Origin of the sequence: Paraburkholderia caffeinitolerans (assembly GCF_902859945.1) — a bacterium.
Classification (GTDB): domain Bacteria; phylum Pseudomonadota; class Gammaproteobacteria; order Burkholderiales; family Burkholderiaceae; genus Paraburkholderia; species Paraburkholderia caffeinitolerans.
Genome location: NZ_CADIKL010000012.1, coordinates 1 through 57,671, shown reverse-complemented (window position 1 = coordinate 57,671; position 57,671 = coordinate 1). Strand labels below are relative to the sequence as shown.

Below are 57,671 nucleotides of genomic sequence, written 5' to 3'. Positions count from 1 at the left end.
GAGCGCGCCCACGGCGAGCCAGCGCTCGTCCTGCGTGCGGTACAAGTTGTAGCAGGGCACGCCGCCATTGAGCAGGCCGCCGCCGGGTTGGAGCGCCGCCGCGTCGTCGTTGGCGAGGGCGACGTGAGCCATCACGTTGTGCGCATGCGCCTGGTGCGCCATGGAAACATCGACGAAGCGGCCTTGACCACCACGCGCGACGTGCCAGAGCGCGGCGAGGATCTGCGTGAGCGCGGCCTGCGCGCCGCCGAGCAGGTCGGCGATCTGGAAGTTCGGCAGGGCGGGCTCGCCTTCGCGCGTGGCGATCTGGTCGAGCACGCCCGCGTACGCGATGTAGTTCAGATCGTGGCCCGCCCGGTCGGAGAACGGCCCCTTCGCGCCATAGCCCGTGATCGCGCAGTAGACGAGCTTGGGATTATTCGCACGCAAGGTTTCGTAGCCGAGGCCGAGCCGCTCCATTACGCCGGGGCGGAAGCTCTCGACGAGCACATCGGCGTCGCGCGCGAGCGCGAGCAGCACAGCGCGGCCGCCTTCAGATTTGAGGTCGAGCCGCGTCTCGCGCTTGCCCTGGTTGACGAGCCGGTAGAACGCGCCAGGGCGGCCCGCAACCTCGTCTTCGGCGCTTTGCATCATGTTGCGTGCTGCGTCGCCGGCGCCGGGCGGTTCGATCTTCAGCACGTCGGCGCCCATTTCCGCGAGGCGCAGCGTGGCTACGGGGCCTGGCAGGAGGCGGGTCAGATCGAGAACGCGCAGGCCCTGCAATGCGGGGGGGATCGACACTCTCTTCGACACTCGTTTGGCTCCAGATTAGCGCCTGACCGTTGTGAAAACCGCAGTGATAAATGCGGTGCTGACCGTGGCGCCGGTTGTGTCAGCCGATCTGCTCAAGTTCCTCGTGCGCGCCGAGCCAGTCGGCTTCGAGCGTTTCGAGGCGCGCCTGGACTTCGGCTTGACGGCGGATGGCTTCGGTCAGCCGTGTCTTTTGCGCCGGCTCGTAGCTGGCGGGGTCGGCGACGAACGCGTCCAGCGTGCCTTTCTCCGCGTTGAGCGCGTCCATCTCCTTTTCTATCTTGCCGATTTTCGCCTGCAACGGCTTTTTCAGGTGCGAAAGCCGCTGGCGCGTCTCCGCTTCCTGGCGGCGCTGCTCCTTGCGGTTCACGCCGGCGTCGCCCGCTTCGCCATCCAGCGCATTTGCCGTGCCGAGCGCCGCGCTCTTGATAGCCGCGCGCTGTTCGGCGGCGTGCTGGAGCAGCCAGTCGCGGTAATCGTCGAGATCGCCGTCGAACGGTTGCAGGCGGTGTTTCGCGACCAGCATGAACTGGTCGGTGGTGGCGCGCAGCAGATGCCGGTCGTGCGACACGAGGATCAGCGTGCCTTCGAACTGCGCGAGCGCCATGGTGAGCGCGTGGCGCGTTTCGAGGTCGAGGTGGTTGGTCGGCTCGTCGAGCAGCAGCAGGTTCGGCTTCTGCCAGATGATGAGGGCGAGCGCAAGACGCGCTTTCTCGCCGCCAGAGAACGGGGCAATCGGCGCCGTGGCCATCTCGCCCGGAAAGTTGAAGCCGCCCAGAAAGTCGCGCAGTTCCTGCTCGCGCGTATCGGGCGCGAGGCGCGCGAGATGCTGCAGCGGCGTGTCGTCGGGGCGCAGCGTTTCTAGCTGATGCTGCGCGAAATAGCCGATCTGCAGACCCTTGCCGGTACGCAACTCGCCCGAGAGCGGCGCGAGCGTGGCGGCGAGCGTCTTGATGAGCGTGGACTTGCCTTGCCCGTTCGCGCCGAGCAGGCCGATGCGCTGGCCGTTCTGGATCGACAGCGCGACGCCCTCGACGATGGGCGTTTCGCTGCCGTCGTCGGCACGATAGCCGCAGCGCACGGTGTCCATCACGAGCATGGGATTGGGCGCGGAGTCGGGCGTGCGGAATTCGAACGTGAACGGCGAACTCGCGTGCGCGGGCGCGATCAGCTCCATCTTCTCCAGCGCCTTGACGCGGCTTTGCGCCTGGCGCGCCTTGGTGGCCTTGGCCTTGAAGCGGTCGATGAAGCTTTGCAGATGCGCGACGGTCTTCTGCTGCTTTTCGTAGGCGCTTTGCTGGAGCGCCATTTGCTGTGCGCGCAGGATCTCGAACTGGGAGTAGTTGCCGCCGTAGCGTTTGACTTGCTGGTTCTCCAGATGCAGCGTGACGTTGCAGACCGAATCGAGAAACTCGCGGTCGTGCGAGATCACGACGAGCGTGCCGGGATAGCGGTGGAGCCAGTCTTCGAGCCAGACGATCGCGTCGAGGTCGAGGTGGTTCGTGGGTTCGTCGAGTAGTAGCAGGTCTGAACGGCACATCAGCGCCTGGGCGAGGTTCAGGCGCATGCGCCAGCCGCCCGAGAAGCTCGCCACGGGCTGCTGCGTTTGCTCCATGGTGAAGCCGAGGCCGAGCAGCAGCGCCTCGGCGCGCGCGGGCGCGGTGTAGCCGTCGGCGTCTGCGAAGGCGGCGTGCGCTTCGGCCTCGGCCGCGCCGTCGTGGACCGCGGAGGCCGAGGCGATGCGCGCCTCGATGTCGCGCAGCGCGGCGTCGCCGTCGAGTGCGTATTCCAGCGCGTTTTTCTCGACGGCCGGCGTTTCCTGGGCGACGTGGGCGATCTGCCACGACGGCGGCATCGAAAAGTCGCCTGCATCCGCGTGCAGCTCGCCGCGCAGCACGGCGAAGAGCGTGGACTTGCCCGCGCCATTGGCGCCGACTAGGCCGACCTTTTCACCCGGATTCAGGGTGAACGAGGTCTGGTCGAAAAGCGGCTTGGTGCCGCGAGCAAGGCTGAATTGGTTGAAGCGGATCACGAGAGCGCCAGCACTGACAATACGGAAAGCGCTATTTTAGACTGCGTCGCAGCTGTGCCGGCATCGGCCGGACGGCTAACGCCGGTCTCGGGCCGATTCTCCGCTCCATTCAGCCATTCGGCCAGTCTGTGGCGGACAGGTTTTCTCACGTAGACTGGCGCTTTCGTTGGGAGAGCCAGATGTCGACGGTTTATTCGTTTTCGGCCGCGCCGCTCGGTGGCGGCGCGCCCGTGAGCCTCGAGCAGTACGCGGGCAAGATCATGCTGGTCGTCAATACGGCGAGCGAATGCGGATTCACGCCGCAGTATCAGGGCTTGCAGAAGCTCCACGAGCGGTACGCCGCGCGCGGCCTCGCGGTGCTCGGTTTTCCGTGCAACCAGTTCGGCAAGCAGGAGCCGGGCGACGCCGCGCAAATCGGCGCCTTCTGCGAGAAGAACTTCGGCGTCACGTTTCCGATGTTCGAGAAGATCGAGGTGAATGGGGCCAACGCGCACCCGCTGTACCAGTGGCTCAAGGGCGAGGCGCCGGGCGTGCTCGGCATCGGGCGCATCAAGTGGAACTTCACGAAGTTTCTTGTGGGCCGCGACGGCAAGGTCGTCAAGCGCTATGCGCCCGCCACGAAACCCGACGCCATTGCGGCGGACATCGAGCAACTGCTGTAAGGGCGCACGGGCTGGCCCGCGGGCTAGCTACAGAATGGGTGCGAACAGGCGGGCAACATGCATCGAGATCTTGCGCCACGCGTGGGCGTCGCGGTATTCGCCGCGGTCGATCTCGAAGGCCTGCTCGAAGTCGTGCTGCAGCATCGCTTCCACTTCGGCGGCAAAGCCGCGATGCACGGTCAGCACCATGATTTCGAAATTCAGGCGGAACGAGCGGTTGTCCAGGTTCGCGCTGCCGATGGCGGCGGCTGTGTCGTCGATCAGCACGACCTTCTGGTGCAGGAAGCCGGGTTTGTAGCGGAAGATGCGAATGCCCGCACGCACCGCGTCATAGGCGTAGAGCGTGGACGCCTCGAACACCACGAAGTGATCGCGCCGGCTCGGGATCATGATGCGCACATCCACTCCGCGCAGCGCCGCGAGACGCAGCGCCGAGAACACCGCTTCGTCGGGCACGAGGTAAGGCGTGGTGATCCAGACGCGCTTTTTTGCGGCGTTGATGGCCTCGACGAAAAAGAGCGAGCAGGTCTCCTGACGATCGGCGGGGCCGGTGGGCATCACGAGGCAGTGCATGTCGTTGCTGTCCCGTGATTCGACCCGCGGCTCGACTCGCTGCGTCACGGCGGGCGGTTCGCAGCCGGGCAGTTCCTGGGTGACCCAGTACCAGTCTTCGGTGAAGGCGAACTGGATGTTGGCCACCACGGGTCCGCGCACCTCGATATGGGTGTCGCGCCACGGCGAGAGCGGCGGCTTCGCACCCAGGTATTCGACGCCTACGTTATGGCCGCCCACGAACGCGCGCTCGCCGTCCACCACCACGATCTTGCGGTGGTTGCGGAAGTTGAGCTGGAAGCGGTTGACGAAGCGGCGCTTCGCCGAGAACGGATGCACTTCGATGCCGCCCGCGCGAAGGTCATGCACGTAGCGCGCCGGCAGGTCGAAGCTGCCGATGCTGTCGTAGAGGAACAGCACGCGCACGCCACGCGCGGCGCAGGCGAGCAGCGTGTCCTTGAGCATGTCGCCGAGCGCGTCGGCGCGCACGATGAAGAATTGCACGATCACGTAACGGCGCGCCTGTTCGATCGCGTCGAAGATCGCGGAGAACGTGACTTCCCCGTTGACGAGCGTGCGCACCGTGTTGCCCGCCACGAGCGGCATGCCGGCCAGTTGCGAGAACGAGCGGATCACCCGCGTGCTCAGTTCGTCGACTGGCCAGTCGCCCGTATTGGCCAGTTCGTCATCGGGGCCGCCGGGCGGGTGCCAGGTGGGCATGTGCGCGCGCGTGCGCAAGGTTTCGTTGCGTAGCCGCCGCGCGTCCGCGTAGCCCTCGAACTTGCTGCGGCCGAGGAACAGATAGGGGACTAGCGTGAAGTAGGGCATCGTCGCGAGCGAGACGGCCCAGGCGATCGCGCCTTGCGAGGTGCGCGTATTGAGGATGGCGTGGCATGCGGCGATCAGGCCGAGCAGATGTGTGATCGCGAGCAGAATGCCCAGGGTTGACCAGTCGAATCGCATAAAGGCGCGGGACGCTCCTGAAGCCGTGCGGTGCAGCCGTGAGTGCTGGCTGTGCGAACCGCGTGAGCCGGGAAACATTCATCTTACCGAACCCTGTCGCGTAGCGGCGATTCGGCTTGCACGCCGGCTTTGCGCCAGTCGGGAGCGCGTGATTGTGTTGCGATTGTGCGCCGCTGCCCGGCAGCGCTCTCGAGTATCTTCGAGTGCCGCCGGGCCGTTATTTCCCCATGCTCAGACCGGCAGGTCAGCAGCCTGGATCAGGAACACCTGGTCGTCGCCCGCGCTCGTCGAGAGCCAGACGAGTTCGAGGCCGCCGAACGCGGCTTCCACGTTCGCGCGTTCGTTGCCGATTTCGACCACGAGCACGCCTTCGTCGGTGAGCCACTTGCGGGCTTCGCCGATGATGCCGCGCACGATGTCCATGCCGTCCACGCCGCCCGCGAGCGCCATCTCCGGCTCGTGGCGGTATTCGGGCGGCAGCGCCTGCATCGATTCGGCGTTCACGTACGGCGGATTCGTAATGATCACGTCGTAGCGGCGCTCGGGCAACGGCGCGTACAGGTCGCCTTCGAAGAGCGCGATGCGCTCGTCGAGACCGTGCTCGTGCACGTTTCGCGCCGCGACTTCGAGCGCGGGCGCCGAGAGGTCGACGGCGTCGATGTCGGCGTTCGGGAACGCGTGCGCCGCGAGGATCGCGAGGCTCGCGGAGCCCGTGCACAGTTCGAGCACGGCGGTGACCTGCTCGGGGTCTTCCACGTAGGGCTGCAAACCGTCTTCGAGCAGTTCGCCGATGAACGAGCGCGGCACGATCACGCGCTCGTCCACGTAAAAGCGCAGGCCGTGCATCCACGCTTCCTGCGTGATGTAGGCGGCGGGCACGCGCTCGTTCGCGCGGCGCTCGATCACGGCGAGCACCTTGTCGATTTCCTCGGGCGCGAGGCGCGCGTCGAGAAACGGATCGAGCAGGTCGAGCGGCAGATGCAGCGTATGCAGGATCAGATACGCGGCCTCGTCGTAGGCATTGGTCGAGCCGTGGCCGAACGCGAGATGCGCGGCCGAAAAGCGTGAGACGCCGTAGCGCAGCAGGTCGCGCACGGTGGAAAAGGTCGTGGCTAGCGAATGGGGCATGTCTTTGACTCCAGCAGTAGGCCGTCAGGCGATCAGTTGTTCCAGCACGCGACGGTACACGTTCTTGAGCGGGTCGATGAATTTTACTTCGATATGCTCATCGATCTTGTGGATGCTGCCATTAGGCGGTCCGAACTCCACGACTTGCTCGCACATGCGCGCGATGAAGCGGCCATCGGACGTGCCGCCCGTGGTCGACAGCTCCGTGGTCACGCCGGTCTCGTCGAGGATCGCCTGTTCGAGCGCGTTCGAAAGCGCGCCGCGTGGGGTGAGGAAGGGCAGGCCGCTCACGCTCCAGTGCAGGTCATACTCGAGGCCGTGCTTGTCGAGAATCGCGTGAACGCGCTTTTGCAGGCCTTCGACCGTGCTCGCGGTCGAAAAACGGAAGTTGAACATCACGTCGGCGTGGCCAGGAATCACGTTGGAGGCGCCGGTGCCGCTATGGATGTTGGAAACCTGCCACGTGGTGGGCGGGAAGTATTCGTTGCCGTCGTCCCATTTTTCGGCGACGAGATCGGCCAGCGCCGGCGCGAGCAGATGCACCGGATTCTTCGCGAGGTGCGGATAGGCAATGTGGCCCTGCACGCCCTTCACGACAAGCTTGCCCGACATCGAGCCGCGCCGGCCGTTCTTTACGCAGTCGCCGAGCGTGTGCGTGGAAGTGGGCTCGCCCACGATGCAGTAGTCCATCTTTTCGCCGCGCGCCTGCAGCGCTTCGACCACCTTGATGGTGCCGTCGGTGGCAGGACCTTCCTCGTCGCTCGTGATGAGAAAGGCAATCGCGCCGCGATGCTGCGGGTGCGCGGCCACGAACTCCTCGCTCGCCACCACGAAGGCCGCGAGCGAGGTCTTCATGTCGGCGGCGCCGCGGCCGTAGAGCACGCCGTCGCGGTGCGAGGGCTGGAATGGCGGCGAACTCCATTGTTCGATCGGGCCGGTGGGCACGACGTCGGTGTGGCCCGCGAACGCGAGCAGCGGGCCTGCGGCGCCGGCCGTGCCGCGCTTGACGGCCCACAGGTTGGTCACGCCGTTGGATTCGATCGTTTCGCACGCGAAGCCGAGCGCGCCGAGGCGTTCGGTCATGATGCGCTGGCAGTGCTGGTCGTCGGGCGTCACGGACGCGCGGGCGATCAGGGCTTCGGTAAGGGCGAGGGTGGCGGACATGAATGAACCACTTTCAATAAAAATGCCGGCGCCGCTGATCGAACAGGGGCCGGCAACAGCAAGGGAAAACAGTTTCAGGCGAACAGCGCCGCGCTCAAGCGAACAGCGCCTCATACTGTTCGGCGGAAAAACCCAGCGTCTTCACACGGCCATTCACGGCCACGACCGGCCGCTTGATGATCGACGGCTTGTGGATCATCAGCGCGATCGCGCCGGCGGTCGTGTCGGCTTCGGCCTTGTGCACGTCGGACAGGCCGCGCCAGGTCGTGCCGCGCTTGTTGATGAGCAGATCCAGCGACACGTCCTTGAGCCAGTCCTGGACCAGCGCATTCGACACGCCGGCCTTCTTGAAGTCGTGGAATTCGAACTCGACGCCGTGCTCTTCGAGCCACACGCGGGCCTTCTTCACGGTGTCGCAGTTCGGAATGCCGTAGACGACGACGGTTTTTGCGGCCTTCGCCATTAGTCGCCTCGCAGCAGCTCGTTCAGGCCGACCTTGGCGCGCGTCTTCGCGTCGACCTTCTTGACGATCACGGCGCAGTAGAGGCTGTGCGAACCGTCCTTCGAGGGCAGGTTGCCGGCCACCACGACCGAGCCGGCCGGAATGCGGCCGTACGTGACTTCGCCGGTTTCGCGGTCGTAGATCTTGGTCGACTGGCCGAGGTACACGCCCATCGAGATGACCGAGTTTTCCTCGACGATCACGCCTTCCACGACTTCCGAGCGCGCGCCGATGAAGCAGTTGTCTTCGATGATGACCGGGTTGGCCTGCAGCGGCTCCAGCACGCCGCCGATGCCCACGCCGCCCGAGAGGTGCACGTTCTTGCCGATCTGCGCGCACGAGCCGACGGTGGCCCACGTGTCGACCATCGTGCCTTCGTCGACATAAGCGCCGATGTTGGTGTACGACGGCATCAGCACGACGTTCTTCGCGATGAACGAGCCGCGGCGCGCGATGGCCGGCGGCACGACGCGGAAACCGCCCGCTGCGAAGTCTTCGGCCGTGTAGTTGGCGAACTTCGAGGGCACCTTGTCGTAGAACTGGCTGTAGCCGCCGGCGGGCATCGGCGCGTTGTCTTCCAGGCGGAACGACAGCAGCACGGCCTTCTTAACCCACTGATTGACGACCCAGTCGCCGTCCTTCTTTTCGGCGCAGCGCAGTGCGCCCTTGTCCAGTTCTGCGATCACGTGGGCGACGGCTTCGCGCACGTCGTTCGGCGCGGACTTGGGCGAGAAGTCGGCGCGGTTTTCCCAGGCGGTGTCGATGATCTGCTGAAGTTGTTGCGACATGATGGTGGTTTCGTGTGAGTTCAAATGCGTGACTCGCGCACCCGGTGGCGGGCGCGCGTACGGAAGATGGCTTTACTGTTACTGCTTGAGCGAGCGGCAGAAGTCGACGATGCGCTGCGCGCCCTCGATGCACTCCTCGACGTCGGCGACGAGCGCCATGCGGACGAAGTCTTTGCCGGGATTCGCGCCATGCGCTTCGCGCGCGAGATACGAGCCCGGCAGAACCGTCACATTATAGTCGGCGTAGAGGCGCTGGGCGAACGCGGTATCCGAGAGGCCAGTGCGCGCGACGTTGGCCCACAGATAGAACGCGGCGTCGGGCAGCTTTACGTCGAGCACGTCGGCGAGCATCGGCGTAATCGTCGAAAACTTCTGCACGTACTTCGCGCGATTCTCGCGCACGTGCGCCTCGTCGCCCCAAGCCGCGATGCTGGCGGACTGCCAGACCGGCGACAGCGCCGAGCCGTGGTACGTCCGGTAAAGCAGAAACTGCTTGAGCAGTGCCGCGTCGCCCGAGACGAAGCCCGAGCGCATGCCGGGCGCGTTCGAGCGCTTCGAGAGGCTCGAGAGCATGATCAGGCGCTCGAAACCGCAGCCGAGCCGGTGCGCGGCTTCGAGGCCGCCGAGCGGCGGATGCGCTTCGTCGAAGTAGATTTCCGAGTAGCACTCGTCGGAGGCGATCACGAAGCCGTAGCGATCGGAGAGCGCGAACAGTTCGCGCCAGTCGTCGAGCGTGAGCACGGCGCCCGTCGGGTTACCCGGCGAGCAGACATAGAGCAACTGTGTGCGCGCCCAGACCTCTACGGGAACCTGAGAATAATCGCAGGCGAAGTTGCGGCTGGGATCGCTGTTCACGAAGTATGGCTCGGCGCCCGCAAGCAGCGCGGCGCCTTCGTAGATCTGGTAGAACGGATTCGGACAGAGTACGATCGGCCGCTTTGCCGGATCCCTCGCGCCAGCCGTGGGATTCACGACTGCCTGGGCGAGCGCGAAAAGCGCTTCGCGCGAGCCGCACACGGGCAGCACTTGCGTGTTCGCGTCGATGGCGGGCAGGCTATAGCGCTCGGTCACCCATTTCGCGATCGCCTCGCGCAGCGCGGGGCTGCCGGCCGTGGCCGGGTAGGCCGACAGGCCGTCGAGCGAAGCGACGATGGCATCGCGGATAAGCGCGGGCGTCGGGTGTTTCGGCTCGCCGATCCCGAAGCTGATGTGGCGCAGGCCGGCATTCGGCGCGACGTCCTTGAAGAGCGCACGCAGCTTTTCGAAGGGATAGGGCTGGAGAGAGTCGAGTAGCGGATTCACGGGCTTGGCGGGTGAAATGCGAAAGACGGTTGGACAGCGCGCGGCGCAATGGCCGGCATCGGCGGCCTGGTTCCGGCGACGATGTGACCCGATGCAACCCGGCGCGACGATGTCGTGGCCATGATAAGGCCGGTTGCTGCGGTGTCTGGCGGCGCGATCCGGCATGGGTGGCGTGGATCGCGGCGGCATGGAGCTTGTCGCGCGTCGGGGGTGGCTGCTGCGGCTGGAAAAGCGTGAATTATAACTTGGCGATGCACGGCCTGCGGGCGCACCGGTGTGTGCGCAGGCGAGCCATGTAGTCGGGAATGTGGGCCCGGGAGGCCCAATGGGCGGGCTTCGGCGGTGCAGGTCGCCTGCGCATGGCACAGCGCGCATACCGCACATATGGCGACAAGCAGGGCAAACAGGCAGGACAGTCAGCAACAAACGAGAAACAGCAAAGGAAACAAGGGAGGAGTATGCAGTCCGAAAAGCAGCCGATACGCGCTGCCGCCATGGGGATGCGGTACGGGAGGGCCGGGCAATGAACGCGAGCCTGAAGTCCGGCTGGCCGACGCTTGCCATCATGATCGGCGCCTCGGTGTGGGGCGTGATCTGGTATCCGCTGCGCACGCTCGCGAGCCTCGGCCTGACCGGCACGGCCGCTGGAGCCGCGACTAGCGCGGCGGGGTGCCTCTTTGTGCTGTTGCTGCGCCACCGCTCGATCGCCACGGTGCGCTGGCACTGGGTGCTGCCGATGCTCGGGCTGGCCGCGGGCGTGGCCAATATGGGCTTCGTGTGGGGCGCGATCCACGGCGAAGTGATGCGGGTGCTTCTACTTTTCTACCTCACGCCGGCATGGACGGCGATCTACGCGCATTTCATCCTGAACGAGCGCCTCACGGGGCCTGGCGCGGCGCTCTCCGCGCTGTCGCTGCTGGGCGCGGCGCTCATGCTGTGGTCGCCGAAGCTCGGTGTGCCATTGCCGGCCAACGCGGCCGAATGGGCGGGACTCGCGGGCGGCATGGGCTTTGCGATGAGCAATGTGCTCGTGGTGAAGACGAGCCGCGTGTTGCCGCAGATGAAGCCGGAGATGCGCACCGCCGTGATTTTCGGCGGTGCGGCGCTCTGCGGCGCCGTGGCGTCGCGCTTCGAGCCGACGCCGGTGCTGCACGCCGGCGAGCCGCTGGCGCACATCGTGCTGCTGGTGGCCCTGCTTGGGCTGCTGCTCAGCTCGAACAACATGCTGGTGCAATACGGTCTCGCGCGCGTGCCGGCGAACCGCGCGTCGATCATCATGTTGTTCGAACTCGTGGTGACCGCGCTCTCGTCGTGGCTGCTCGCGGGCGAAACGCCGGGGCCGCGCGAGATGGCGGGCGGCGCATGCATCGTGCTCGCCACGCTGCTGTCGAGCTGGGTTCACCGCGCGCAGGACGCCAGGCAGAGCGGCAAGCATGCGAGCGCCGACGCCAGCGTGATTGCCCACGCGCAAGCGTGTCCCATCGACGAAAGCGGCGATGCCGATGACGGTGCGAATGACCCCGGCGGCCCCAGCGCTTCGCCGCGCAGCGGGCGGAAAGGCGCGCGCACGATGGTATGATTGCCGCTGATCCTCGCCGGGCGGGCGCGCACAAGGTGCTTCGCGCGGCGAGCCGTGGCGGCTGCCCGAGATGTAGTGCCCGAAGTGCGCGCAGCATTCGATGCGTGACCCATGCGCGTGCAGCGCGTGGCATGCGGCGCGGGCGGTCCCGTTCACTCTCCCTATTCAAACAGCGATATCGCCGTGCGTCTGACCTCGATTAAACTCGCTGGCTTCAAATCCTTCGTCGATCCCACGCACTTCCAGGTCCCGGGCCAACTCGTCGGCGTGGTCGGGCCCAATGGCTGTGGCAAGTCGAACATCATCGACGCCGTGCGCTGGGTGCTCGGCGAATCGCGCGCCTCGGAGCTGCGCGGCGAGTCGATGCAGGATGTCATTTTCAACGGTTCCACCGCGCGCAAGCCCGGTAGCCGCGCGAGCGTCGAACTCGTGTTCGACAACGCCGACGGGCGCGCTGCTGGCCAGTGGGGCCAGTACGCCGAGATCGCCGTCAAGCGCGTGCTCACGCGCGACGGCACCTCGAGCTACTACATCAACAATCTGCCGGCGCGCCGGCGCGACATCCAGGACATCTTCCTCGGCACCGGCCTCGGGCCGCGCGCGTACGCGATCATCGGGCAGGGCATGATCGCGCGCATCATCGAGGCTAAGCCCGAAGAGCTGCGCGTGTTCCTCGAAGAAGCCGCGGGCGTCTCGAAGTACAAGGAGCGCCGCCGCGAGACCGAAAACCGTCTGCACGACACGCGCGAGAATCTCACGCGCGTGGAGGACATCGTGCGCGAGCTCTCCACGAACCTGGAGAAGCTCGAAGGCCAGGCCGTGGTGGCGACGAAGTTCCGCGAGCTGCAAGCCGAAGGCGAAGAAAAGCAGCGCCTGTTGTGGCTCTTGCGCAAGAACGAGGCGGCCGGCGAGCAGCAGCGCCAGCAACGCGCGATCGAGCAGGCGCAGATCGATCTGGAGCGGCACACCGCACAACTGCGCGAAGTCGAAGCGCAGCTCGAAACGCTGCGCGTCGCGCATTATTCGGCCAGCGACGCGATGCAGGGTGCGCAAGGCTCGCTCTATGAAGCGAACGCCGAAGTGAGCCGCCTTGAAGCGGAAATCAAGTTCATCGTCGAGTCGCGCAATCGCGTGCAGGCGCAGATCGCGGCGCTCACCGCCCAGCGCGAGCAATGGCAGGCGCAGGCGCAGAAGGCCCAGGACGACATCGCGGACGCCGAAGAGCAGCTCGCGATGGGCGAGGAAAAGGCGGCCATCGCCGAGGAGCAGGCGGCGGCGAAGCAGGAAGCGCTGCCCGCGCTCGAAAACCGCTGGCGCGACGCCCAGTCCCAACTGAACGACGAGCGCGCGGGCATCGCGCGCACCGAACAGGCGATCAAGCTCGAAGCCGCGCATCAGCGCAACGCCGACCAGATGCTCCAGCAGCTTCAGCAGCGCCACGAGCGCCTGAAGTCGGAGGAAGGCGGGCTAGACGCGCCCGACGAAGCTCAGCTCGAAGAGTTGCGCATGCAACTGGCCGAGCAGGAAGAGATCCTGCACGACGCGCAGCAGCGTCTTGCCGATGCGCAGGAAACCGTGCCGCGGCTCGACGCCGAGCGTCGAGCCGCGCACGAGCGCGTGCAGGCCGAAAGCGCGCAGATCCATCAGCTCGAAGCACGCCTCGCCGCGCTTAAGCAGCTTCAGGAGAACGTGCAGACCGAAGGCAAGATCCAGCCGTGGCTCGAACGCCATGAACTGGGCGCGCTGCCGCGTTTGTGGAAGAAGTTGCACGTCGAAGCTGGCTGGGAGACCGCGCTCGAAGCCGTGCTGCGCGAGCGTCTTGCCGCGCTAGAAGTGTCGAACCTCGACTGGGTGAAGGCATTCGCGACCGACGCGCCGCCGGCCAAGCTCGCGTTCTACGCGCCGCCGCCGGCTGGCCAGGCGCTGGCCGCGCCCGCGGGCCTCACGCCGTTGCTCTCGCTCGTGCGTATCGACGATGCCGGCCTGCGCGCGGTGCTCAACGAATGGCTCGGCACGACCTTCGTGGCCGCCGATCTGGCCGAAGCGCTTTCGCAGCGCGCGCAGTTGCCCGAGGGCGGCGCGTTCGTGGTGAAGGCCGGCCACATGGTGACGCGCGTGGGCGTGCAGCTTTATGCCGCCGACTCTGAGCAGGCGGGCATGCTGGCGCGCCAGCAGGAAATCGAGAATCTCACGCGTCAGGTGCGCGCCCAGGCGCTGCTCGCCGATGACGCACGCGCTGCCGCGGTGCGCGCCGAGGCTGTGCACACCCAGGCGGCCCAGGCGCTCACCGAAGTGCGCCAGCAGGTCGAACGCGCGACGCAGCGCGGGCACGCGCTGCAGATGGACGTGCTCAAGCTCACCCAGGCGCACGAGCGCTACACGGCGCGCAGCACGCAGATTCGCGAGGAACTCGAAGAGATCCGCGCACAGATCGAAGAGCAGCGCGCATTGCGCGCGGAGTCGGAGGCGAACTTTGAGCGCCACGACGCCGAGCTCGCGGAGTTGCAGGCCCGCTTCGAAGACAATCAACTGGCGTTCGAGTCGCTCGACGAGGAGTTGGGCAGCGCCCGCAACGAGGCACGTGATCTCGAACGCGCGGCGGGCGATGCGCGCTTCGCGGCGCGCAACATGGTCAATCGCATCGAAGAGCTCAAGCGCAACATTCAGGTCGCGCATGACCAGAGCGAGCGCGTGGCCACCTCGCTCGAAGACGCGCGCGCGGAACTGGAAACGATCAACGAGCAGACTGCACACACGGGCCTGCAGGACGCACTGGAAATCCGCGCGGAGAAGGAAGAAGCGCTGCGCTCGGCACGCGCCGAACTCGACGACCTGAGCGCGAAGCTGCGCGCGGCCGACGAGACGCGTCTCACGGCCGAGCGTGCGTTGCAACCGCTGCGCGACCGCATCACCGAATTGCAGTTGAAGGAACAGGCCGCGCGCCTGAACGGCGAGCAGTTTGTCGAGCAACTGCAGGCCGCGGGGGTGGACGAAGCCGCGCTGCAGGCGAAGCTTTCGCCAGACCTCAAGCCGCCGTATCTGCAAGGCGAGGTCACGCGCATCAACAACGCGATCGCCGCGCTCGGTCCGGTCAACATGGCCGCGCTCGACGAACTGGCTGCTGCGAAGGAGCGCAAGACTTTCCTCGACGCGCAGTCCACCGACCTCACGAGCGCGATCGAAACGCTCGAAGACGCGATTCGCAAGATCGACCAGGAAACGCGCACGCTGCTGCAAGGCACGTTCGACGAAGTGAACCGGCATTTCGGCGACCTGTTCCCGCGCCTCTTCGGCGGTGGTCAGGCCAAGCTCATCATGACCGGCGACGAGATTCTCGACGCCGGCGTGCAGGTGATGGCGCAGCCGCCCGGCAAGAAAAACTCGACGATTCACCTGCTTTCGGGTGGCGAGAAGGCGCTCACCGCCACGGCACTGGTGTTCGCGATGTTCCAGTTGAACCCGGCGCCGTTCTGTCTGCTCGACGAAGTGGACGCGCCGCTCGATGATGCCAACACGGAGCGCTTCGCCAATCTGGTGCGCGCGATGTCGGACAAGACGCAGTTCCTGTTCATCTCGCATAACAAGATCGCGATGGAGATGGCGCAGCAGTTGATTGGCGTGACGATGCAGGAGCAGGGTGTTTCGCGCATCGTTGCGGTCGATATGGAAACGGCTGCTGGTTTCTCACAGAATACGGCCTGATGGCCACGCACGCGGCGCGCGTGTCCCTGAGGACGTAGGGACGAAGCGCGCCGCCGGAAAAGAATTGCAGATGGAGCATGCATGGATCAGTTGACTCTCGGGTTGATCGGCGCGGGTGCCGTGGTCGTCGGGGGCGTGGTGGTGTACAACGCGTGGCAGAGCGCCAGGGTGCGTCGGCGCATGCCGCGTCCCATGCCCGAGGAAACGGCCGAGGCGCCGTTGCGCGACGACCTGAACGAGCAGAGCCCGTTCATCGAGCCGGCTCGTGCGCCGGCCAAACGCGAACCGTCGCTCGCGGGCGGCAGTGCCGCCGAGGAGCGCATGGAGCCGGGCTTCGGCGCGGTGGCGCCCGCCGATACGCCAGTGGACATCCAGGCGGAGAGAACTTCGCCGAATGGCTTTTCGAACGATGAGCCCGACGAGGCCGAAGGTGAGGACTCGCGTGCGTCCTCAACGGAGCACGGCGAGCCGGCGGCTCACGTCGCAAAGGACGAGAAGCACGACGAAAAGCGCGATGAAAAGCCGGGTGAAAAGCGCGCTGAAGACGATCGCGTCGAGCCGGTGCTGCCTGCCGCCACGACGATCTCGTCGGCGCCGCCCGCCATCGTGGATCGGCGCATCGACTGCATCGTGCCGATCCGGCTCGGCGGGCCGCAGCCCGGCGAGCGCGTGATTCCGCTTGCGCAGCGCCTGCGCCGCGCGGGCAGCAAGCCAGTGCATATCGAAGGCAAGCCCGAAGGCGGCGATGGTTGGGAACTGCTGCAAAACGGCGTGCGTTACGAAGAATTGCGCGCGGCCGCGCAACTGGCGAACCGCAATGGCCCGCTCAACGAACTGGAGTTCTCCGAGTTCGTTGCGGGCGTGCAGCAGTTCGCGGATGCGCTCGACGGTCTGCCCGAATTCCCGGACATGACGGAAACCGTAGCGATGGCCCGCGAACTCGATGGCTTCGCGGCGCAGTGCGACGCCCAGCTTTCGATCAACGTGCTCTCGGACGGCGCACCGTGGTCGGCGAACTACGTGCAGGCGGTGGCGGCCCAGGACGGCCTGCTGCTCTCGCGCGACGGCACGCGCTTTGTCAAGCTCGACTCGAAGCAGAGCCCGGTGTTCATGCTGCAATTCGGCGACACCAACTTCTTGCGCGACGATCTTACTTACAAGGGTGGCCAGATGATCACCCTGGTCCTCGATGTGCCGGTGGCCGACGAAGACATCCTGCCGTTCCGCCTGATGTGCGATTACGCGCGCTCGCTCGCGGAGCGCATCGGCGGCCGCGTGGTGGACGATCAGCGCCGGCCGCTGCCGGAGTCCGTGCTGCAGTCCATCGACAAGCAGCTCATGACGCTCTACGCGAAGCTCGAGCAGGCCGGCATTCCGGCGGGCTCGCCGGCCACGCGGCGGCTCTTCAGCCAGTAACGACGAACGCTTGATCATCGCAAGAGACGCGGCGCCATCATGGCGCCGCGCTTTTTTTGTGCGCCGTGCAAACGCGGGTCGTTCGGCGACGCACGAAGCTGGCCGTTCGGCCGATGCCACAGCGATGGCTTCCTGAGATAATCTGACAATCCAGATCACTTAGAAGAAACCGCCCCAAGCATGGTCCGTACTCCCGCCCGTCCTTCCGAAGAGTCCACTGCGGCGCAGCGCGCGTCGTGGTTGCGCGCCGAACTCGAGCGCGCCAATCACGCGTACTACGTACTCGACCAGCCGGAGTTGCCCGACGCGGAATACGACAAGCTGTTCCGCGAACTCCAGCAGGTCGAGTCCGAGCATCCGGAACTCGTCTCGCCCGATTCGCCCACCCAGCGCGTGGGCGGCGAGGCGGCAGCGGGCTTCGAGCAGGTGGTGCACGACGTGCCGATGCTCTCGCTCAACAACGGCTTTGCCGACGAAGACATCGTCGCGTTCGACAAGCGAGTGTCCGACGCGCTCGACAAGGCCGAAGGCGACCCGGTCGAGTATGCCTGCGAACTCAAGTTCGACGGCCTGGCTATTTCGCTGCGCTATGTGGACGGCGTGTTCGTGGAGGCTTCCACGCGCGGCGACGGCACGACAGGCGAGAACGTCACGGAAAACGTGCGCACCATCCGTTCGCTGCCGCTGCGGCTCAAAGGCCAGCGCGTGCCGAAGGTGCTCGACGTGCGCGGCGAAGTACTGATGTTCCGCCGTGACTTCGACCGTATGAACGAGCGTCAGCGCGAGGCGGGACAGAAAGAGTTTGCGAACCCGCGCAACGCAGCGGCAGGCAGTCTGCGCCAGCTCGATTCGAAGATCACCGCGCAGCGGCCGCTGTCGTTTTTCGCCTATGGCATTGGCGGGCTCGAAGGCGAGCCCATGCCTGCCACGCACAGCGAACTGCTCGACTGGTACGCGGAAATGGGCCTGCCAGTGAACAGCGAGCGTGCGGTCGCGAAGGGCGCGCAGGGACTGCTGGAATTTTTCCGCGCCGTGGGCGAGAAGCGCGAGTCGCTGCCCTACGACATCGACGGCGTGGTCTACAAGGTCAACCGGCGCGACGAGCAGGACAGGCTCGGCTTCGTCTCGCGCGCGCCGCGTTTTGCGCTCGCCCACAAATTCCCGGCGCAGGAGGCGCTCACGAAGGTCGTCGCCATCGACGTGCAGGTGGGCCGCACGGGCGCCATCACGCCGGTCGCGCGGCTCGAACCGGTGTTCGTGGGCGGCGCGACCGTCACCAATGCCACGCTGCACAACGAAGACGAAGTGCGCCGCAAGGACATCCGCATTGGCGACACGGTGATCGTGCGCCGCGCGGGCGACGTGATTCCCGAGGTGGTGAGCGCGCTCGCGGAGCGCCGCCCCGTGGACGCTCGCGAGTTCGTGATGCCCACCGAGTGCCCGGTGTGCGGCTCGGGCATCGAGCGCCTGCCCGACGAAGCGATCGCGCGTTGCACAGGGGGCCTCTTTTGTCCGGCGCAGCGCAAGCAGGCGCTATGGCATTTCGCGCAGCGCCGCGCGCTGGATATTGACGGTCTGGGCGAAAAGATTATCGACCAGCTGGTCGACCAGAATCTCGTGCGCACGCCGGCCGATCTGTTCAACCTAGGCTTCTCCACGCTGGCCGAGCTCGAGCGCATGGCGGACAAGTCGGCACAGAATCTGCTGGACTCGCTCGAGAAGGCCAAATCCACCACGCTGGCGCGCTTCATCTACGCGCTGGGGATTCGCCACGTGGGCGAATCCACGGCGAAGGATCTGGCGAAACATTTCGGCTCGCTCGATCCGATCATGGACGCGTCCATCGAGCAATTGCTCGAAGTGAACGATGTCGGGCCGATCGTTGCCGAGTCGATTCATCGGTTCTTTGCGGAAGAACATAACCGCACTGTAATCGAGCAACTGCGTGCACCGGGCAAGGTCAGATGGGCGGACGGTCCTCCCGCGCCGAAAGCGCCGGTGGGTGTGCTGGCGGGCAAGACGGTGGTGCTCACCGGCACGCTGCCCACGCTTACGCGCGATGCAGCGAAAGAAATGCTGGAAGCGGCCGGCGCGAAGGTGGCCGGCTCGGTGTCGAAGAAGACCGACTACGTGGTGGCGGGCGCCGAAGCAGGCAGCAAGCTTGCGAAAGCCGAGGAACTCGGCGTGCCGGTGCTCGACGAAGAAGGGTTGCACAAGCTCCTGGAGAGGCACACGACATGATTCGCGAAATTCTCAGAATGGGCGATCCGCGCCTGCTCGGTATCGCCAGACCGGTCGACCATTTCGACACGCCCGAATTGCACGAGCTGATTGCCGACATGTTCGATACGATGCACGCGGCTAACGGGGCAGGGCTCGCCGCTCCGCAGATCGGCGTCGACCTGCAGGTCGTGATCTTCGGCTTCGAAGACAACGAGCGCTATCCGGAAGCGCCGCCGGTGCCGCAAACCGTGCTGATCAACCCGGTCATCCATCCGCTTTCGCACGACATGGAAGAAGGCTGGGAAGGCTGCCTTTCGGTGCCCGGCCTGCGCGGCGCGGTGAGCCGCTATTCGATGATCCGCTACAACGGCTTCGACCAGTACGGCAATTCCATCGAGCGCGTGGCGGAAGGCTTTCACGCGCGCGTGGTCCAGCACGAATGCGATCATCTGATCGGCAAGCTGTACCCCATGCGCATCACCGACTTCTCGAAGTTCGGTTTCACCGACATCCTGTTCCCAGATCTCGATCCCACGAGCGACGAATGAGATCGGGCGCGCGCGCAAGCGGGCGCACATAAAAAACGGGAGCCGCGGCTCCCGTTTTACTTGCAGCAACTGGCGGCGTTCAGAACGCCTCGTCAGCCGACAGATAGCGCCATTGCCCCTGCGGCAGCGCGCCCAGCAGCACGCGGCCCATGCGCACGCGCTTGAGGCCCACCACCTTCAGCCCGACCAGTTCGCACATGCGGCGGATCTGGCGCTTCTTGCCTTCGCGCAGCACGAAGCGCAGCTGCTCGCCATTTTGCCAGCTCACCATGGCGGGCTTGAGCGGCACGTCGTCGAGCGAGAGGCCGTGGCGCAGCCTGGCCAGCAATTCAGGCGGGAAGTGCTGGTCGACTTCCATCTCGATGTCGCCGTAGGTCACGCGCACGAGGTATTCCTTGTCGATATCGGAGCTTTCGCCGATCAACTGCTTCGCTACGCGGCCGTCCTGGGTCAGTACGAGCAGGCCGGTCGAGTCGATGTCGAGGCGGCCCGCCGGTGCGAGCGTACGTAGGTGTTGCGCCGAAAAGCGGATGCCCGAGTGATCGCCGTCCCAGTGATTCCCGGCCGTGACGAGCGTGGCCGCCGGCTCATAGCCGTCTTCGGCCTGGCCCGAGACATAGCCCACCGGCTTGTGTAGCAGGATCGTCACTTGGCGCGCCTGCGCGGCGAGCGCGGCGGGGTCGACTTCGATGCGCTGCTGCGGCGTGACCTTGGCGCCTAGCGTGTCGACGACTTCGCCGTCCACATAGACCCAGCCTTTTTCGATCCATTCATCGGCTTCGCGGCGCGAGCACAGGCCCAGTTCCGACATGCGCTTGGACAGGCGCAGCGCGTTGTCGCCGTCGACCTCCACGCGCGCTGTGCGTTGCGGGGCGGCTTGGTCGCCGGCAGCCGGGGTGCGGCGCGGGGCCTGGCCGGAGCCCTTCGCGAAGGGTTTCGGGCCGGGCTTGCGTGCGCGGGCGTCTTCCGCGCTGCGCTCGTTTGCGTTACCCCAAGAGGATTTCACGGGGCGCGCGAAGCCACGGTCGTCGCGCGGGCGCCGTTCGTCGGAACCCTGGTCGCGGCGAAACGAGGGGCGTCGATCGTCGCCGTCGTCCCGACGCGGGAAACGGCGTTCGCCGCCTTCATCGCGTGCGCGGAAGGGACGTTGGCCTTCGCTTTCATCACGGCGCGGGAAGCGGCGTTCGCCACCTTCTTCGCGAGCACGGGACGGGCGCTGGCCTTCGTCACGGCGCGGGAAGCGGCGCTCGCCACCTTCTTCACGAGCGCGGAACGGACGGCGTTCACCACCTTCATCGCGTGCGCGGAAGGGGCGTTGGCCTTCGCCTTCATCCCGGCGCGGGAAGCGGCGCTCGCCACCTTCTTCACGAGCACGGAACGGACGGCGTTCACCACCTTCATCGCGTGCGCGGAAGGGACGTTGGCCTTCGCCTTCATCACGGCGCGGGAAGCGGCGTTCACCGCCTTCTTCACGAGCACGGAACGGACGGCGTTCACCACCTTCGTCGCGTGCACGGAAGGGGCGCTGGCCTTCGCCTTCGTCACGGCGCGGGAAGCGGCGTTCACCGCCTTCTTCACGAGCACGGAACGGACGGCGTTCACCACCTTCGTCGCGTGCACGGAAGGGGCGCTGGCCTTCGCCTTCATCACGGCGCGGGAAGCGGCGTTCGCCGCCTTCTTCACGAGCACGGAGCGGGCGGCGTTCACCACCTTCGTCGCGTGAACGGAAGGGGCGCTGGCCTTCGCCTTCGTCACGGCGCGGGAAGCGGCGATCGCCGCCTTCTTCACGAGCACGGAACGGGCGACGTTCACCACCTTCGTCGCGTGCACGGAAGGGGCGCTGGCCTTCGCCTTCATCACGGCGCGGGAAGCGGCGTTCACCGCCTTCATCGCGTGCGCGGAAGGGACGTTGGCCTTCGCCTTCATCACGACGGGGGAACCGGCGCTCGCCACCTTCTTCACGAGCACGGAACGGACGGCGCTCGTCGCCGTAGCCACCGCCTTCGCGCGGCGGGCGAGCGGGGCGGTTCGACGTGTCGCGTTCGCGCGCGGTCGCCGGCTTCCCGGACATGGGCTTCCCACCGGGTTTTGCCGTCGACGGGCGCGCTTGTGCGGGCCGTCCTTCAGCCGGCCGCGCCTCGTCTGAGCGCACCGGCTTGCGGGCGGTCGTGCTGCCGCGGCGGACGGGGGCGCGTTCGGGCGTGGCCGGGCGCGGATGTTTGGCTGTCAGTTTGGCTCGCATGGTTTTACGTCTTTCGATGTTGCTTTCACACTGCTATCGCGCGCAGCAGTTCGGTTTCGACGCGGATCTGCTGGCGGTTGTCGGACAGACCCGACCCGTCGAGCAGAAACACGTCCTCCACGCGCTCGCCGAGCGTATTGATCCGCGCCGCCTGGACGCCGATGCGGTGCTCGGCCAGCACGCGCGCGATGGAATAAAGAAGGCCCAGCCGGTCGTTCGCCGACACGGAGAGGATGTAGTACTGGTCGCGCTCGTCGGCACGCAGGTCGACGCGCGGCGTGACCGGGAAAGTGCGCGACAGGCGCGAGAGCCGCCCCTTCGACGGCTCCGGCAGCGGATTGCCGGACGCCGCGAGGCGCTGGGCGAGTTCTTGCTCGACCAGATTCGCGATATCGCGGTAATGCACGTCGCCCTCGGGGTGGGCGACGATGAAGTTGTCCAGCGCGTAGCCGTGACGCGTCGTGCTTACGCGCGCATCGAGCACGGACAGGCCGCTGCGGTCGAAGTAGCCGCACATGGTGGCGAACAGGTCCGGCCGGTCCTTCGCATAGACCAGCACTTGCAGCGCTTCGCCCACGGGCGAGGGCCGCGCGCGCACGACCGGCGAGGGCGTTTCCACATAGCGGTAGAGCACGCGCGTCTGCCACGCGATGTCGGCAGCGTCGTGGCGCAGGAAATAGCCCACGTCGAGCTTGTCCCACAGCGCACGGTGCGCGTGCTCCGGCACGGTTTCGAGGCGCAGCAGCGCGAGCGCCAGTTCCTGGCGCGTTTTGAGTTCCGAGTGCGCGTCGGGCTGGGCGCCGCCGAGCACGGCGAGCGTCGAGCGGTAGAGATCCTCCAGCAGCTTGCCCTTCCAGTTGTTCCAGACCTTGGGGCTGGTGCCGCGGATATCGGCCACGGTCAGCAGATAGAGCGCCGAAAGCCGGCGCTTCGAGCCCACCAGATCGGCAAAACGCTTCACCACTTCGGGGTCGCTCGTGTCCTGTTTCTGGGCGACCTGGCTCATGGTCAGGTGCTGCTGGACGAGCCAGACGATCAGGTCGGAGTCTTCACTGGCGATGCCGTGCTCGCGGCAGAACCGCCGCGCGTCGGCCATGCCGAGCTGCGAATGGTCGCCGCCGCGCCCCTTGGCGATGTCGTGAAAGAGCGCCGCCACGAAAAGCACCCAGGGCCGCTCGAAATCGGCGATCAACTGGCTGCAGAACGGATACTCGTGCACATGCTCTGCCACGGCGAAGCGGCGGATATTGCGCAGCACCATCAGGATGTGCTGATCGACCGTGTAGACGTGATAGAGGTCGTGCTGCATCTGCCCGACGATGCGCCGGAAGTTCAGCAGGTAGCGCCCCAGCACGCTCGTCTGGTTCATCAGCCGGATGGCATGGGTGATGCCCGCTGGCTCCTTCATGATCGCCATGAAGAGGCGGCGGTTTTCTGGGTCGCGGCGCCAGTGCTGGTCCATCCTCTCGCGCGCGTTGTACAGCGCGCGCAAGGTGCGCGCCGAGAGGCCCTTCACGCCAGGCACCTGTTCGTAAAGCAGGAAGGCTTCGAGGATTGCATGCGGTTCGCGCTCGAACACGTCGTCGGTCACGATTTCGATCATGCCCTGTTTTTCGACGAAATGATCCGAGAGGGTCCGCGTGATGCCGCTCGTGCTCGGGAAGAGCTGCGCCTCGATGTTCTGGATGAGGATGGTCGTCAGCTGCGTGACCGCCTTGGCCGCCCAGTAGTAGCGCCGCATGAGCTGCTCGCTCGCGCGCCGCGCCGCGCTGGCCGAGTAGCCGAAGCTTTCGGCCACGCTCGTCTGTAGATCGAACACGAGGATGTCCTGGCGGCGGCCCGCGATCACATGCAGGCGCGCCCGCAGGGTTTTCAGAAACGCTTCGTTGCGGCGCAGTTCGCGCGCCTCGCGCTCCGTGATGAGCCCACGCTGATCGAGTTCTTTCCAACTGCTGCCAAATGCTGCGGCTTCGCTGACCCAGAGGATCAGTTGCAGGTCGCGCAAGCCGCCGGGGCTTTCCTTGACGTTCGGCTCCAGCGCGTAGGGCGTATCCTGGAAGCGCCCGTGACGCTGGCGCATTTCCAGCACTTTGGCCTGGAAGAACGCGCGTGGGTCCATGGCGTCGCGGTAGCGCTGCACGAAGTCGCCGAATAGCGTCGGGCTGCCCGTGATGCGGCGCGCTTCGAGTAGCGACGTGCGCACCGTCACGTCGCCGGCGGCTTCTTCGAGGCATTGCGAGACGCTGCGCACACTGCTGCCGATTTCGAGGCCGAGGTCCCACGCGAGGCCGATGAACTGCTCGAGGCGGGATTCGAGCGGTGCGAGCGCTTCATAGTCGGGCAGCAGCACGAGGATGTCGACATCGGAGTATGGCGCGAGCTCGCCGCGTCCGAAGCCGCCCACGGCCACAAGCGCGAGCGAAGCCGGCAAGTCGCACAGGCTCCAGGCGCGGCGCAGGGTGTCGTCGGTGGTGCGGGCGAGCGCGCGCATCAGCGAGTCGACATTGGATGCGCTCCTGAACCGTTCGAGCAACTGAGCCTTGGCGGCCTTGTAGTCGGACTTCAGCGACGACGTATCGGGTGCGGCGACAGCGGGAACGCTCATGGGCTTCGGTGCAGTTGGCGCGGGTTGAAGAATGCCCGGCGCCCACGCGGACTGCCGGGCGGCGGACCGTGCGGACGTGGGGCGATGCCGGTTTAAGCCTGGTTTATGTCTGGGCTATACCTGAATGATGCCAAGGTGGTACTCGGGTAACGCCAGCTCATAATGCGTATTGTGCAGCCTGCCGCCTGGTGTTGCGCTCGCCCCCGGCGCGCGCCTTGCAATCAGGCGGCCGAGCCCGCCATCTGCGCAACGATAGCCGGCTTGGCCGGCGTGCCGGCCGAAACCGTCAGCACTTCATAGCCCGTCTCGGTCACGAGCACCGTATGCTCCCATTGCGCCGAGAGGCTGCGGTCCTTGGTCTTGACGGTCCACTGGTCCGGCATGGTGCGGATCTCGCGGCGGCCGGCGTTGATCATCGGTTCGATGGTGAAGATCATGCCCGGCAGCAACTCGACGCCCGTGCCGGGGCGGCCGTAGTGAAGCACCTGCGGCTCGTCGTGAAACACCGTGCCGATGCCGTGGCCGCAATACTCGCGCACGACGCTGTAGCCCTGCGCTTCGGCGTAACGCTGAATGGCGTGGCCGATGTCGCCCAGATGGCCGCCCGGGCGCACCTGATCGATGCCGAGCCACATGCATTCATAGGTGGTCTGCACGAGGCGCTTCGCGAGAATCGACCCCTCGCCGACGATGAACATGCGGCTCGTGTCGCCGAAGTAGCCGTTCTTGATCACGGTGATGTCCATATTGAGCGCGTCGCCGTTCTTCAGCGCCTTGTCGCCCGGAATACCGTGACAGATCACGTCGTTCACCGAGGTGCAGATGGCCTTCGGGTAGGGCGGGTAGCCGGGCGGCTGATAGTTCAGCGGCGCCGGGACCGTACCCTGCACGTTGGTCATGTATTCATGGCAGAGCCGGTCGAGTTCGCCCGTCGTCACGCCCGCCACGACGAAGGGCGTAATGTAGTCGAGCACCTCGCTCGCCAGCCGGCAGGCGACGCGCATCTGCGCGATGTCGTGTTCGTTCTTGATCGAAATGGCCATGGTGTGCGCCCGAAAATGCAGTCGAATATCAAATTATCGCACCTTATCCGCAGGGTCGCAGGCTTTTGAGCGGGGAGGCGGGCGCGCGGGGCGGCAGGGGGGGCGCGCTGGCGGACTTCTTCCGAGGGTAATAGCTGGCTTGAGTGCGGTCAGTATTACGTGCTATAATCTTCGGCTAAGTCGCTCCGTGTATCTTTCGAATCACGGGTGCAGGAGTCGATTATGCCTGTTGTCGCCGCGGGCAAAAAATAACGGCGGCAATGTAGTAAGTAACAAGCAAACGTGAAATCGCAAGCCGACGCACCCAGGGTGTCGGGCGCGCCAGTCCTCAAAAGTGTAGGGCGGCGCACCGATACAGCAGCCGGCTTAAGACCCAAACCCTAGCGGAGAATTGAAACATGGCAGTTACCATGCGCCAAATGCTGGAAGCAGGTGTCCACTTCGGTCACCAGACGCGCTTCTGGAACCCCAAGATGGCCCCCTTCATTTTCGGCCATCGCAACAAGATTCACATCATCAACCTCGAAAAGACGCTGCCGATGTACAACGACGCACTGAAGTACGTGCGTCAGCTGGCATCGAACCGTGGCACGATCCTGTTCGTCGGCACGAAGCGTCAATCGCGCGACACGATCGCTGACGAAGCAGCACGCGCTGGCATGCCGTTCGTGAACGCACGCTGGCTCGGCGGCATGCTGACCAACTTCAAGACGCTGAAGGTTTCGATCAAGCGCCTGAAGGACATGGAAGCAGCCGTGGAAGCGGGTGAGCTCGAGAAGATGAGCAAGAAGGAAGCGCTCCTGTTCGAACGCGAAATCGCCAAGCTGCAAAAGTCGATCGGCGGCGTGAAGGACATGGGCGGCATTCCCGACGCAATTTTCGTGGTCGACGTCGGTTACCACAAGATTGCCGTGACGGAAGCCAACAAGCTGGGCATCCCCGTCATCGCCGTGGTCGACACGAACCACTCGCCGGAAGGCATCGACTACGTGATCCCGGGCAACGACGACGCCAGCAAGGCTGTCGCGCTGTACACGCAAGGCGTGGCTGACGCGATCCTCGAAGGCCGTGCAAGCGCGGTCAACGAAGTGGTTGCAGCCGTGCGCGGCAACGAGGGCGACGACGAGTTCGTCGAGGTCAATCCGGAGGCGTAAGCCGCCCCGTGTCCGGCAAGAAAAGGGGGCTTCCATAGGCCCCTTTTTTTTAAGCCGTGGCGTTCGATGCCGCATCATACGGGCGGCACCGTAGTCCTGTAGAAGCAGCTGTAAAAAAGCGTTTCAGCACGGTATTTACGGAAACGAATTCCTGCCGGCCGCATCGAATCATGCGGCTGGCGCGTACCAGACAGATTCAAGGAGCGAATGATGGCGGCAATTACCGCAAGCATGGTGGCAGAACTGCGCGCGAAGACCGACGCGCCGATGATGGAATGCAAGAAGGCGCTGACGGAAGCCGACGGCGACCTGGCACGCGCTGAAGAACTGCTGCGCGTGAAGCTCGGCAACAAGGCAAGCAAGGCTGCTTCGCGCGTGACGGCTGAAGGCGTGATCTCGTCGTTCATCGGTGCCAACGCTGGCGCCGTGGTCGAACTGAACTGCGAAACCGACTTCGTCGCGAAGAACGACGACTTCCTCGCATTCGCGAAGACGATCGCCGAACTCGTCGCTACGCAGAACCCGGCTGACGTCGCGGCTCTGTCGGCTCTGCCGCTGGAAGGCTCGACGGTCGACGCAGTGCGCCTCGCGCTGGTCGGCAAGATCGGCGAAAACCTCTCGATCCGCCGTTTCGCGCGTTTCGAGACCGCCAACAAGCTGGCTGCGTACCTGCACGGCACGCGTATCGGCGTGCTGGTCGAGTACACGGGCGCTGAAGAGCAAGTGGGCAAGGACGTCGCGATGCACATCGCCGCGATGAAGCCGGTCTCGCTGTCGTCGGACGACGTGCCGGCCGACCTGATCGCCAAGGAGCGCAGCATCGCCGAACAGAAGGCTGCCGAATCGGGCAAGCCGGCTGAAATCGTCGCGAAGATGGTTGAAGGTTCGGTTCAGAAGTACCTGAAGGAAGTCTCGCTGCTGAACCAGCCGTTCGTGAAGAACGACAAGCAGACGATTGAGCAGATGCTCAAGGCTGCTGGCACGACGGTGCAGAAGTTCGCCCTCTTCGTGGTGGGCGAAGGCATCGAGAAGCGCCAGGACGACTTCGCTGCCGAAGTGGCCGCGCAAGTCGCTGCTGCGAAGCAGCAATAAAGGCCGCGCAAGCCTTCAAGCTTCAAGCCGTACCGCAGTAAAAGCATCAGCAGTACGTAGCAAGCCGCGGCGGAGTGATCCGCCGCGGTGGGCAGCGTAGCGACGCCCGATGTAGCGGCGCCTTGCGCGGTGGACTCCCGCCGTGCCCCGTGGCGCAAATCTTCGCTATTCTGGCGGCGCTTGCCCCTAGTCGTATTTCACCCCTACAGTTTCAAGTTATTGCCCTGTTAGTGCCTTTTGCGCGCGATCCTGGATACCCCCATGCCCACACCCGCCTATAAACGCGTCCTCCTCAAACTTTCCGGCGAAGCCCTGATGGGCGACGATGCCTTCGGCATCAACCGCGCCACGATCGAACGAATGGTGGCGGACGTGGCCGAGGTGGTGCGGCTCGGCACGCAGCTCGCAGTCGTGATCGGCGGTGGCAACATTTTCCGCGGCGTCGCGGGCGGCGCGGCCGGCATGGACCGCGCGACGGCTGACTACATGGGCATGCTCGCCACTATGATGAACGCGCTCGCGCTGCAGGACGCCATGCGCCACGCCGGCATTGAGGCACGCGTGCAGTCGGCGCTGCGCATGGACCAGGTGGTCGAGCCGTATATTCGCCCGCGCGCAATTCGCCAGCTCGAAGAGGGCAAGGTCGTGATCTTCGCGGCGGGCACGGGTAACCCGTTCTTCACCACCGATACCGCCGCTGCACTGCGCGGCGCGGAAGTGGGTGCGGAAGTGGTGCTCAAGGCCACCAAGGTCGACGGCGTCTACTCGGCGGACCCGAAAAAGGATCTCTCGGCCACGCGCTACTCGACGATCAGCTTCGACGAGGCAATTGGCCGCAACTTGCAGGTGATGGACGCGACGGCGTTCGCGCTGTGCCGTGACCAGAAGCTGCCCATCCGGGTTTTTTCCATCGTCAAGCCGGGCGCGCTCAAGCGCATCATTCAAGGCGAAGACGAAGGCACGCTCGTCCACGTGTAAACTCTCGTCTCGAACGACGGGAAACGAACATGGGCCGCGCCGCCCCTCGAGCGCGCTGGCGGGCCCGTTCCGTAATGAAGGTTCGGAGGTATCAAAATGGCTGTGGCTGACATCAAGAAGGGCGCTGAGCAAAAAATGCAGCGCTCGATCGACTCGTTCAAGGGCGATCTGGCGAAAATCCGCACGGGTCGTGCCCATACCGGTCTGCTCGACCATATCCAGGTCGACTACTACGGCTCGCCCGTGCCCATCTCGCAGGTCGCGAACCTCACGCTCGTGGACGCGCGCACGATTGGCGTGCAGGCGTGGGAAAAGAAGATGGTGCCGGTCATCGAGAAGGCGATCCGTGAGTCGGATCTCGGCCTGAACCCGGCCACGCATGGCGATCTCATTCGCGTGCCGATGCCCGCGCTGACCGAAGAGCGCCGCAAGGAGCTCACGAAGGTCGTCAAGAACGAGGGCGAAACGGCGAAAGTGGCCGTGCGTAACCTGCGTCGCGACGCCAACGAGCAACTGAAGAAGCTCGTGAAGGACAAGGAAATCTCGGAAGACGACGAGCGCCGCGGTGGCGACGACGTCCAGAAGCTGACGGACCGCTTCGTGGCCGAGATCGACAAGCTCGTCCAGACCAAGGAAGCGGAGATCATGACGGTCTGAGGCCGCAAGGCTCTCAGTTCCGCCAGGGTTCTCTCGCCCTTTTGTCCGTATCCGCAGTTTTAGTCTGACGGCCATGACCTATACCAGCTCAACCGTTCGCGTGCCCGACGTGGCGGCCGTGCCGCGCCACATCGCGATCATCATGGACGGCAATGGCCGTTGGGCGACTCAACGCCGCTTGCCGCGCGTCGCGGGCCATACGCGCGGCGTCGACGCCGTGCGTTCGGTCGTCGAAGCCTGCGTCGAGAATGGCGTCGAATACCTCACCCTGTTCGCGTTCAGTTCGGAGAACTGGCGGCGTCCGACCGACGAAGTGTCGTTCCTGATGCGCCTGTTCGTCACCGCGCTCGAGCGCGAAGTGGCGCGTCTCCATGCGAACGGCATTCGCCTGCGCGTGGTCGGCGACCTGTCGATGTTCAACGAACGCATCCAGGACCTGATCCGCCGCGCGGAAACCAAGACCGCGCGAAATACGCGGCTCACGCTGACCATCGCTGCGAATTACGGCGGCCGCTGGGACATCATGCAGGCGACCCGCAAGCTGGTTGAGGCAGCTGCCGCGGCCGGCGAGCCGGTGCCCGTCACCGAGGACACCATTGGCCAGTATCTGGCCATGAACTATGCGCCGGAGCCCGATCTCTTCATCCGCACCGGCGGCGAGCAGCGCGTGAGCAATTTCCTGCTCTGGCAACTCGCGTACGCAGAATTCTATTTCACCGAAACGTTCTGGCCGGACTTCAACGCCGATGCACTCAATCGCGCGATCGGCTCCTACGCCGAACGTGAGCGCCGCTTTGGCCGCACGAGCGCCCAGCTCGAAAACCAATCCCAGAACGCCGACTCGCTTTCATGCTAAAGACCCGTGTCATCACGGCGCTCGTCCTGCTGGCGATCCTCCTGCCGGTCACGCTGTTCGCGCCGGTTGCCTGGTTTGGCGTGCTGATCGGCGTCGTGGTGTTGTTCGCCGCGTGGGAGTGGGCGCGCCTGCTCACGGCCGGCAAAGTGGGCTCGATCGTCTACGCGGCGATTGCCGTGCTGGCCGTCATCGCAAGCCAGCGGCTCGAATCAGCCCATCCGCTTTATCAGGCCGCCGGCATCTTCTGGCTCATCGCCGGCCCTTACGTGCTCGTGCGCAAGCCGACGCTTGGCGCCGGTGCCTGGCGCGCCTTCCTGCTCGCAGCCGGACTCGTGATCTTCTGCGCCTGCTGGCACGCGCTGGTCGCGGCACGCACGGTGGGCGTCGCGTTCGTGCTCTCGCTGCTCCTGATCGTCTGGCTTGCCGATATCGGCGCATACTTTGCAGGCAAGGCATTCGGAAAGCATAAGCTCGCGCCCTCGATCAGTCCGGGCAAGACTTGGGAAGGCGCCGTGGGCGGCTGGGTGGCCGTGATGGCGGTGTCGGGCGCCGCGCTCGCACTGCACGCGTTCGAGCCGACCCTGTATTCGGCGCTGGCGACGCGCCTCGGCCTCGGCCGGGCGCTCTTCGTGCTTACCGTGCTGGTCGCGTTCAGCGTGATCGGCGATCTGTTCGAGTCGATGACGAAGCGCCAGGCGGGCGTAAAAGACTCGAGCGGCCTCCTGCCAGGCCACGGCGGCGTGCTCGATCGCATCGACGCGCTGCTGCCGGTCCTGCCGCTTGCCATGCTGCTGCTCGGTTAGAGACGCTCGGTTAGAGACTAATGGAAATGCAAAAACGACTCACCTTGCTCGGATCCACGGGCTCGATCGGAGACAGCACGCTCGACGTGGTTGCGCGTCATCCGCAACGCTTCTCCGTCTACGCGCTCACCGCGCACCGCAACGGCGACAAGCTCGTCGAGCAATGTCTGCGCTTCGTGCCCGAAGTGGCCGTGGTCGGTGACGCCGAGACCGCTGCGGCGGTCGAGCGCAAGCTGCGCGCGGCTGGCTCGAAGACCGTCGTGACGTACGGGCCGCAGGCGCTCGTCGAAGTCGCGAAGAGCGATGGTTGCGACACCGTGGTTGCCGCCATCGTCGGCGCGGCGGGGCTCGTGCCCACACTTGCTGCGGCGCAGGCCGGCAAGCGCATCCTGCTCGCGAACAAGGAAGCGCTCGTGATGTCGGGCGACATCTTCATGGATGCGGCGCGCGAGAACGGCGCGGTGCTGCTGCCCGTGGACAGCGAGCACAACGCGGTGTTTCAGTGCCTGCCGTCCGAAGGTACGAAGCATGGCGGCGTGACGAAGATCATTCTGACCGCTTCGGGTGGCCCGTTCCGCACGCGCGAGCCAGCCACGCTCGTCGGCGTGACGCCGGAAGAGGCCTGCAAGCATCCGAACTGGTCGATGGGCCGCAAGATATCGGTTGACTCGGCCACGATGATGAACAAGGGCCTCGAAGTCATCGAGGCGCATTACCTGTTCGATCTGCCGGGCGAGCGCATCGACGTGCTGATCCATCCGCAGAGCGTGATTCACTCGATGGTCTCGTACGCGGACGGTTCGGTGCTCGCGCAACTGGGCAACCCGGACATGCGCACGCCCATCGCGCACGCGCTCGCGTTCCCTGAGCGTGTGGATTCTGGCGTTGCGCAACTCGACCTCGCGCAGGTCGCCACGCTCAATTTCGAAAAGCCGGATTACGCACGTTTCCCGTGTCTTGCGCTGGCAATGAAGGCGCTGGCCGAGGGCGGCGTGGCGAGCGCCACGCTCAACGCAGCCAACGAAATCGCGGTGGAGGCGTTCCTCAACCGCCGGATCGGTTTCATGGCGATCGCGCAGACGGTCGACGCCGTGCTCAACGCGCTGGACAATCGCAGCGCCGCGAGCCTCGATGTCGTGCTCGAAGCCGACGCAGCCGCGCGCCGCGCGGCGCTCAAGATCATCGACAGCCTGCCGGTGCCGGCCTGAGGCCTTGCTCGGGCCGCTCCCGGGGGTGTGCTCAGGCCGCCCGCGGGAGTGTGAGGGCCTGCTTGCAGACCCATCGGCCCGCCAACGAGGTTAAGCCCGTACTGGTGCGCTGCTTCCAGCAGAGGAGGCGCATATGAATCTGCTCACCGAACTGGTGTCTTTTGTCGTGGCGATCGGCGTTCTCGTCGTCGTGCACGAATATGGACACTACAGCGTCGCGCGCTTGTGCGGCGTCAAGGTTCTTCGGTTTTCGATCGGCTTCGGCAAGCCGCTCGTGCAATGGGTCAGCAAGAAGAGCGGCACCGAGTGGACGATCTCGGCGCTGCCGCTCGGCGGCTACGTCAAGATGCTCGACGAGCGCGAGTTGAAGGACACGCCGGGGACCATTCCCGACGAAGACTTGCCGCACGCCTTCAACCGGCAGTCGGTCGGCAAGCGCATCGCCATTGTCGCTGCGGGGCCCTTGGCCAATTTCATTCTTGCCATCGCGCTCTTCGCTGCGGTCTTCGCGAGCGGCGTGACCGAGCCGACCGCGATCGTGGCCGTGCCGCCGGCGCATACGGCTGCCGCGCAGGCCGGCTTCCAGGGCGGCGAGACCATTCTTGCCGTGAGCGACGCGAACGGCAGCGACACCGAGCCCGTGCGCTCGTGGGCCGATCTGCGCTGGAAGCTGCTGTCCTCAGCCTTTGACCAAAACCGCGTGGTGCTCTCCGCGCGCGACGGTGGCGGCACCTACGACTTCCCGCTCGATCTATCGCGCCTCACCAGCAGGGATCTCGACGACGACTTCATGGCGAAGCTCGGTCTCGAGGCTGGCGGCGCCAGTTTGACGATCGCGGGCGTGGAGGCGGGCAGCGCCGCGCAGCAGGCGGGGCTGCAAAAAGGCGACCGCCTGGTGGCGATCGATGGCCGTCCCGTTGACAGCGCAAGCACTTTCATCGGATACGTGAAGGCGCACGCTGGCAAGCCCGTGCACCTGCGCATCGTGCGTGGGGACACACAAAACGGCGCGTCCGGGCAGGGGCAGACGTTGATGCTCACGATCACGCCCGCGATGCAGCGCGACAGCGAAACGGGTGAGGAAGTCGGGCGTATCGGCGCGGCGCTCGCGGCCCAGGCGCCAACGGTGGACGTCCGCTACGGGCCGATCGAGAGCGTTCGGCTGGGTGCGTTCCGCACCTGGGACATCGCGATCTATTCGCTGCGTATGTTCGGACGCATGCTCACGGGAGAGGCATCTCTGAAGAATCTGTCGGGCCCCGTGACGATTGCTGACTATGCAGGCAAGAGCGCAAGACTCGGTCCGTCCGCCTTCCTGTCGTTCCTCGCCCTTGTCAGCATTAGCCTTGGCGTACTCAACCTGCTCCCAATTCCGGTATTGGACGGGGGGCATCTGTTATATTATGCGGTTGAAGCCGTAACGGGCAAAGCTGTCTCGGACCGCTGGCAGCTCGTCCTGCAGCGCGCGGGACTTGCCTGCATCGTCGCATTATCGGCGATCGCGTTGTTCAACGATCTGGCTCGGTTAATCCATTTTTAAAGATGTCTGGCGGCGTCCGAAGGCGGACCGCCTGATCTGATGCAGCTATACACACTGGGGAAGCACGTTGTTTAGACCTCATCGCTTGGTTCCAAAAACGGTTGCGGCTGCGGCGATTGCCGCGCATGGCCTGGTCGCTCACGCGGCGACAACGCCTTTCGTGGTTCAGGACATCCGCATCGAAGGACTGCAGCGCGTCGAGCCGGGCACGGTGTTCGCGTACTTGCCCATCAAGCAGGGCGATACGTTTACCGACGACAAGGCATCCGATGCCATCCGCGCATTGTATGCAACGGGCTTCTTCAACGATGTGCGCATCGGCACCGAAGGCGGAGTTGTCGTCGTGCAGGTGCAGGAGCGACCGGCCATCGGCACGATCGACTTCGCAGGCATCAAGGAGTTTGACAAGGACAACCTCACGAAGGCGCTGCGCGCAGTCGGTCTCTCGCAAGGCCGCTACTACGACAAGGCGCTTGTCGACAAGGCCGAGCAGGAACTCAAGCGTCAGTACCTCACGCGCGGCTTCTACGCCGCCGAGGTCACGACCACGGTAACCCCGATCGACCGCAACCGCGTCGGCCTGCTGTTCTCAGTGGTCGAAGGCCCGAGCGCGAAGATCCGGCAGATCAACTTCATCGGCAACAAGTCGTATAGCAGCGGCACGCTGCTCTCGGAGATGCAGCTCTCCACGCCGAACTGGTTCTCGTGGTACACGAAGAACGACCTGTACTCGAAGGAAAAGCTCACGGGCGACCTCGAGAACGTGCGCTCGTACTACCTGAACCATGGCTATCTCGAGTTCAACATCGACTCGACGCAGGTTTCGATTTCGCCCGACAAGAAGGACATGTACCTGACGGTCGGGATCCACGAAGGCGAGCCCTACAAGGTTTCGGGCATCCACCTGGCCGGCAATCTGCTCGACCGCGAGGCCGAACTCAACAAGCTCATCAAGATCAAGCCGGGTGACCGCTTCTCGGCCGAGAAGCTGCAGGCTACGACCAAGTCGATCGTCGACAAGCTCGGCGAATACGGTTACGCGTTCGCCACTGTCAATGCGTTGCCGCAGATCAATCAGGCCGATCACACGGTCGATCTCACGCTGCAGGTCGATCCGAGCCGCCGCGTGTACGTGCGCCGCATCAACGTGATCGGCAACACGCGCACGCGCGACGAAGTCGTGCGTCGCGAAATGCGTCAGCTCGAAAGCTCGTGGTTCGATTCGAGCCGCCTCGCGCTCTCGAAGGACCGTATCAACCGTCTCGGTTACTTCACCGACGTCGACGTGACCACGGTGCCGGTGGAAGGCACGCCGGACCAGGTCGACGTGAACGTGAAGGTGGCCGAAAAGCCGACCGGCGCGATCACGCTGGGTGCGGGCTTCTCGTCCACGGACAAGGTGGTGCTGTCGGCCGGCGTTTCGCAGGACAACGTGTTCGGCTCGGGCACGAGCCTCTCGGTGAACATCAACACCGCGAAGACGTACCGCACGCTGGCCGTCACGCAGGTGGACCCGTACTTCACGGTGGACGGCATCAAGCGCATTACCGACGTCTACTACCGCACGTACCAGCCGCTGTACTACTCGACCGATTCGAGCTTCAAGATCATCACGACGGGCGCCGACCTGAAGTTCGGCATTCCGTTCTCGGAAGTGGACACGGTCTTCTTCGGCATCGGCTTCGAGCAGGACACCCTCGATGTCGATCAGTACACGCCGCAGAGCTACATCGATTATGTGAACGAGTTCGGCCGCGTGTCGAACAACATTCCGTTCACGATCGGCTGGTCGCGCGACGCGCGTGACAGTGCGCTGATTCCGAGCCGCGGCTACTTTACGCAGGCGAATTTCGAATGGGGTACGCCGGTCGGATCGACGCCTTACGTCAAGACCGACGTGCAGGCGCAGTACTATTACTCGTTCGCGCGCGGCTTCGTGCTGGGCATGAACTTCCAGGCGGGCTACGGCAAGGGTCTCGACGGCAAGCCGTACCCGATCTTCAAGAACTACTACGCGGGCGGTATCGGTTCGGTGCGTGGCTACGAGCCGAGCTCGCTGGGTCCGCGCGACGCCAAGACCAACGACCCGATCGGCGGTTCGAAGATGGTGGTCGGCAACATCGAACTCACGTTCCCGCTGCCGGGCACGGGCTACGATCGCACGCTGCGCGTCTTCACGTTCGTCGACGCCGGTAACGTCTGGGGCGACGAGGGCAACACCAGCACGGGCGCGAACGGTCTGCGCTATGCATACGGTGTGGGTCTTGCGTGGATTTCGCCGATCGGCCCGCTCAAGCTGAGCCTTGGCTTCCCGATGGTCAAGCACGAAGGCGATCAGTACCAGAAGTTCCAGTTCCAGATTGGCACGGCCTTCTAACAAGGCACGCAGGAACAGGTATTTACAGAAACGAGAGGATAACTTTGCTAACGGGTATGTTTTCCAGACGGACGATCGGGGCCTTGGCGCTGTCGCTGGCGATGTTCGCTGTTGGCACGGGCGCGGCCCATGCGCAGGAAGCGAAGATCGCAGCGGTCAACTCCGACCGCATCCTGCGCGAATCCGCCCCCGCGAAGGCCGCGCAAACCAAGCTCGAAGCCGAGTTCGCAAAGCGCGACAAGGACCTGCAGGACATGGCGCAACGCTTGAAGTCCATGTCGGACTCCCTCGACAAGAATGGGCCGGGCATGGCGCCCGGCGATCGCGCGCAGAAGCAGCGCGATCTGTCGCAGCTCGACAGCGATTTCCAGCGCAAGCAGCGCGAGTTTCGCGAAGATCTGAACCAGCGTCGCAATGAAGAGCTTGCGGCGGTGCTGGATCGGGCGAACAAGGTGATCAAGCAGATCGCCGAGCAGCAACACTACGATTTGATCGTGCAGGAAGCGGTGTACGTGAGCCCGCGCATCGACATCACCGACCAGGTCTTGAAGGCGCTCGCGTCGGGCGCCACTGGCAGCAGCAATTAAGGCAGGAGCATCACGCGCATGGCTTTTACGCTTGAGGACATCGCCGGGCGCTTCGGTGGCGCTGTGATTGGCGATCCGACACAACGTGTCGGGTCGCTCGCGCCGCTCGATCAGGCGGGTCCGCAACAACTGGCGTTCCTCGCCAACCCCAAGTATCTGTCGCAGGTCGAAACGACTCGCGCAGGCGCCGTGCTGATCAGCCCGGAAGATCTCGAAAAACTGGCTTCCCGCGAGGGACGTAACTTCATCGTCACGCCCAATCCGTACGCGTACTTTGCACGCGTGGCGCAGGCGTTCATCGACTTGGCCGCGCCAAAGGCGCAGCCGGGCGTGCACCCGAGCGCGCATGTCGATGCCACGGCAAAGGTTGCCGCGAGCGCGGTGATCGGCCCGAACGTCACGGTGGAAGCGGGCGCCACGATCGGCGAGCACGTGCGGCTGGACGCCAACGTGTTCATTGGCCGCGGCGCCCAGGTGGGTGAGGGCTCGCACTTCTATCCGGGCGTGGCGGTCTATCACGGCTGCAAGATCGGCGCGCGCGCCATCGTGCACGCCGGCGCCGTGATCGGCTCGGACGGCTTTGGCTTTGCGCCCGACTTCACGGGCGAGGGCGATGCGCGCACGGGCAGCTGGGTGAAGATTCCGCAAGTGGGCGGCGTCTCGATCGGGCCCGATGTCGAGATCGGTGCGAACACCACGATCGACCGCGGTGCGATGGCCGACACGATCATCGAGGAGTGCGTCAAGATCGATAACCTCGTGCAGATTGGCCACAACTGCAAGGTTGGCGCATACACCGTGATCGCGGGTTGCGCGGGCATTGCGGGCAGCACCACGATCGGCCGCCATTGCATGATCGGCGGCGCGGTCGGCATCGCGGGTCACGTCACGCTCGGCGACTACGTGATCGTCACGGCGAAGTCGGGGGTCTCGAAGTCGCTGCCCAAGGCCGGCATCTACACGAGCGCGTTCCCGGCGGTCGATCACGCCGACTGGAACAAGAGCGCCGCGCTGCTGCGCAATATCGACAAGCTGCGCGATCGCATCAGGGCGCTCGAAGCCGCTGCCCAGAAGGCACAAGGCGGCGCATAACAAGGCAGGTTCAACGCCTGGGCGTCAAGAGCCCCGGTCAGCTTGACTCGGTCAGCGTGACCCGGGGCAATCCGCATGCACGAAGTGTCGCACATGGCGCATACTGCGCCAGAAGCGCGGGCCGTTGAGGTACCGCGGGAGCCGGGCTTCGGTATCCCTGGCACTTCAGACATTGCATTCGACAGTCACACGCAATTACAGCGTGAGTAGAAACACCATGAACATCGAAAAACTCAACTTCGACATCCACAAGATCCTCACGCTGCTTCCGCATCGCTATCCGTTCCTGATGGTGGACCGGGTCACCGAAATCGTGCCGCACAAGAGCATCAAGGCGTTGAAGAACGTGACCGTCAATGAGCCTTTTTTCCAGGGCCATTTCCCCCAGCGCCCGGTCATGCCCGGCGTGATGATTCTTGAAGCGCTGGCGCAAACGGCCGCGCTCCTCACCTTTTCGGAAGAGGAGCAGGACTTCGAGAACACGCTGTACTACTTCGTCGGCATCGACGGTGCGCGCTTCAAGCGCGTGGTCGAACCCGGCGATCAACTCATCCTGAACGTGACGTTCGAGCGCTACATGCGCGGCATCTGGAAGTTCAAGGCCGTAGCCGAAGTGGAAGGCGCCGTCGCCTGCGAGGCGGAACTCATGTGCACCGTCAAGAAAATGGACGCGGCGTAGTAAGGCGCGCCAGTACGGCAACAGAATTGGAGAGCCAGGACGAATGAGCAGGATCCATCCCACCGCGGTCGTCGAGTCCGGCGCGCAAGTCGATGAATCGGCGGAGATCGGGCCGTATGCGGTGATCGGGGCCAACGTCACCATCGGCGCACGCACCAAGGTCGGCTCGCACAGCGTGCTGGAAGGCCACACGACGATCGGCGAAGACAACATGATCGGCCATTACGCGATCATCGGCGGCCGTCCGCAGGACATGAAGTACAAGGGCGAGCCCACGAAGCTCGTGATCGGCAACCGCAACACCATTCGCGAGTTCACGTCGATCCATACGGGCACGGTGCAGGACACCGGCGTCACGAGCGTCGGCGACGACAACTGGATCATGTCGTACGTACACGTGGGTCACGACTGCCGGCTCGGCAACAACGTGATCATGTCGAGCAACGCGCAGCTCGCGGGCCATGTGATCGTCGACGATTTCGCGATCGTCGGCGGCATGACGGGCGTGCATCAGTTCGTGCGCATCGGCGCGCACTCGATGGTGGGCGGCGCATCGGCGCTCGTGCAGGACGTGCCGCCGTTCGTGGTCGCCGCGGGCAACAAGGCGGTGCCGCATGGCATCAACGTCGAAGGGCTGCGCCGTCGCGGCTTTACGCCCGACGCGATCTCGGCGCTGCGCTCGGCCTATCGTGTGCTGTACAAGAATGGCCTGTCGCTCGAAGAGGCGAAGGTGCAGATCGCCGAGCTCGCGCAAGCGGGTGGCGACGGCGACGCGCACGTGAAGGCGCTGCTCGATTTCGTCGAGCAGTCGCAACGCGGCATCATCCGCTAACCGATGGCGCTACAAACCCGTCCGTTGCGCCTTGCCATGGTTGCCGGCGAGCCGTCCGGCGACCTGCTCGCGGCGTCGCTGCTCAAGGGGCTGACCGGCAGGCTGCCGGATAGTGCGCACTACTACGGAATCGGCGGGCCGCGCATGCAGACCGCCGGTTTCGAGGCGCACTGGCCGATGGACAAGCTCACCGTGCGCGGCTATGTCGAGGCGCTCAAGCATATTCCCGAGATCCTGCGCATTCGCGGCGAACTCAAGCATCAACTGCTCGCGGATCCGCCCGACGTCTTCATCGGCGTGGACGCGCCCGATTTCAACTTCGGTCTCGAACACCCGCTGCGCGATGCGGGTATTCCCACGATTCATTTCGTGTGCCCGTCGATCTGGGCATGGCGAGGCGGCCGCATCAAGAAGATCCAGAAGGCCGTGGATCACATGCTCTGCGTCTTTCCGTTCGAGCCGGCGATCCTCGAGAAAGCCGGCGTGGCGGCGACCTACGTGGGGCATCCGCTTGCCGACGACATCCCGCTCGAACCCGATGTGCCCGGCGCGCGACGCGCGCTCGGTCTGTCGGAGAGCGGACCGATCATTGCGGTGCTGCCGGGCAGCCGCCGCTCCGAGATCAACCTGATCGGTCCGACGTTCTTCGACGCGATGCAGATCATGCAGCAGCGCGAGCCGGGCTTGCGCTTCGTGATGCCGGCGGCGACGCCGGCGATCCACGCACAGTTGCAAGAGCTCGCCAACGCACACCAGGGCCTCGCGCTCACGATCATCGACGGGCAGTCGCAGATGGCGATGACTGCCGCAGACGCGATCCTCGTCAAGAGCGGCACGGTTACGCTCGAGGCGGCGCTGCTCAAGAAGCCGATGGTCATCTCGTACAAGGTGCCTTGGCTCACGGGGCAGATCATGCGCCGCCAGGGCTATCTGCCGTATGTCGGCCTGCCGAACATTCTCGCTGGGCGCTTTGTGGTGCCCGAGATCCTTCAGCACTTCGCGACGCCCGAGGCGCTCGCGGACGCGACGCTCACGCAATTGCACGACGAGGCCAACCGGCGCACGTTGACCGAAGTGTTCACGCAGATGCACCATGCGCTGCGCCAGAACATGTCGGAGCGGGCGGCCGAGGTGGTCGCCAGCGTCGTGGAGCGCCGCAGGAGCCCGGCATGACCGAAGTCGCGATCAAGCGCACACGCGCGAAGGCGCCTGCGGCGAAAGCTGCGGCACAAGCCGGATCCAAAGCACCGTCGAAAACGCCTTCGAACGCGGCCGAGAAACGCGCGGCGCGTCAAAAGTGGGCGGAGCAGGCCGGTCTGCTGTTCGAGTCGCCTGATGACATCGTCTGTGGCGTGGACGAGGCTGGGCGCGGACCGCTAGCCGGTCCGGTCACGGCCGCCGCCGTGATTCTCGATCCGGCGCGTCCGATCGCCGGTCTTGACGATTCCAAGGCGCTCTCGGCGAAAGCGCGCGAAGCGCTCTACGACCTTATCATCGAGCGCGCGCTTGCATGGTGCGTGGCGTCGGCGAGTGTCGAGGAGATCGACTCGCTTAATATCCTGCACGCGACCATGCTGGCGATGCGGCGCGCCGTGGAAGGGCTGAGCGTGACGCCCACGCTCGCCAAAATCGACGGCAACCGCTGCCCGGTGCTGCCGGTGCGCAGCGAGGCCGTGATCGGCGGCGATGCGCTGGTGCCCAGCATCTCGGCGGCGTCGATCATCGCGAAGGTCACGCGCGACCGCATGCTGCTGGAGTTGCACGAGGCGTTTCCTGTCTATGGCTTCGATGCGCACGCGGGCTACGGCACCGCGCAGCATCTGGCCGCGCTGCGCGAGCATGGCCCGTGCGTGCATCACCGGCGCACGTTTGCGCCCGTGCGCGACGCGTATGCGTTGCATGGTCTCGCGCCGGCGAGCGAGGCAAGGACGGCAAACACGGCCGCCACCCCGGACGACGACGCCTTCGCATCAGCCTGAGTCGGGTAATGTTCCGTTTCACGCAATCCGGCGTCGCTTCGTGCGGCGCCGTTGTCTTTTTCAACCTTCTTTTTTCAGATCGCCAGGCCCGCCCGTGAAAGCCATTACTTCGCGCGACAATCCGCTCTACAAGCGCCTGAAGGCGCTGGCCGGCTCGACGCACCAGCAGCGGCGCAGCCATCAGGCCCTGCTCGAGGGCTTTCACCTCGCGAGCGCGTGGCTCGACGGCGGCACGCAGCCCGAATACTGCATCGTGACCGAAGGCGCGCTTGCGCATGTAGAGGCGCAGGCGATCGTCGCGCGCGTTGACGAACGCCGCGTCATCACGCTGCCCGACGCGCTCTTTGGCCAGCTTTCGAACGTGGTGCACGGCGTGGGCATGCTGCTGCTCGTGGACATGCCCGAGGCGCATCTGCCAGAGCGGGTCGAGTCGACCTGTCTCGTGCTCGACGGCCTGCAGGACGCGGGTAACGTCGGCTCGATCCTGCGCAGCGCGGCGGCCGCAGGCGTCGACAAGGTATTCTGCACGCCGGGCACTGCTTACGCGTGGTCGTCGAAGGTGCTGCGCTCGGCGATGGGCGCGCACTTCCTGCTGCAGGTCTTCGAGAATGTCGATCCCGAGGCGCTGATCGCCATGCTGCGCGTGCCGGTCGTGATCACCGATTCGCATGGCGCGCGTGCCATCGACGAGAGCGATCTCACGGGGCAGGTGGCGTGGGTTTTCGGCAATGAGGGGGCGGGCGTCTCGCAACTGTGGCGCGACGCGGCTGCGCTGCGCGTGACGATTCCGCAGCCGGGCGGCATGGAGTCCCTGAATGTGGCGGCTGCCGCCGCCGTATGCCTCTTCGAGCAATGCCGTCAGCAGCGCCACGCGCCCTGAGCGTCGCTCGGCGTTGAGTCACGCCCTTGTGGCTGACGCAACAAAAAGGCCTGCATCGCGAGCGAGCAGGCCTTTTTCGTTTCTACACGGGGCGATCTTCAGTACACCGGCTTGTCGAGGCGGATTTCCTGCAAGATCGTCGTAGCGATTTCCTCAATGGACTTGTGCGTCGACGAGAGCCACTTGATGCCTTCGCGCCGCATCATCGCCTCGGCTTCGTTCACTTCGTAGCGGCAATTTTCCAGTGCCGCGTACTTGCTGCCGGGCCGCCGCTCGTTGCGGATTTCCGTGAGACGCTGCGGATCGATCGAGAGCCCGAAGATCTTCCCGCGATACGGCAGCAGCGAATTGGGCAGCTTGGCGCGTTCGAAGTCGTCCGGGATCAGCGGATAGTTGGCTGCCTTCACGCCGTACTGCATCGCCAGATAAAGACTGGTCGGCGTCTTGCCGCTGCGCGACACGCCCACGAGGATCACGTCGGCGTCGTTCAGATTGCGGTCGGACTGGCCGTCATCGTGCGCGAGCGAGAAGTTGATGGCCTCGATGCGGTTCTTGTATTCGTCTGTGTCGGCGTTCTGGTGGCCGCGGCCCATCGCGTGGCTCGACTTGAGCTCCAGCTCCTGCTCCAGCGGCTCCACGAAGGTCTGGAACATGTCGAGCACGAGCGCGTTCGAGCGCTTGAGGATCTCGTTGGAGTCGCTGTCCACCAGCGTCGTGAAGACGATTGGCCGGCGGCCTTCGTGCACCGCGGCTTCGTTGATCTTTTCGGCGGTCGAGTAGGCCTTGTCCGTCGAGTCGATGAACGGCACGCGCACGAGGCGGAATTTCTGGTCGAACTGCGAGAGGATCGAGTGCGCGAAAGTTTCGGCAGTGATCCCGGTACCGTCGGAGACGATGAATACGGTAGGCGACATCGGTTGAGGCTGCGTGTGTAAGTGGGACCAGAGGGGGCGGAAACGCCCGGAAGATGCCCCCGAAGCGTTGTGGAGCGGGCCTGAGGCGCGATTCTCGCCGACAGACACATTTTCGAGAGTCGGCACGGTAGAATAGCGGCAACCTGTTGGATAAGCAATTGCAGTGCAATCGCGCCGAACCGCAGTTTATCGTGGCTCAATCGGGCGTCAATTTGCAGCGATTCCGGGTAATTTCGTGCAATCGCGCGCATCTCCCCGCTTTTCCTTACGCTGGATGCTAGCCCCAGGGCTATGGCGATTGCTTCTCCAACAGGTTGCGCAAGGCGCGAATCCGCTTCCAATGGGCGGCTCGCGTTCGAGCCCACTTGCGCAATCGTGAATTTTTTTCACACTTAGGGGCTTGTATGACTAACACCGTTGCCAAGGATCAGGCTTATGTAGTGCCGTTCGAGCAGTTGCGGATGACCGACGTTGAGGTTGTGGGCGGCAAGAACGCCTCGCTCGGCGAAATGATCAGCCAGTTGGCTGAGGCTGGCGTGCGTGTGCCCACGGGCTTCGCGACGACCGCGCTCGCCTTCCGCGACTTCCTGAAACATAACAACCTGACCGAACGGATCGCCGCTCGCCTGGAAACGCTCGATGTCGACGACGTCAAGGCGCTGGCCGAAGCGGGCAAGGAAATCCGTCAATGGATCGTTGACGCGCCGCTGCAGCCGAAGCTGGAGGCAGACATCCGCGCGGGCTTCGAGACGCTCAAGAACAGCTCGCCGTCTGAGCTGTCGTTCGCCGTGCGTTCGTCGGCTACGGCCGAAGATCTGCCCGACGCTTCGTTCGCCGGCCAGCAGGAGAGCTACCTGAACGTGGTGGGCATCGAGGATGTGCTCGATCGCCTGAAGCACGTGTTCGCGTCGCTCTACAACGACCGCGCCATCTCCTATCGCGTCCACAAGGGCTTCACCCACGCCGAAGTCGCGCTGTCGGCTGGCGTGCAGCGCATGGTCCGTTCGGATCGTGGCGCCGCGGGCGTGATGTTCACGCTGGATACGGAATCGGGCTTCAAGGACGCCGTCTTCATCACGTCGAGCTACGGCCTCGGTGAGACCGTCGTGCAGGGCGCGGTGAATCCGGACGAGTTCTACGTCTTCAAGACCACGCTCGCTCAGGGCAAGGCCGCGATCATCCGCCGCTCGATCGGCTCGAAGCTCATCAAGATGGAATTCACGCAGCCGGGCGAGCCGGGCCGCGTGAAGACGGTCGACGTCTCGCACGAACAGCGCAACCGCTTCTCGATCACCGACGAAGACGTGATCGAGTTGGCCAAGTACGCCGTCATCATCGAGAAGCACTACCAGCGTCCGATGGACATCGAGTGGGGCAAGGACGGCCAGGACGGCAAGATCTTCATTCTCCAGGCACGTCCGGAGACGGTGAAGAGCCAGGCTGCGGGCAAGGCGGAGCAGCGCTTCAAGCTCAAGGGCCAGTCGCAGGTTCTGGCGACAGGCCGCGCGATCGGCCAGAAGATCGGCGCGGGCCGTGTGAAGGTGATTCACGATCCGTCTGAAATGGAACGCGTGCAGCCGGGTGACGTGCTGGTTGCCGACATGACCGACCCGAACTGGGAGCCGGTCATGAAGCGCGCTTCGGCCATCGTCACGAACCGTGGCGGCCGTACCTGCCACGCAGCGATCATCGCGCGTGAGCTGGGCGTGCCGGCAGTCGTGGGCTGCGGCGACGCAACCGACGTGCTGAAAGACGGCGCGCTGGTGACTGTGTCGTGCGCGGAAGGCGACGAAGGCCGCATCTATGACGGTCTGCTCGAAACCGAAGTCAGCGAAGTGCAGCGCGGCGAGCTGCCGGCGATTCCGGTCAAGATCATGATGAACGTCGGCAATCCGCAGCTCGCGTTCGACTTCTCGCAACTGCCGAATGCAGGTGTTGGCCTCGCGCGTCTCGAGTTCATCATCAACAACAACATCGGCGTGCACCCGAAGGCGATCCTCGAGTACCCGAACATCGACGCGGACCTGAAGAAGGCCGTGGAAAGCGTTGCACGCGGTCACGCATCGCCGCGCGCGTTCTACGTCGACAAGCTCACGGAAGGCATCGCCACGATCGCGGCGGCGTTCTATCCGAAGCCTGTCATCGTGCGTCTGTCGGACTTCAAGTCGAACGAGTACAAGAAGCTGATCGGCGGTTCGCGTTACGAGCCGGACGAGGAAAACCCGATGCTGGGCTTCCGCGGCGCGTCGCGTTACGTGGCCGAGGACTTCGCACAGGCGTTCGAAATGGAGTGCCTCGCACTCAAGCGCGTGCGTGAAGAGATGGGCCTCTCGAACGTCGAGATCATGGTGCCGTTCGTGCGTACGCTCAAGCAGGCGGAGCGCGTGGTCGGCCTGCTCGAGAAGTTCGGCCTGAAGCGCGGCGTGAACGGCCTCAAGCTCATCATGATGTGCGAAGTGCCGTCGAACGCGATCCTCGCCGAAGAATTCCTGCAGTACTTCGACGGCTTCTCGATCGGCTCGAACGACCTCACGCAGCTCACGCTCGGCCTCGACCGGGACTCGGGCATGGAACTGCTGGCCGTCGACTTCGACGAACGCGATCCGGCCGTGAAGTTCATGCTCAAGCGCGCAATCGAAACGTGCCTGCGCCTGAACAAGTATGTCGGCATCTGTGGCCAGGGCCCGTCCGATCATCCGGACTTCGCCCAGTGGCTCGCGGACGAAGGTATCGCGTCGATGTCGCTGAATCCCGACACGATCATCGATACGTGGCAGGCCCTCGCGAAGTCGCAGGCGAAGTAATGCCCGCCTGTTGACCCGACATTGCGCGCCGCCCCGGCGCGCGCGGCGTGTGGTAGTTGAGGCGGCTTAGGCCTTGCTTCGCACGCTGCGGAAAACAGTGTCAGCTTCGTGCTATAACACCCCGGTCTATCCGGGGTGTTTTACTTTGGGAGGTCGACGTGGGTCCGCATGGTTTGTTCTGGTGGATCGGCGCGGGTGTGCTGATCGTGGCTGAGCTGATGACTGGCACGTTCTATCTGCTGATGATCGCGCTCGGCTTCCTCGCGGGCGTGCTGGCCTATGAGCTGGGCGTGCCGCTCGACCTCCAAATGGTGGCTGCGGCGCTGGTGGCGCTGGTGGCTGTGATCGCGCTGCGGCGCTCGCGGTTCGGGCGGCGCCGGCGCATGGTCGATGCGTCGACCGATCCGGGTGTGAATCTCGACATCGGCTCGATTGTCCCGGTCGCCGAGTGGCGCGACGGTCGTGCGCGCACGATGTATCGCGGCGCCGAATGGGACGTCGAGCTCGCGCCGGGCGAGCCGGAGGACGCCCATCTCTATGAAATCAAGGCGGTGCGGGGCAGTTGCCTCGTTGTCGCAGCGAGGCGCGACGGCAGCGTGGCGCCAGGCGTGCACGGTGCTCAAGAAGGCACGCGCCACGCCTGAACGAAGTCAAATCGAAGCCAAAGGGGGAAGCGTATGCAAGTGCCTATTGTCGGGGTGATTCTGCTTGTGATCGTCGTCGTGTTGATATCGAGGACCATGAAGATCGTGCCGCAGCAGCATGCCTGGGTGCTCGAGCGGCTGGGCCGCTACCATGCCACGCTCACACCGGGTCTCTCGATTGTGCTGCCGTTCGTCGATCGCGTGGCCTACAAGCACGTGCTCAAGGAAATTCCGCTCGATGTGCCGAGCCAGATCTGCATCACGCGCGACAACACGCAGCTCCAGGTGGACGGCGTGCTGTACTTCCAGGTAACCGACCCGATGAAGGCCTCGTATGGCTCGAGCAACTTCGTGTTCGCCATCACGCAGCTTTCCCAGACCACGCTGCGCTCGGTGATCGGCAAGCTCGAACTCGACAAGACCTTCGAGGAGCGCGATTTCATCAATCACAGCATTGTGTCGGCGCTCGACGAGGCCGCCTCGAACTGGGGCGTGAAGGTGCTGCGCTATGAGATCAAGGACCTCACGCCGCCGAAGGAAATTCTGCATGCCATGCAGGCGCAGATTACGGCGGAGCGCGAAAAACGCGCGCTGATCGCAGCTTCGGAGGGGCGCAAGCAGGAGCAGATCAACCTCGCGGCAGGCGCGCGCGAGGCGGCGATCCAGAAGTCGGAAGGCGAGAGGCAGGCCGCCATCAACCAGGCACAGGGTCAGGCGGCGGCGATTCTTGCGGTGGCCGAGGCGAATGCGCAGGCCATCCAGAAGATCGGCAACTCGATCCAGGCGCAGGGCGGCATGGATGCGGTCAATCTCAAGGTGGCCGAGCAGTACGTCACGGCGTTCGGCAACCTCGCGAAGCAGGGCAATACGCTGATCGTGCCCGGCAACATGAGCGACCTGAGCTCGATGATCGCGTCGGCGCTCACTATCGTGAACCGCTCGGGCATGAAGGAGACGCAGTTGAGCCGCGACGCGGCGAAGGGCGCCTGAGCGAGTGCCTGTACTACCGCCTGAGCGCCCTCAAGGTGCGCTTAGGTTGGCGTGCGCATGAGACGCGCCTTTTCGCGCTGCCAGTCGCGCTGCTTCTCGGTCTCGCGCTTGTCGTGGAGCTTCTTGCCCTTCGCGAGGCCGATCTCGCACTTCACGCGGCCGCCCTTGTAGTGGAAGTTCAGCGGCACGAGCGTGAACCCGCGCTGCTCGACCTTGCCGATCAGTTTGTCGATCTCTTCGCGGTGGAGCAGCAGTTTGCGGATGCGAGTAGGGTCGGGCTGGATGTGCGTTGAGGCTTCGGGCAGCGGGCTGATGTGCGTGCCGATCAGGTACAGTTCGCCGTTCTTGATCACGACGTAGCTTTCCTTGATGTTGGCTCGCCCTGCGCGCATGGCCTTGACCTCCCATCCTTCGAGCGCGAGCCCCGCCTCGTGGCGCTCTTCGATGAAGTAATCGAAGAAGGCTTTTCTGTTGTCGATGATGCTCATAGGAAAATGGGAAACGCCCAACTCGTTTAAAATTACGATTTTAGCAAAGCGGGCCACCGAAAGCCCGTGGCGCCTTCACCCTTGCCTCGCATTGCGCAATTTATGGCGGATGTCCAGAAAACCGTATTGATTCGCCATTCGGCGGAACAGATGTTCGACCTCGTGACCGACGTCGACGACTATCCCAACTTCCTGCCGTGGTGCGGCGGCGTCGAGGTTCGCCGCAAGGACGAGGACGGAATGGAAGCGAAAATCGATATCAACTTCAAGGGCATCAAGCAGCACTTCGCCACGCGCAACAAGCACAAGCGGCCTGAGCGCATCGACATGGAGTTCGCCGACGGCCCGTTCAAGAAGTTCACGGGCGCCTGGCGCTTCACGCCGCTGCGCGCCGATGCCTGCAAGATCGAATTCTCGCTGCATTACGAGTTTTCTAACATTATTCTCGAGAAGATCATCGGCCCGGTGTTCCACCACATCGCGAACACTTTCGTCGATACCTTCGTGAAGCGCGCCGACCAGCGTTACGGCAAGAACAAGGTATGAGTGCAAAACTGTTCATCGACGTCTGCTATGCGCTGCCTGACGCGCAGACGCTCATCGGCGTGGAACTCGAGTCCGGCGCGACGGTGCAGCAGGCCATCGAGGCCAGCGGAATTCTCGTGCGCCATCCGGAAATCGATCTGACAAAACTGAAGGTGGGCGTCTACGGCAAGCTCAAGCCGCTCGACACAGTGCTCGCCGATCATGACCGCGTGGAGATCTATCGCCCGCTGGTGGTCGATCCCAAGCTTGCGCGCCAGCGCCGCGTCGACAAGACGCGCAAGGAGGGCTCGATCGAGGGCCGTAAGTGGCAGAACAAGGATTCGCGCTGAATTCGCGTTGATGGGGCAGTTAGTGGCTATCTGAGGGCGCGTGTTGCGCCCTCAGGCTTTTCAACTCGCGGTGCGGCGGTGCTCCGAGCCGTTCCTTCCCGAGGTGTTCGTCTCGCCAATACCTGGAATCCCCGGCAAATCGCCTTCCGGCACGATGCCGTCTCCATGCGCCGTGTCTTCCGTTCCGGCCCGCCCGAATGCTGGCGGACCGACCAGCTCACGCCCACCACCAGCAGCACGACGGCCGCGACTTCGAGCAGGCGCGGCAGGCGGTGGTCGTAGACGAAACCGTAGAGCAGGGCGAACAGCGTCTCGAACACGATCATCTGGCCCGAAAGCGTAAGCGGGAGCCGCTTGGACGCCGCGTTCCAGAGGCCGTTGCCGAGCCACGACGCACCAATGGCCAGCACGAGATTCAGTTGCCAGAACGCAGTCCAGCGCCCGCTGCCCACGCTTTGCTGGACCGTGCCGGCGGGCATGACGAGCACCACGAGCCAGAGCAGGCCGCCGAGCGCGCCTGTCACTACGCCCCACAGCACCGACCACTCGTTGCCGCCGAAATGGGCGTTGCGTTGCAGATAGCGGGCATTTTCCACGGCGTACCACGTCCAGCAGGCGAGCGCACCAACCGCGCAGCCCAGGCCGGCAATCTTCGTGAGCGTGCTGGCGTGATCGCCTGCGCCTGCAGTGAAAACATCGACGTTGATACACACGATGCCGGCCGCGATCATGGCAAGGGGCCAGGCCAGCTTTGAAAGCGCCACCGCGCCGTGATCACCGCGCCCGAGCAGCGTGACCGTGACGGGCAGGACGCCGACAATCAGCGAGGCTGGCGCGATGCCCACGAGGTGAATCGCGCTTGCAAGAAAGAGGTAGTAGAGCAGGTTGCCTACGAGGGCGAGCTTCACGAGCGCGATGAGGTCCGCGCGTGTCAGGCGCGGCCAGACGCGCCGCAGCATGGGCAGGAGCGCGGCGAACGAGACGAGGCCGTACATCGTGTAGCGCCCGGCGCTCAGGAGCAGCGGCGAGAACTCCGGCAACTGGCGCGGCACCAGGAACACCGTTCCCCATAACGCACCGGCGAGCACGCCGTACAACACACCACGCTGCATTTCCCTTGCCTCCACAATTTCGATCTGACCGTCCTGGCCTTGCAGGATGGGTGGAAGCTTAATCGCACGTCGCACGACCGTCTTGTTCAATCCTGCACGGCGCGTTTTCCCGATTTCGCGAATCCCGATTCGCAGCGTACGGCTGGCGGCCAGAAAATCGGGTCTGACACACCGCGCTTTCCCCGTCGCGCACCCCGTCCCAAACCTCAAAAAAATCCCGAAAACGGCGCTAACCTACTGTAGACACTGATGATTTCCAGGGCGCTATCCCGTATAATCTGCTTTTGCGCCTATAGGATTTGCCATGCGTCTGATCCAGAAAGCACTCACGTTCGATGACGTGCTCCTCGTCCCCGCCTTTTCCGACGTTCTCCCGCGCGACACCAGCCTGAAAACCCGGCTGACCCGCAATATCTCCCTGAATATTCCGCTTGTCTCGGCCGCGATGGATACCGTCACGGAAGGCCGCCTCGCAATCGCGATGGCGCAGCAGGGTGGCGTCGGCATCATTCACAAGAACCTCACGCCGGCTGAGCAGGCGCGCGAGGTTGCGAAGGTGAAGCGTTTCGAGTCGGGCGTGGTGCGCGACCCGATCACGGTTCCGCCGCAGATGAAAGTCGCGGACGTGATCGCGCTCTCGCAGCAGCATGGCATCTCGGGTTTCCCGGTGGTGGAAGGCGCGCAACTCGTCGGCATCGTGACGAACCGTGACCTGCGCTTCGAAACGCGTCTGGACGAGCCCGTGCGCTCGATCATGACGCCGCGCGAGCGCCTCGTCACCGTTAAAGAAGGCACGCCGCTCCTCGAAGCCAAGGCGCTCATGCACAGCCACCGCCTCGAGCGCGTGCTGGTCGTGAACGACGCGTTCGAACTGCGCGGCCTCATGACCGTCAAGGACATCACCAAGCAAACGGAGCACCCGGCCGCCTGTAAGGACGAGCATGGCAAGCTGCGCGCGGGCGCGGCTGTCGGCGTGGGCCCGGACAACGAAGAGCGCGTCGAGCTGCTGGTGCAGGCCGGCGTGGACGTGATCGTGGTCGACACGGCGCACGGCCATAGCAAGGGCGTGCTCGAGCGCGTCCAGTGGGTCAAGAAGAACTTCCCGCACGTCGAAGTGATCGGCGGCAACATCGCAACTGCCGACGCCGCGCGCGCGCTCGTCGAATACGGCGCGGACGGCGTGAAGGTCGGCATCGGCCCGGGTTCGATCTGCACGACGCGTATCGTGGCCGGCGTGGGCGTGCCGCAGATCACCGCGATTTCCAATGTCTCGGAAGCGCTCAAGGGCACGGGCGTGCCGTGCATCGCCGACGGCGGCGTGCGCTACTCGGGCGACGTTTCGAAGGCGCTGGCAGCCGGCGCGAACGCTGTGATGATGGGCAGCATGTTCGCGGGCACCGAAGAGTCGCCGGGCGACGTGTTCCTGTTTCAGGGCCGTCAGTACAAGTCGTACCGCGGCATGGGCTCGGTCGGCGCGATGAAGGACGGCGCAGCGGACCGTTACTTCCAGGACAACTCGGCCAACATCGACAAGCTCGTGCCGGAAGGCATCGAAGGCCGCGTCGCCTACAAGGGCCCAATCAACGCCATCCTGTTCCAGTTGATCGGCGGCGTGCGCGCCTCGATGGGCTACTGCGGTTGCCGTACGATCGACGAACTGCACGCGAAGGCGGAGTTCGTGCAGATCACCGGCGCCGGCTTGAACGAGTCGCACGTCCATGACGTGCAGATCACGAAGGAAGCCCCCAACTACCACGTGGACTAAACCGCGATGAAGCCGCTGCTACGCATAGTGCTGATTGTCGACGCGTTGATGCTGCTGGGTTTCGGCGTGCTGTTCCTGTGCACGCCCTGGAGCTCGCTCTACAACGCGTTGCAACTGGTGCAGCCGCAGCCGCCGCTCATCGGCCAGGCGTTCGGTGTGGTGCTGGCGGGTTTCGCGTGGATCGCGCTGCGCGCGGCCTTCGACGGCGACTTGACCGTCACGGTCGGGCGCACGGTGGGGCACGTCAACTGGATTGCCGGCGTGCTGATGCTGGTCTGGCTGATCGGCCTGCATACGCCGCAACTCACGGGCTTCGGCCAACTGGTGGCCGGCGCGGTGGGCGCCTGGCTGATCATCGTCGGGCTGGGCGGCACACGCCTGGCCGGCGCGGTGAAGCGGCGCGAGAAGGCGCAGGCGGCTGAGGCCGCTGCGCAGGAACGCGAGGCGCGCGCCGTGGCCAGGACGAAGCGCGAAGAGCCCGTGGTATACGCGAAGCCCGTTTTTGCTGGCGGGCCGGTGGAAACCGGCGCGGCGGGCGTAGAGTCCGCACCGGCAACGCCGGCCACCGCGGGCGCGGCGGCGCAAGTGCAAGATCCGCATCTTGCAGCGCGAGACGAAGCGGCCGACGCGCCGCGGCCACCGCTGCGTGGCTGACTCGCGCGAGACGCCAGGGAGCGGGCCGTACCCGCCGCTGTGTGTCCGGGAGTTGTTTGCACCGCTGCCATCAAGCGCCAAGGTTCCGATGAATTCACGCCGTGCGCCAGATTCACCCAGCGCGCGGCTTTCTGTATCTGTTCTTTTTTTAGGTCTCGTCCGCTGCCATGCACGACAAAATCCTGATTCTCGACTTCGGGTCGCAAGTCACCCAACTGATCGCGCGCCGTGTGCGCGAAGCCAACGTCTACTCTGAAATTCATCCGTACGACGTCGACGATGCATTCATTCGCGAGTTCGCGCCGAAGGGCATCATCCTCTCGGGCGGCCCGAACTCGGTCACCGAAACCGACACCCCGCGCGCCCCGCAAGCCGTGTTCGAACTGGGCGTGCCGGTGCTCGGCATTTGCTACGGCATGCAGACGATGGCCGAGCAGCTCGGCGGTAAGGTCGACGGCGGCCACGAGCGTGAATTCGGCTACGCCGAAGTGCGCGCGCGCAACCACACGAGCTTCCTCGACGGCATCGAGGATTTCCGCACCAGCGAAGGCCACGGCATGCTCAAGGTGTGGATGAGCCACGGCGACAAGGTCACCGACATGCCGCCCGGCTTCAAGCTGATGGCATCGACGGAATCGTGCCCGATCGCGGCGATGGCCGACGAAGCACGTCACTTCTATGGCCTGCAATGGCACCCGGAAGTCACGCACACGGTGCAGGGCCGCGCGATGCTCGAGCGCTTCGTGCTGGGCCTCTGCGGCGCGAAGGCCGACTGGGAAATGGGCCACTACATCGACGAAGCCGTCGAAGCGATTCGCAAGCAAGTGGGCAACGAGCACGTCATTCTCGGCCTCTCAGGCGGCGTGGATTCGTCGGTGGCTGCAGCGCTGCTGCACCGCGCGATTGGCGACCAGCTGACCTGCGTGTTCGTCGATCACGGTCTCCTGCGCTTGAACGAAGCCGAGCAGGTGATGTCGATGTTCGCGGACAACCTCGGCGTGAAAGTGGTTCATGTCAATGCGAGCGCGGCGTTCATGTCGAAGCTGGCGGGCGTGACCGATCCGGAAGCGAAGCGCAAGATCATCGGCGCGGAGTTCGTCGAGGTGTTTCAGACCGAAGCGGGCAAGCTCACCGACGCCAAGTGGCTCGCGCAGGGCACGATCTATCCGGACGTGATCGAGTCGGCGGGCAAGGGCAAGAAGGGCGCGCACACGATCAAGAGCCACCACAACGTGGGCGGCCTGCCCGAGACGCTGAACCTCAAGCTGCTCGAACCGCTGCGCGAACTGTTCAAGGACGAAGTGCGCGAACTGGGTGTAAAGCTCGGCTTGCCGCACGATATGGTGTATCGCCATCCGTTCCCGGGCCCGGGCCTCGGCGTGCGTATTCTCGGCGAAGTGAAGCGCGAGTTCGCGGACCTGCTGCGCCGCGCCGATGCGATTTTCATCGAGACGCTGCGTAACACCATCGATAAGGAAACCGGCAAGTCATGGTACGAACTGACGAGCCAGGCGTTCGCGGTGTTCCTGCCGGTGAAGAGCGTGGGCGTGATGGGCGATGGCCGGACTTATGAGTATGTGGTTGCGCTGCGCGCAGTGCAGACGCTCGACTTCATGACCGCGCATTGGGCGCATCTGCCGCATGAGTTGCTTGGGCAGGTGTCGAACCGCATTATTAATGAGGTGCGTGGGATCAATCGTGTCGTGTATGACATTTCGGGCAAGCCGCCGGCGACGATCGAGTGGGAGTGAGCGCCATTTTGGAGCGTAGTCTGTCAAAGCCTGGCAACTACAGGCAATAGCAGCGTAAAAGCCCGCGATTTCGCGGGCTTTTTTCATGCCGAGCTGCTTTAACCGAAGGAGATTTTGATCGTTTCGATAACGGTAGATGATCGATGCGGTATGGGGCGGGGAATAGATCGCTGCGTAGCATACTCAACATGCTGATTCTGCTGCGGTCAAACCCTTGCATACCAGGAGGTCTTTCAAATGCCGATTGTGGGCGTATCTCATTTCGGGCTTTGCATCAGTGATTTGGATCGATCCCTGCAGTTTTACTGCGATATCCTGGGCTTTCGATTGCTCGGACGTGTGGACGCTGACCAGGATCGCGAGGCAGTTGAGGTTGTCGGGCGATTGCTCGAGATCGACGATCTTGATATGACGCTGGCGTTCATCGAGCGGGATGGCGTTCGCATCGAATTCCTGCGGTTTTTTCCACCGGCTTCCGGTGGCGGAAAGCCGCCGATGAACCGCATCGGCTTTACACATTGATAGAACCGGTCCGCATTTTTGTGGCACGGCAAGCGTTGGATCTGTGTCAGGATCCGTACGATTTTGCCAGTTGCTTTGATATGCTAACTTGTCATGCTGCAGCGGCGTTCTGATACTGTGTTCATGGCGAAAGCTTTACCCGCGCTGGTTTTGCATTATCTGCTTCTGCATCTTGCGAGTTGCACGGAGAAGTCATGGATATTGATTGGAAGCAGCGCACGCATCAGTACGTTCAATCGCGACGTCAACACCCTGCCTGGCAATTGTTGGCGGCACGCAGTGCGCCGCTCGTGCTAAGTTGTTTGCAGACGTTATTTGAGAAGAGTCACGACGGCATTGAGGTCGAGGCAGCCGAGCAGATGCTAGCGGCCTTACTGGAACAACATGCCAACTCAGATGAGTTTGGTGTTGATCCGGACGACGATTGCTCGGTGATGGCACGCAAGGAGCTTCGCGGGTGGATTCGTCGTTCGTTGCTGATTGAGCGTGCAGGACGGCTCTATGCAACAGACGCCCTGGAAGAGGCATTGCGATTCGTTGCCGCCCTCGATGGTCGCCTGATGACCTCCACGGCTTCCCGCCTCTCTATCGTGCAACGCGAGATAGAAAACCTCGAGTCCAACCTGAACCCGGATCCTCGGAGTCGATCGAGGTATTTGCAGCGCAAGATCCAGGAGCTTGAACGGGAACTCGAAGATGTCAATGCGGGTAATGTTCGCGCAATGACCGAGTCGGAGTCAGTCGAGGGTATCCGCGAAATCTATAATCTGGCCACGAGTTTGCGAGCGGACTTTCGCAGGGTGGAGGATTCATACCGCGAGGCGGACCAGGCATTGCGACAGTCGATTGTGAGCGAGCGAAGTCATCGAGGCGCGATCGTCGATAAGCTGCTGAACAGTCATGACGAACTTCTGGAAACGGCGGAAGGAAAGGTATTTCGTGGTTTTCAGCAGCAGCTAGGGCGCTCGGCCGAGCTGGACGCGATGAAGTATCGCTTGCGTCAGATAATCAACCATCCCACTACCCGCTCTGCTCTTAATCCAAACCAGCAACATGAACTGCGTTGGCTCATTATTCGTTTGATCGATGAGTCTGCAGAGGTCATCCGCGCGAGAGCTCGAAGCGAGCGTGACGTCAAGGGGTTCCTTCGTACGGGGTTGGCAGCAGAGCACCATCGTGTAGGGGAACTGATCGGCGACGTTTTACAGCAAGCGCTAGCGGTCAGCTGGGAAACGGCCTCGGTACGAGGCATGGATGGCCCATTCCCACCGGTCGCAATTTCTGTCGCTGGACTCCCGCTCATCGAAAGAGTTCGGTTCAAGGTCGTCGAGGATGAAGCGCAGCAAGCGCTCGAGTTGCAGGTGCAAAGCATGGATCCGCTGTCGATCGATGACGAGTTCTGGGAAGCGCTGGACGGTTTGGATCGGCAAGCGTTGTACGAGACGACAGTGGCACTGCTCGAGCAAAGCGGTCAGCGCATGGGGATTGCAGAGTTGGCGCGACATCTTCCGCCAACGCATGATCTGGAGACAATCGCGCTCTGGTTGAGCATGGCGCGGGAAGCGGAGGCGTTGGTGGGCGAGGGCCGGGAGAGCGTTGATGTGGAAGGGCGAGGTGGCGTGGCCTTGCGCTTTAACGTTCCTCAGGTGGAACTCGGTTTTGAGGATCTGCGCGGTTTGGATATGGAGCTATAACATGGCAAGCATTTTCGATACGCTCACGGCTCCGAAGGACGAGGGCAAGGGGACTGCTGAGGTCGCAATGCAGTTGACGGCCGATGAGCCGGCTGGAGAATCCGGTGCCGGCGAGTCTTCCGGGACGGTGAGTGCTACATCCCGCGACGTGAAGGATGCGTGCCAGGAACTGCTCAAGTTTGGCCTCCTGGAAACAGCAAAAAAGCCCAATCTTTATCGGATTGCAGTAACCGACTCAGCCGAGATCAATCGCATTCTGGAGCCGCTGGACCTGGTGCTCAAGATTGACGACATTCGCGGGTTGGCTTTCCTCGTTGTTGCTCAGTCGTATTTCCCCGATTCGGAAGACGACGAATGGTCCCATCCCCTAATCCGCAGGCAGCGCCTGACCCTGGAGCAATCGCTATTGGTGGCGCTACTGCGCCGGCACTATCTGGTTCATGAGCAGGAGCAGGGCATAGGCGCACCGGATGCTCCGGTACTGGTCGAAGACATCGCTTCCCAATTGCAGCTCTATCTTGGGAATCTTGGGAGCGAAGCGCGTGAACTCCAGCGCGCACGTAATCTGCTCGACAAAGTCAAGTCGCATGGGATCGTCTCCGAGGTTGACCCTCAAGATCAGTTCCTGATTCGCCCGATCATCGTTCATCTCGCCAATCCCGAGAACTTGCAGGGGTTGTTGCAGGTGCTCAAGCAAGCGTCTTCTGGCGCGCTTCGCACGGATGAGTACGGGCCTGTCCAACGCGAGGGAGAGGGTGCATGAGGGCGGCCAACTCGGTCCATTCGGGCATTGAAGACCTGCTGCCGCCGGCGGCATTCATTCTCACCCACCTCGATGTCTTTAACTGGGGTCCGTTTAACGGGCGCCATCACGCAGAGATTGACATCGAGGGCACAGCGATCATTGGCCAGACCGGGAGTGGAAAGACCACGCTCGTCGACGCTTTGATGACGTTGATTGCTGCACAGCCGCGTTACAACCTCGCATCGACCGGAGGGCACGAGAGCGATCGTGACCTCGTGTCGTATGTGCGTGGGGTTTCCGGCGCAGGGCGCGAGGGCGACACCGACCATATCACCAGGCCAGGAAAGACCGTTTCGGCGATTGCAGCGACGTTTGGAAATGGAAGTGAGACGCTGGCCATTGCAGGGATATTCTCGCTGGAGGGAACTGGCTCATCGGCCACCGAGCTTGACAGAATCTGGATGATACTGCGTGGTGCAGAGCTAGACCTTGATGATTTGCTGGAGTTGCACCACGTCGGTGGCAAGAGGGCGCTCAGGCAACATGAGCGAGAGATTTCTGGACTCCTGAAAGTATTCGATAGCAAGAAGGCGTACGTGCTGGAGCTTCGTCGCATCTTCGACGTCGGCGAGAATGCCTTTACCCTGTTACTGACCAGTTCAATAAATAGTGCGTATATTGGATCAAGCTGCGTAGCGAACATGCTTCTCCTGAAACAGGTTGCGGATAACATGAGGCTGCTTCTGCCGGCGATGCAGA

General features: G+C 64.2%; 49 protein-coding genes (1 of these 49 running past the window's edge). 34 read left to right on the top strand and 15 right to left on the bottom strand.

Annotated features, from left to right (window positions below):
• Positions 1-762 carry the 5' portion of a CaiB/BaiF CoA transferase family protein gene (locus HV773_RS14280; protein ID WP_129563320.1) on the bottom strand. Its footprint begins 411 nt before the window's first position, so the window shows 762 of its 1,173 coding nt (coding positions 1-762); it begins with the start codon at positions 760-762; its stop codon lies beyond the left edge, outside the window.
• Between the two features lie 109 nt (positions 763-871).
• Positions 872-2,821 carry an ATP-binding cassette domain-containing protein gene (locus tag HV773_RS14275; RefSeq protein ID WP_129561879.1) on the bottom strand — a complete coding sequence of 650 codons (1,950 nt, stop codon included), beginning with the start codon at positions 2,819-2,821 and terminating at the stop codon, positions 872-874.
• A 179-nt stretch (positions 2,822-3,000) separates the two neighbouring features.
• Here HV773_RS14275 and HV773_RS14270 point away from each other — a divergent pair, with 179 nt between their 5' ends.
• Positions 3,001-3,483, top strand: coding sequence for a glutathione peroxidase (locus HV773_RS14270; protein WP_129561880.1), 483 nt, complete (start codon positions 3,001-3,003; stop codon positions 3,481-3,483).
• 27 nt (positions 3,484-3,510) lie between these two features.
• Here HV773_RS14270 and cls read toward each other — a convergent pair whose 3' ends face one another.
• From cls to dapC, 6 genes are all read right to left on the bottom strand, one after another.
• Positions 3,511-4,998, bottom strand: a complete 1,488-nt coding sequence (gene cls / locus HV773_RS14265; RefSeq protein ID WP_129561881.1) for a cardiolipin synthase — start codon at positions 4,996-4,998, stop codon at positions 3,511-3,513.
• A 231-nt stretch (positions 4,999-5,229) separates the two neighbouring features.
• Positions 5,230-6,126, bottom strand: a complete 897-nt coding sequence (gene prmB / locus HV773_RS14260) for a 50S ribosomal protein L3 N(5)-glutamine methyltransferase (RefSeq protein ID WP_129561882.1) — start codon at positions 6,124-6,126, stop codon at positions 5,230-5,232.
• Positions 6,127-6,150: 24 nt separating this feature from the next.
• Positions 6,151-7,290 carry a succinyl-diaminopimelate desuccinylase gene (gene dapE / locus HV773_RS14255; RefSeq protein WP_129561883.1) on the bottom strand — a complete coding sequence of 380 codons (1,140 nt, stop codon included), beginning with the start codon at positions 7,288-7,290 and terminating at the stop codon, positions 6,151-6,153.
• A gap of 94 nt (positions 7,291-7,384) precedes the next feature.
• Entirely contained in the window at positions 7,385-7,753 is a 369-nt protein-coding gene (locus HV773_RS14250; protein ID WP_129561884.1) for an ArsC family reductase, read from the bottom strand.
• Positions 7,753-8,580 (bottom strand): 2,3,4,5-tetrahydropyridine-2,6-dicarboxylate N-succinyltransferase, encoded by an 828-nt coding sequence (gene dapD / locus HV773_RS14245; RefSeq protein ID WP_129561885.1) that lies wholly within the window; start codon positions 8,578-8,580, stop codon positions 7,753-7,755. The genes HV773_RS14250 and dapD overlap by 1 nt, the downstream gene beginning before the upstream one ends.
• A gap of 78 nt (positions 8,581-8,658) precedes the next feature.
• Entirely contained in the window at positions 8,659-9,882 is a 1,224-nt protein-coding gene (dapC, locus tag HV773_RS14240; protein ID WP_227875383.1) for a succinyldiaminopimelate transaminase, read from the bottom strand.
• Between the two features lie 523 nt (positions 9,883-10,405).
• On the opposite strand from dapC, the gene HV773_RS14235 reads away from it, so the two are divergent.
• The 5 genes from HV773_RS14235 (at position 10,406) to def (ending at position 19,350) form a co-directional block, all read left to right on the top strand.
• Positions 10,406-11,461, top strand: a complete 1,056-nt coding sequence (locus HV773_RS14235) for a DMT family transporter (RefSeq protein WP_129561886.1) — start codon at positions 10,406-10,408, stop codon at positions 11,459-11,461.
• Between the two features lie 183 nt (positions 11,462-11,644).
• Positions 11,645-15,163 carry a chromosome segregation protein SMC gene (smc, locus tag HV773_RS14230; protein ID WP_129561887.1) on the top strand — a complete coding sequence of 1,173 codons (3,519 nt, stop codon included), beginning with the start codon at positions 11,645-11,647 and terminating at the stop codon, positions 15,161-15,163.
• An 81-nt stretch (positions 15,164-15,244) separates the two neighbouring features.
• Positions 15,245-16,579, top strand: a complete 1,335-nt coding sequence (locus HV773_RS14225) for a cell division protein ZipA C-terminal FtsZ-binding domain-containing protein (RefSeq protein WP_129561888.1) — start codon at positions 15,245-15,247, stop codon at positions 16,577-16,579.
• A 180-nt stretch (positions 16,580-16,759) separates the two neighbouring features.
• Entirely contained in the window at positions 16,760-18,820 is a 2,061-nt protein-coding gene (gene ligA / locus HV773_RS14220) for an NAD-dependent DNA ligase LigA (protein WP_129561889.1), read from the top strand.
• Positions 18,817-19,350: a peptide deformylase gene (gene def / locus HV773_RS14215; RefSeq protein WP_129561890.1), complete on the top strand. Its 534-nt coding sequence runs from the start codon at positions 18,817-18,819 to the stop codon at positions 19,348-19,350. Before ligA ends, def begins: the two co-directional genes overlap by 4 nt.
• Before the next feature lie 79 nt (positions 19,351-19,429).
• On the opposite strand, the gene HV773_RS37405 is transcribed toward def, so the two are convergent.
• From HV773_RS37405 to map, 4 genes are all read right to left on the bottom strand, one after another.
• Positions 19,430-20,356 (bottom strand): pseudouridine synthase, encoded by a 927-nt coding sequence (locus tag HV773_RS37405; protein ID WP_343052355.1) that lies wholly within the window; start codon positions 20,354-20,356, stop codon positions 19,430-19,432.
• Positions 20,353-21,318 carry a hypothetical protein gene (locus tag HV773_RS37400; protein ID WP_343052353.1) on the bottom strand — a complete coding sequence of 322 codons (966 nt, stop codon included), beginning with the start codon at positions 21,316-21,318 and terminating at the stop codon, positions 20,353-20,355. Before HV773_RS37400 ends, HV773_RS37405 begins: the two co-directional genes overlap by 4 nt.
• A 299-nt stretch (positions 21,319-21,617) precedes the next feature.
• Positions 21,618-24,197 carry a [protein-PII] uridylyltransferase gene (locus tag HV773_RS14205; RefSeq protein ID WP_129561892.1) on the bottom strand — a complete coding sequence of 860 codons (2,580 nt, stop codon included), beginning with the start codon at positions 24,195-24,197 and terminating at the stop codon, positions 21,618-21,620.
• 221 nt (positions 24,198-24,418) lie between these two features.
• Complete coding sequence (gene map, locus HV773_RS14200) at positions 24,419-25,240, bottom strand: type I methionyl aminopeptidase (protein ID WP_129561893.1); 822 nt, start codon at positions 25,238-25,240, stop codon at positions 24,419-24,421.
• A 398-nt stretch (positions 25,241-25,638) separates the two neighbouring features.
• On the opposite strand from map, the gene rpsB reads away from it, so the two are divergent.
• The 16 genes from rpsB (at position 25,639) to HV773_RS14120 (ending at position 41,954) form a co-directional block, all read left to right on the top strand.
• Complete coding sequence (rpsB, locus tag HV773_RS14195) at positions 25,639-26,394, top strand: 30S ribosomal protein S2 (RefSeq protein ID WP_035531861.1); 756 nt, start codon at positions 25,639-25,641, stop codon at positions 26,392-26,394.
• 210 nt (positions 26,395-26,604) lie between these two features.
• Positions 26,605-27,486, top strand: coding sequence for a translation elongation factor Ts (gene tsf, locus HV773_RS14190; RefSeq protein ID WP_129563322.1), 882 nt, complete (start codon positions 26,605-26,607; stop codon positions 27,484-27,486).
• A 261-nt stretch (positions 27,487-27,747) separates the two neighbouring features.
• Positions 27,748-28,464, top strand: a complete 717-nt coding sequence (pyrH, locus tag HV773_RS14185) for a UMP kinase (RefSeq protein ID WP_129561894.1) — start codon at positions 27,748-27,750, stop codon at positions 28,462-28,464.
• Between the two features lie 96 nt (positions 28,465-28,560).
• Positions 28,561-29,121, top strand: a complete 561-nt coding sequence (frr, locus tag HV773_RS14180; RefSeq protein ID WP_129561895.1) for a ribosome recycling factor — start codon at positions 28,561-28,563, stop codon at positions 29,119-29,121.
• Between the two features lie 73 nt (positions 29,122-29,194).
• Positions 29,195-29,977 (top strand): polyprenyl diphosphate synthase, encoded by a 783-nt coding sequence (gene uppS / locus HV773_RS14175; protein WP_129561896.1) that lies wholly within the window; start codon positions 29,195-29,197, stop codon positions 29,975-29,977.
• Positions 29,971-30,780, top strand: a complete 810-nt coding sequence (locus HV773_RS14170) for a phosphatidate cytidylyltransferase (RefSeq protein ID WP_129561897.1) — start codon at positions 29,971-29,973, stop codon at positions 30,778-30,780. The genes uppS and HV773_RS14170 overlap by 7 nt, the downstream gene beginning before the upstream one ends.
• A 26-nt stretch (positions 30,781-30,806) precedes the next feature.
• Positions 30,807-31,988 (top strand): 1-deoxy-D-xylulose-5-phosphate reductoisomerase, encoded by a 1,182-nt coding sequence (locus HV773_RS14165; protein ID WP_129561898.1) that lies wholly within the window; start codon positions 30,807-30,809, stop codon positions 31,986-31,988.
• Between the two features lie 133 nt (positions 31,989-32,121).
• Positions 32,122-33,528 (top strand): RIP metalloprotease RseP, encoded by a 1,407-nt coding sequence (gene rseP, locus HV773_RS14160; RefSeq protein WP_129561899.1) that lies wholly within the window; start codon positions 32,122-32,124, stop codon positions 33,526-33,528.
• A 67-nt stretch (positions 33,529-33,595) separates the two neighbouring features.
• Positions 33,596-35,905, top strand: coding sequence for an outer membrane protein assembly factor BamA (gene bamA, locus HV773_RS14155; RefSeq protein ID WP_129561900.1), 2,310 nt, complete (start codon positions 33,596-33,598; stop codon positions 35,903-35,905).
• 44 nt (positions 35,906-35,949) lie between these two features.
• The gene (locus tag HV773_RS14150) at positions 35,950-36,492 is read left to right on the top strand and encodes an OmpH/Skp family outer membrane protein (RefSeq protein WP_129561901.1); all 543 of its coding nucleotides are present in this window, start codon (positions 35,950-35,952) and stop codon (positions 36,490-36,492) included.
• A gap of 18 nt (positions 36,493-36,510) precedes the next feature.
• Positions 36,511-37,584, top strand: a complete 1,074-nt coding sequence (gene lpxD / locus HV773_RS14145; protein ID WP_129561902.1) for a UDP-3-O-(3-hydroxymyristoyl)glucosamine N-acyltransferase — start codon at positions 36,511-36,513, stop codon at positions 37,582-37,584.
• 217 nt (positions 37,585-37,801) lie between these two features.
• The gene (gene fabZ, locus HV773_RS14140) at positions 37,802-38,263 is read left to right on the top strand and encodes a 3-hydroxyacyl-ACP dehydratase FabZ (protein ID WP_129561903.1); all 462 of its coding nucleotides are present in this window, start codon (positions 37,802-37,804) and stop codon (positions 38,261-38,263) included.
• 43 nt (positions 38,264-38,306) lie between these two features.
• Positions 38,307-39,095, top strand: a complete 789-nt coding sequence (gene lpxA, locus HV773_RS14135) for an acyl-ACP--UDP-N-acetylglucosamine O-acyltransferase (RefSeq protein WP_129561904.1) — start codon at positions 38,307-38,309, stop codon at positions 39,093-39,095.
• 3 nt (positions 39,096-39,098) lie between these two features.
• Entirely contained in the window at positions 39,099-40,268 is a 1,170-nt protein-coding gene (gene lpxB / locus HV773_RS14130; RefSeq protein WP_129561905.1) for a lipid-A-disaccharide synthase, read from the top strand.
• Positions 40,265-41,074, top strand: coding sequence for a ribonuclease HII (rnhB, locus tag HV773_RS14125; RefSeq protein ID WP_129561906.1), 810 nt, complete (start codon positions 40,265-40,267; stop codon positions 41,072-41,074). Before lpxB ends, rnhB begins: the two co-directional genes overlap by 4 nt.
• A 94-nt stretch (positions 41,075-41,168) precedes the next feature.
• Entirely contained in the window at positions 41,169-41,954 is a 786-nt protein-coding gene (locus HV773_RS14120) for a TrmH family RNA methyltransferase (protein ID WP_129561907.1), read from the top strand.
• Between the two features lie 98 nt (positions 41,955-42,052).
• Here the strand turns inward: HV773_RS14120 and ppsR are convergent, their stop codons facing one another.
• Positions 42,053-42,868 (bottom strand): posphoenolpyruvate synthetase regulatory kinase/phosphorylase PpsR, encoded by an 816-nt coding sequence (gene ppsR, locus HV773_RS14115; protein WP_129561908.1) that lies wholly within the window; start codon positions 42,866-42,868, stop codon positions 42,053-42,055.
• Between the two features lie 404 nt (positions 42,869-43,272).
• Here ppsR and ppsA point away from each other — a divergent pair, with 404 nt between their 5' ends.
• The 3 genes from ppsA (at position 43,273) to HV773_RS14100 (ending at position 47,306) form a co-directional block, all read left to right on the top strand.
• Positions 43,273-45,672, top strand: coding sequence for a phosphoenolpyruvate synthase (gene ppsA, locus HV773_RS14110; RefSeq protein ID WP_129561909.1), 2,400 nt, complete (start codon positions 43,273-43,275; stop codon positions 45,670-45,672).
• A 218-nt stretch (positions 45,673-45,890) separates the two neighbouring features.
• Complete coding sequence (locus HV773_RS14105) at positions 45,891-46,316, top strand: NfeD family protein (RefSeq protein WP_160113471.1); 426 nt, start codon at positions 45,891-45,893, stop codon at positions 46,314-46,316.
• Positions 46,317-46,349: 33 nt separating this feature from the next.
• Positions 46,350-47,306: an SPFH domain-containing protein gene (locus tag HV773_RS14100; RefSeq protein ID WP_129561911.1), complete on the top strand. Its 957-nt coding sequence runs from the start codon at positions 46,350-46,352 to the stop codon at positions 47,304-47,306.
• 41 nt (positions 47,307-47,347) lie between these two features.
• On the opposite strand, the gene smpB is transcribed toward HV773_RS14100, so the two are convergent.
• Positions 47,348-47,794, bottom strand: a complete 447-nt coding sequence (gene smpB / locus HV773_RS14095; RefSeq protein WP_129561912.1) for an SsrA-binding protein SmpB — start codon at positions 47,792-47,794, stop codon at positions 47,348-47,350.
• 102 nt (positions 47,795-47,896) lie between these two features.
• Here smpB and HV773_RS14090 point away from each other — a divergent pair, with 102 nt between their 5' ends.
• Together HV773_RS14090 and HV773_RS14085 are read left to right on the top strand one after the other, a co-directional pair.
• Positions 47,897-48,340 carry a type II toxin-antitoxin system RatA family toxin gene (locus tag HV773_RS14090; protein ID WP_129561913.1) on the top strand — a complete coding sequence of 148 codons (444 nt, stop codon included), beginning with the start codon at positions 47,897-47,899 and terminating at the stop codon, positions 48,338-48,340.
• A complete protein-coding gene (locus tag HV773_RS14085) occupies positions 48,337-48,669 on the top strand; it encodes an RnfH family protein (protein WP_129561914.1) in 333 nt (110 codons plus the stop codon). Before HV773_RS14090 ends, HV773_RS14085 begins: the two co-directional genes overlap by 4 nt.
• A 26-nt stretch (positions 48,670-48,695) precedes the next feature.
• On the opposite strand, the gene HV773_RS14080 is transcribed toward HV773_RS14085, so the two are convergent.
• Positions 48,696-49,781: a DMT family transporter gene (locus tag HV773_RS14080; RefSeq protein WP_129563323.1), complete on the bottom strand. Its 1,086-nt coding sequence runs from the start codon at positions 49,779-49,781 to the stop codon at positions 48,696-48,698.
• Between the two features lie 304 nt (positions 49,782-50,085).
• On the opposite strand from HV773_RS14080, the gene guaB reads away from it, so the two are divergent.
• The 7 genes from guaB to HV773_RS14045 all read left to right on the top strand — a co-directional run.
• Positions 50,086-51,546 (top strand): IMP dehydrogenase, encoded by a 1,461-nt coding sequence (gene guaB / locus HV773_RS14075; protein WP_129561915.1) that lies wholly within the window; start codon positions 50,086-50,088, stop codon positions 51,544-51,546.
• A 6-nt stretch (positions 51,547-51,552) separates the two neighbouring features.
• Positions 51,553-52,200 (top strand): hypothetical protein, encoded by a 648-nt coding sequence (locus HV773_RS14070; protein WP_129561916.1) that lies wholly within the window; start codon positions 51,553-51,555, stop codon positions 52,198-52,200.
• Between the two features lie 167 nt (positions 52,201-52,367).
• The gene (gene guaA, locus HV773_RS14065; protein WP_129561917.1) at positions 52,368-53,951 is read left to right on the top strand and encodes a glutamine-hydrolyzing GMP synthase; all 1,584 of its coding nucleotides are present in this window, start codon (positions 52,368-52,370) and stop codon (positions 53,949-53,951) included.
• A gap of 237 nt (positions 53,952-54,188) precedes the next feature.
• Positions 54,189-54,473 (top strand): VOC family protein, encoded by a 285-nt coding sequence (locus HV773_RS14060; RefSeq protein WP_129561918.1) that lies wholly within the window; start codon positions 54,189-54,191, stop codon positions 54,471-54,473.
• A 194-nt stretch (positions 54,474-54,667) separates the two neighbouring features.
• The gene (locus HV773_RS14055) at positions 54,668-56,167 is read left to right on the top strand and encodes a DUF3375 domain-containing protein (protein ID WP_129561919.1); all 1,500 of its coding nucleotides are present in this window, start codon (positions 54,668-54,670) and stop codon (positions 56,165-56,167) included.
• A gap of 1 nt (position 56,168) precedes the next feature.
• Positions 56,169-56,930 carry a DUF4194 domain-containing protein gene (locus tag HV773_RS14050; RefSeq protein ID WP_129561920.1) on the top strand — a complete coding sequence of 254 codons (762 nt, stop codon included), beginning with the start codon at positions 56,169-56,171 and terminating at the stop codon, positions 56,928-56,930.
• Positions 56,927-57,671 (top strand): ATP-binding protein (locus tag HV773_RS14045; protein ID WP_281365273.1); only part of this gene is annotated, 745 nt, incomplete at its 3' end. The genes HV773_RS14050 and HV773_RS14045, both read left to right, overlap by 4 nt.

Coding starts and splice junctions, on each gene's coding strand:
- HV773_RS14270 (WP_129561880.1), top strand. CDS start 3,001: ATGTCGACGGTTTATTCGTTTTCGGCCGCGCCGCTCGGTGGCGGCGCG.
- cls (WP_129561881.1), bottom strand. CDS start 4,998: ATGCGATTCGACTGGTCAACCCTGGGCATTCTGCTCGCGATCACACAT.
- prmB (WP_129561882.1), bottom strand. CDS start 6,126: ATGCCCCATTCGCTAGCCACGACCTTTTCCACCGTGCGCGACCTGCTG.
- dapE (WP_129561883.1), bottom strand. CDS start 7,290: ATGTCCGCCACCCTCGCCCTTACCGAAGCCCTGATCGCCCGCGCGTCC.
- HV773_RS14250 (WP_129561884.1), bottom strand. CDS start 7,753: ATGGCGAAGGCCGCAAAAACCGTCGTCGTCTACGGCATTCCGAACTGC.
- dapD (WP_129561885.1), bottom strand. CDS start 8,580: ATGTCGCAACAACTTCAGCAGATCATCGACACCGCCTGGGAAAACCGC.
- HV773_RS14235 (WP_129561886.1), top strand. CDS start 10,406: ATGAACGCGAGCCTGAAGTCCGGCTGGCCGACGCTTGCCATCATGATC.
- HV773_RS14225 (WP_129561888.1), top strand. CDS start 15,245: ATGGATCAGTTGACTCTCGGGTTGATCGGCGCGGGTGCCGTGGTCGTC.
- ligA (WP_129561889.1), top strand. CDS start 16,760: ATGGTCCGTACTCCCGCCCGTCCTTCCGAAGAGTCCACTGCGGCGCAG.
- def (WP_129561890.1), top strand. CDS start 18,817: ATGATTCGCGAAATTCTCAGAATGGGCGATCCGCGCCTGCTCGGTATC.
- HV773_RS14205 (WP_129561892.1), bottom strand. CDS start 24,197: ATGAGCGTTCCCGCTGTCGCCGCACCCGATACGTCGTCGCTGAAGTCC.
- map (WP_129561893.1), bottom strand. CDS start 25,240: ATGGCCATTTCGATCAAGAACGAACACGACATCGCGCAGATGCGCGTC.
- rpsB (WP_035531861.1), top strand. CDS start 25,639: ATGGCAGTTACCATGCGCCAAATGCTGGAAGCAGGTGTCCACTTCGGT.
- tsf (WP_129563322.1), top strand. CDS start 26,605: ATGGCGGCAATTACCGCAAGCATGGTGGCAGAACTGCGCGCGAAGACC.
- pyrH (WP_129561894.1), top strand. CDS start 27,748: ATGCCCACACCCGCCTATAAACGCGTCCTCCTCAAACTTTCCGGCGAA.
- frr (WP_129561895.1), top strand. CDS start 28,561: ATGGCTGTGGCTGACATCAAGAAGGGCGCTGAGCAAAAAATGCAGCGC.
- uppS (WP_129561896.1), top strand. CDS start 29,195: ATGACCTATACCAGCTCAACCGTTCGCGTGCCCGACGTGGCGGCCGTG.
- HV773_RS14170 (WP_129561897.1), top strand. CDS start 29,971: ATGCTAAAGACCCGTGTCATCACGGCGCTCGTCCTGCTGGCGATCCTC.
- HV773_RS14165 (WP_129561898.1), top strand. CDS start 30,807: ATGCAAAAACGACTCACCTTGCTCGGATCCACGGGCTCGATCGGAGAC.
- rseP (WP_129561899.1), top strand. CDS start 32,122: ATGAATCTGCTCACCGAACTGGTGTCTTTTGTCGTGGCGATCGGCGTT.
- lpxD (WP_129561902.1), top strand. CDS start 36,511: ATGGCTTTTACGCTTGAGGACATCGCCGGGCGCTTCGGTGGCGCTGTG.
- fabZ (WP_129561903.1), top strand. CDS start 37,802: ATGAACATCGAAAAACTCAACTTCGACATCCACAAGATCCTCACGCTG.
- lpxA (WP_129561904.1), top strand. CDS start 38,307: ATGAGCAGGATCCATCCCACCGCGGTCGTCGAGTCCGGCGCGCAAGTC.
- lpxB (WP_129561905.1), top strand. CDS start 39,099: ATGGCGCTACAAACCCGTCCGTTGCGCCTTGCCATGGTTGCCGGCGAG.
- rnhB (WP_129561906.1), top strand. CDS start 40,265: ATGACCGAAGTCGCGATCAAGCGCACACGCGCGAAGGCGCCTGCGGCG.
- ppsR (WP_129561908.1), bottom strand. CDS start 42,868: ATGTCGCCTACCGTATTCATCGTCTCCGACGGTACCGGGATCACTGCC.
- ppsA (WP_129561909.1), top strand. CDS start 43,273: ATGACTAACACCGTTGCCAAGGATCAGGCTTATGTAGTGCCGTTCGAG.
- HV773_RS14105 (WP_160113471.1), top strand. CDS start 45,891: ATGACTGGCACGTTCTATCTGCTGATGATCGCGCTCGGCTTCCTCGCG.
- HV773_RS14100 (WP_129561911.1), top strand. CDS start 46,350: ATGCAAGTGCCTATTGTCGGGGTGATTCTGCTTGTGATCGTCGTCGTG.
- smpB (WP_129561912.1), bottom strand. CDS start 47,794: ATGAGCATCATCGACAACAGAAAAGCCTTCTTCGATTACTTCATCGAA.
- HV773_RS14090 (WP_129561913.1), top strand. CDS start 47,897: ATGGCGGATGTCCAGAAAACCGTATTGATTCGCCATTCGGCGGAACAG.
- HV773_RS14085 (WP_129561914.1), top strand. CDS start 48,337: ATGAGTGCAAAACTGTTCATCGACGTCTGCTATGCGCTGCCTGACGCG.
- HV773_RS14080 (WP_129563323.1), bottom strand. CDS start 49,781: ATGCAGCGTGGTGTGTTGTACGGCGTGCTCGCCGGTGCGTTATGGGGA.
- guaB (WP_129561915.1), top strand. CDS start 50,086: ATGCGTCTGATCCAGAAAGCACTCACGTTCGATGACGTGCTCCTCGTC.
- HV773_RS14070 (WP_129561916.1), top strand. CDS start 51,553: ATGAAGCCGCTGCTACGCATAGTGCTGATTGTCGACGCGTTGATGCTG.
- guaA (WP_129561917.1), top strand. CDS start 52,368: ATGCACGACAAAATCCTGATTCTCGACTTCGGGTCGCAAGTCACCCAA.
- HV773_RS14060 (WP_129561918.1), top strand. CDS start 54,189: ATGCCGATTGTGGGCGTATCTCATTTCGGGCTTTGCATCAGTGATTTG.
- HV773_RS14055 (WP_129561919.1), top strand. CDS start 54,668: ATGGATATTGATTGGAAGCAGCGCACGCATCAGTACGTTCAATCGCGA.
- HV773_RS14050 (WP_129561920.1), top strand. CDS start 56,169: ATGGCAAGCATTTTCGATACGCTCACGGCTCCGAAGGACGAGGGCAAG.